Below are 57671 nucleotides of genomic sequence, written 5' to 3' on the forward strand. Positions count from 1 at the left end.
TCGGGTCTTCTTCGACACGGAGGCGGGCGAAGTGGTATTCGAAGAGGCCGGCGGGTCGATCGTTCCCGCCTCTGCCTTTGCGGATGGCGGCATGGTTGCAGGCGCCGACATGGCAGCTGAGGCCCCGCTTGCCGAGCATGTCGATCTGCCGATGCAGGAAATCCTGATCGTCTGAAACCCGGGGGAGGGCGTGCCGGGGCGCTTCCCTCACCTGTCCATACACTGACGTGATGACGTGACCCCCAGCTTTCCCCCAGCTGGGATTAGAGCCGAGCCGGACTCTGTCAGACTAAATGCACCGCTGACGATCGGCGTCTAATTCGCTAGCGCGGATTGATGTCGACTTCCCGCAGATCAGCCAGCCCTTTTCGCTGCTTCAACTCGTCGGCGGAGGTGATCCGAGCGGCGGTCATGCTGTACGTCCGGTATCCGCTCAGCTTGCGAAACGTCGAGGACCTTCTCGCCGAGCGCGGCATCGACATCTGCCATGAGACGGTGCGCTTCTGGTGGAACCGGTTCGGGCCGATGTTCGCCAAGGAGATCAAACAGCGGCGCATGAGCTACATGCGCGGTTTCGGCTCTGTCAGACTAACTGCACCGCTGACGATCGGCACCTGATCCGCTAGCCCGGATCGATGCCCAGATCCCGCAAACCTGCGAGCCCTTTCCGCTGCTTCAACTCCTCGCCGGAGGTAATCCGCGCGGCGGTCATGCTCTACGTTCGGTTTCCGCTCAGCCTCCGCAATGTGGAGGACCTCCTGGCCCAGCGTGGTATCGACATCTGCCACGAGACGGTGCGGTTCTGGTGGAACCGGTTCGGGCCGATGTTCGCCAAGGAGATCAAACAGCGGCGTAGGAGCTACATGCGCGGTTTTCGCCAATGGAAGTGGCACCTCGACGAGATGTACGTCAAGGTGAACGGCGAGCAGCACTACCTCTGGCGTGCGGTCGACCACGAGGGCGAGATCCTCGAGAGCTACGTCACGAAGACGCGCGACAGGGCTGCCGCGCTGAAGTTCATGAAGAAGGCGCTCAAAAACTACGGATCACCGGAGGCGATCGTCACCGACGGGCTGCGCTCCTACGTCTCGGCAATGAACGCGCTCGGCAATCTGCCGAAGCAGGAGATTGGCCGGCACCTGAATAACCGGGTGGAAAACTCGCACTTGCCGTTTCGACGACGAGAGCGCGCAATGCTGCGCTTCCGCCAGATGGCGAGCTTGCAGAAGTTCGCCTCCGTGCACGCCAACGTCCACAACCACTTCAACTCCGAACGCCACCTCATCGACCGCCCGACCTACAAGACGCGCCGCTCGGCCGCCCAGGCCGAGTGGGCAAACCTCATGGCCTGAGCAGCCGCGGGGAAGGGGTGGGTTGTGCGAAACAGAGACAAGTTGTCATTAGTCTGACAGCACCGATGGCACGGTTTCAGAAGGGGCAGTCCGGCAACCCGAAAGGTCGTCCGCGGAAAGACCGTCACGCCGCGACAGGCTCGGCGTTCGACATCATTCTCGAAAAGCGTCTGACGGTCAGGCAAGGCAGCAAGCAGCGCGAGCTGACCGTCGAAGAAGCTCTCGAACAGCGCACTTATCAGGATGCGCTCAAGGGCGGGAAGGCAGCGCGAACGGCGGTCCTCAAGATGATCTTGAGACGCGAACGCGCGAAGGCAAAGCAGCGTCCGGCTCAGAGCCCCATCGATGTGAAAATCGAAAGGGTGGATCCCGAAAACGCCGACGCCGTCCTCCAGGTTCTCGGCATCGCCGCTCCTGACAAGACCTGGACAGAGAGCAAGCCGGGCGACCGCCAACGCCTGCTGCTCGAGCCGTGGGCCGTGAAGGCGGCGCTTGCGCGGCGGCGGACCTCCGTCAGCCAGCACGATCTTCTCGACCTGAAACGTTCGACGCGGGACGACGGGTCGATCAAGTGGCCAAGACCGGAGGCCTCATGAGCGGCGTCGGTTATGGAAAGCCGCCTGCCGGAACACGCTTCCAGAAAGGGCGATCCGGAAATCCGCGCGGCCGCCCGAAGAACCGGTTTCGCATGCTCCCGCACGAGGCGGTTCTCGGTCAGATGGTGACCGTACGCGAAGATGGCAGGGAGCGCCGGATTACGGCGGCCGAAGCATTTCTCCTGCACGTTACCAAGGCTGGATTGGGCGGAGACAGTCAGGCTGCGCGAACCGCCCTCAAAGCAATCGAGGAAGCGCGCGCCCAGCGGCCGCGAGACAAAGAGCGTGTGAGTGTCATCGTTTACAAGCCGATCGGGCACTGTCAGACTAAATGCACCGCTGACGATCGGTGCCTGATCCGCTAGCTTGGATCGATGCCCAGATCCCGAAAACCAGCCAGCCCATTCCGCTGTTTCAACTCGTCGCCCGAGGTGATCCGCGCCGCGGTCATGCTCTACGTCCGCTACCCTTTGAGCCTTCGCAACGTAGAAGACCTCTTGGCCGAGCGCGGCATCGATATCTGCCACGAGACGGTGCGCTTCTGGTGGAACCGGTTCGGCCCGGTGTTCGCCAAGGAGATCAAGCGGCGGCGCCGGTCATACATGCGCGGGTTCCGGCAATGGAAGTGGCATCTCGACGAGATGTACGTGAAGGTGAACGGCGAGCAGCGCTACCTCTGGCGCGCCGTCGATCACGAGGGCGAGATTCTCGAGAGCTACGTTACCAAGAAGCGAGACAGGGCTGCTGCCCTGCGTTTCATGAAAAAGACACTGAAGAATTACGGTACACCCGAGGCGATCGTGACGGACGGGCTGCGCTCCTACGTCTCAGCAATGAGCGCGCTAGGAAACAGCGGGAAGCAAGAGATCGGCCGGCACCTGAACAATCGGGTGGAGAACTCGCATCTGCCCTTCCGACGACGAGAACGAGCGATGCTGCGGTTTCGCCAGATGGCGAGCCTGCAGAAGTTCGCCTCGGTCCACGCCAACGTCCACAACCACTTCAATTCCGAACGCCACCTCATCGACCGCCCGACCTACAAGACCCGCCGCTCTGCTGCCCAGGCTGAGTGGGCTAACCTCATGGGTTGAGCACCGGTGGGAAAGGGGCTTGTTGTGCGAAACAGAGACAAGTTGTCATTAGTCTGACAGCACCCCTGCGCTGATAATTGCGCTTGCGGTATCGTCATACGCAGGAGTGGCAGCGGCTTTTATGAACTCGCTGCGCATAGCGAATTGCCGGCTGTTCGATTCGTCAGCTCCCATTACGCTAAGCGTTTCGACCAAATTTTTCTGCTGCGCCTTTTCACGGTACAAAACCATTTCCGAACAAGAGCGTGCAGTGTGTCCAATAGGGATCAGGACGAGGTTAGCGTCACTGCCCAGCCGATGTGCAGCCCAGCTTCTTGAAGTTTTGAAGCCACCATTGACTACAAATATTCCCCCCGCTTCTTCACCTTCAGGAACGAAGACATGTTTACCCCTGGGCATCAATTCTGACATATTGTGCGTCCACTTCGAATTGAGCACGCCCTCGTCGATTTCGAATTGAATCTTCGTCTCAACTACTTGGTAACGGAATTGAGAATTACACAATGTCGTCCCGTACCATTCGCCTACGAAGCGCTGGAAATCAGCTCTCGCAGCGGAGTGAGCGGGAAACATAGCGATAATAGCGGCCAGAACGAAAACAAACTTAACAAGCTGATTTCGGGGCCAAATATCGCTGGCTTTCATTGCTGTTTCAACCTCTCTAGCGCCGTTATAAGTAATGCGCATTTCCCGAAGACGCCCGTTTGCTTGCAACATAGGCGCGGTGCTGGCCCTCGATCAATCCTGATCGATTTTTTGGCGGTTCTGGTTCTTTCTGACTAGAGACACCACTGATGAGCGGTGCCTGATATGCTTGCGCGGATTGATGCCCAGATTAAGCAAACCCCGGAGTGCGTTTCACTGCTTCAACTCTTCTCCTGAGGTGATCCGAGGGGCGGTGATGCTCTACGTCCGGGATTCGCTCAGAATGCGTAACGTTGAGGATCGGCTCGACGGGTTCTGTCAGACTAAGTGCACGGCTGATCATCGGTGCCCAACTCACTAGCCTGGATACTCACCAGGATTAGACTGTCGGCTTCCGGTCCAAAGCCGTCAGATAATTCCCGAGCCGACGGGAAGTGATCTCAGCGTCATGCAAAGCGCGGGATCACTTCACGAATTAAGCAGATGTGCGCCTGGCCCTTCGGCCGCGAGGGCGTCTTCGGGATTGCGGAGGGGGCAGTCGCCAAGGCTGAGGCAGCCGCAGCCAATACATGTTTCCATTCGGTCGCGCAGCTGCACGAGACTGGTGATCCGCTCGTTCAGCTGCGCGCGCCAGGCCTCACTCAGTTCGTTCCACTGCGCCGCGGTGATCGGGCCGTTCGTCATCTTCTTCATATGCTCGCGAATGGTGGCCAGCGGTATGCCAGCCTGCTGGGCAATACGGATGATAGCGATGCGCCGTAAAATGCTCCGCGGATAGCGGCGCTGGTTTCCGGATGTGCGCCAGCCTTCGATAAGGCCCTTCCGTTCGTAGAAATGAACCGTGGAGACGGCCACGCCGCTCCGTTTCGCCACGTCTCCCACCGAAAGAACCTGTTCGCTCGTAATCGACACCAAGAAACCCCTTGACCTGAACTATGGTTGAGGTTGTATCAGTCCTGTCGGTCAACGTCCACGGGCCCGCTTCCGCGCGGCCAAGGCAGCAGGAGCCGACATGATTTTCTTTTCGAAGGCGCAGCATTCGCTGGCGCTCCGTTGCTTTTCGTCTGCTTTCTCACAGCGCGTGAGGTAGCGATATGGCGGACGCGATTAAAAACGGCTGGCAGCGCCTGACGGGACGTCAGAGCCGAACGATCCTTGTCACCGTCGTGCTCCTCGCTCTGGTCTTGGGCGGACTATTCCTGTGGCGCGCGGCGCGCACCGATCCGGGTCAGCCGCCTGAGCAGCAGCCGGTGCCCGTCGCGGCAACGATTGTTACTCCGCGCGATGTTCCGGCCTCGCTCGAGGCGGTCGGCACGCTGTCCGCCGTGAGGTCGGTCACGCTCTCTCCAGAAGTTGCTGGCCGGGTGACGGCGATCCGTTTCGAGGCAGGCGACTATGTCCAGTCTGGCGAATTGCTGGTCCAGCTCTTCGACGCGCCGGAACGCGCCGACCGGCAGGCGGCTATCGCGCGCGCCGAATTCACCCGCACTCAGGTGGCGCGTTCAGAGGAACTGGCGCCCACAGGAGCTGAACCGCGTGAGCTCTTGGATCAGCGGCGAGCGGAGCGCGACCAGGCCATAGCCGCCGTGCAGCAGATCGAAGCGCGGCTCGCTCAGAAGCGGATACGCGCGCCCTTTGCCGGACGGATCGGCCTCCGCCGGGTGGACCTTGGCGAATATCTCAATCCCGGCGACCCGGTCGCTACGTTGACTTCGCTCGATCGCCTCTATGTCGAGTTCGCATTGCCGCAACAGGAACTCGCGCGCCTTGATAGCGGCGCGGCTGTGACGGTCACGAGCGACGCCTTTCCCGAGCGTACATTTACCGCCCGGGTGAACGCCATAGAACCCGTGATTGGGGAGGAAACCCGGAACGTCACGGTTCAGGCAATCCTACCGAATCCGGATGGTGCGCTGCGGTCGGGCATGTATGTCACTGCCGCACTCGAACTTCCGCCGCAGCGGAACGCGCTGCTCGTGCCCGCCACAGCGATCCAGACGACAGCGAGCGGAAACAACGTCATCGCCATTCGCGGCGATACTCCGCGCGAGGGCGGTACCGCGGAGATCGTTTCCGTAGAAACCGGACGACGTATCGGCAATTCGGTACTCGTTACGAGCGGCCTGCAAGCCGGCGACATCGTCGTCACCGAGGGGCAGCTTCGCGTGCAGCCAGGGGCGCAGGTCCGCGTCGCACGCATCGTGCAGCGGGACCAGGCATCCGGCGCAAAGGCAACGGATGCAGCCGCACGGGAGGAACGCTGAGGTGGCCTTTACCGACATCTTCATCCGGCGGCCGATTTTCGCGATTGTCGTCAGCATCTTCATTCTGCTGATCGGCATCAGCGCCGTCTTTGGGTTACAGATTCGCCAATATCCGCGCATGGAAAGCGCGACGATCACCGTCAACACCGCGCTTCCCGGCGCGACGCAGGACGTGATGCAGGGCTTCGTCACCACCCCGATCGCCCAAGCGATCGCAACGGCGGACGGCATCGAATATCTGATCTCCACCTCGACACAGGGAAAAAGCAACATCTCCGCCAAACTGGTGCTGAACGCCGACGCCGACCGCACCATGACGGAGATTCTGTCGAAGGTGCAGCAGGTGAAATACAGGCTGCCCGAGGGTGTTACAGACCCGGTCATTTCGAAGATTACCGACGGCGCCTCGGCGGTCCAATATATCGGCTTCGTCAGCGATACGATGGAGGCTCCCGAAATCGTCGATTTCGTGAATCGCGTCGCGACGCCGCTGATCACTTCCGTGCCAGGCGTTGCATCGGTCGAAGTAAATGGCGGCGCGCCGCTCGCGATGCGGGTCTGGGTCGACCCGGTGAAACTCACCGGCCGCGGCCTGACCGCGGGCGATGTCGCAGCCGCCTTGCGCACCAACAATGTGCAGGCCTCCCCCGGCCAGCTCAAAGGCGAAAACACTGCGATCAACATTACCGCCGCTACCGATCTGCGCGACGTCGAATCCTTCCGTCAAATGGTGCTGAAAAGCGGCGACGGCAGTCTGGTGCGCCTGGGCGACGTCGCGACGATCGAGCTCGGCGGCCAGAACTACGATGCGCTTGCGCTGGCCGATGGAGAGCCCGCGATCCTGCTCGCCGTCTCGCCGACCCCGGACGGCAATCCACTGGAAATCGTCGCCGGCATCAACGACTTGTTGCCGCAGCTTGAGCGCGTAGCGCCGTCCGGCCTCACCGTGAAAAGCATGTTCGACCGAGCTCGCTTCGTGGATGCCTCGATCGAGGAAGTCGAGCATACGCTGATCGAGGCGGTGGTCATCGTTATCGTCGTGATCTTCCTGTTCCTGGGCAGCGTCCGCGCCGTGATCATTCCGGTCGTGACCATTCCGCTATCGCTGCTCGGCACGGCCGCGCTGATGCTCGCGTTCGGCTTCTCGATCAACTTGCTGACCTTGCTCGCAATGGTGCTCGCCATCGGACTGGTGGTCGACGACGCGATCGTCGTGGTAGAGAATATCCACCGCCATATCGAGGAGGGGGCAAAGCCGATCGACGCCGCCCTGCTAGGCGCGCGCGAGATCATCGGACCGGTCATCGCCATGACCATAACCCTGGCGGCCGTCTACGCGCCCATCGGCCTGATGGGCGGGCTTACCGGCGCGCTATTCCGCGAATTCGCCTTCACGCTTGCCGGTTCGGTGATCGTTTCCGGCGTAGTGGCTCTGACTTTGTCACCGATGATGAGCAGCCGGCTGCTCAATTCGCAGCTGGGCGAAAGTCGCCTTGAAAAGAGTATCGAGCGGACCGTTCGCGGTCTTACCCAGCGCTATGAGCGGCTGCTCGGCCGCACGCTGAACGCGCGCGGCGCGGTGCTGATCGTCGGTGTGGCTATCCTTGGCGCGACGGTCGTCTTCTTCACCGGGGCGAAGAGCGAACTCGCCCCGCAGGAAGACATGGGCTACGTCTTCACGCAGACCAAAGCTCCTCAATATGCGAATGTGGATTACACCGCTCGCTTCAGCCGCGAGGTGGAGGATCTGTTTCACGAGATTCCGGAATATGCGGGCAGCTTCTTCGGCATCGGCGGTCCGCAGGGTGCCAATATCGGCTTTGGCGGGATCATTCTCGAACGCTGGGACGATCGTGAGCGCACGGCCGAAGACGTTCAGGCGCAGCTGACCGGAATGACCGCCGGGGTCACGGGCGTCTACGCAACCGCGTTTCAGGATAGTCCGCTACCCGCAGGGAGCGGGGGCCTGCCGGTGCAGATGGTTATCCGTTCCGCCGACGACTTTTCGCAAATCTACAAGACGCTCGAAGCCATCAAGGGGGCGGCCTGGGGAAGCGGGCTGTTCGCTTTCGTCGACAGCGATCTCGCCTTCGACAGCCAAGAAGCGCGTATTGTCATCGACCGCGCAAAAGCTGGCGAACTCGGCGTCAGCATGACCGACATCGCCGATACGCTGGCCCTCCTGGTCGGCGAGAATTACGTCAATCGCTTCAACTATCGCGACCGCTCCTACGACGTCATCACGCAGGTGCGCCGGAGGGACCGGCTGACGCCCGCAGATCTGGGACAGTTCTACGTCCGCACCAGCGAAGGTGGGCTGGTCCCGCTCTCAACGGTAACGCGCGTCGAAGTCATGCCGCAGCCGAACCAACTGCCCCAGTTCAATCAAATGAACTCGGCGACGATCTCCGCAGTGCTGATGCCGGGTGTAACAATGGGTCAGGCCGTGGAATTTCTCGGCAGCCAGCAGGTACCCGAAGGCACCAATGTCGACTGGCTGTCGAACAGCCGTCAATACGTGCAGGAGGGTAACCAGTTGACGATTTCGTTCGGCTTCGCGCTGATCGTGATCTTCCTCGTGCTGGCGATCCAGTTCGAGAGCTTCCGCGATCCGCTGGTGGTGCTCGTCACTGTTCCGCTAGCCGTCTCGGGGGCGTTGTTGCCACTCTATCTCGGCTTCACCACGCTGAACATCTACACCCAGATCGGGCTTGTGACGCTGATTGGTCTGATTTCGAAGCACGGCATCCTGATGGTGTCTTTCGCCAACGACATGCAGCGTGATGAAGGTTGGAACCGCACTGAGGCGATACATCACGCCGCCGCGGTGCGTATGCGGCCTGTGCTGATGACCACGGCCGCCATGGCAGCGGGTCTCGTTCCGCTCGTCTTCGCCAGCGGTGCTGGGGCCGCGAGCCGTTTCGCCATCGGGATCGTCGTCGTCATGGGACTGCTGATCGGCACGCTCTTTACGCTCTTCGTGTTGCCGACGATCTACACGCTGATAGCCGCGGATCACCGCTCTGAGAACCAGGAGAGATCGGATATCGCGGGGACCGGCAATTCCGCGAACGAAGGAGAGCCCGTCCATGCGTAAGCTTGCATTCGTCCTGGCGATGCCACTCCTTGCAACCGCCTGCGCGGTCGGCCCCGAATATCACGCTCCCGCGACCGCGACCGCCGACTGGTCGGAGCCATTTGTCACGACCGCGGCGAAGATCGATCCTACCGCCGACCTGCCGGACGACTGGTGGCGGCTCTACCGCGACCCGGTTCTAGACGATCTCGTGGCCCGCGCTTTGGCGGCGAACGCCGATCTGCGTGTCGCGGCCGCCAACCTTCAGCGGGCTGAGGCTGTTCTGAGCGAAGCTCGCGCAGGTCGCCTGCCATCGACAACGGTCACGGGCGGGGTTTCCTACGGCGACGTCACGCAGATCGGCGGCGGCGAGCAGGGGGGCGTCACCAGCCTGGGCGGCACGCAGTGGTCGGCAAATGCCGGGTTCGGTGTCGACTGGGAGGCCGATATCTTTGGCCGCATAGGCCGGACAGTGGAAGCTGCGCGCGCCGACGCCCAAGCAGTTGAGGCGGCACGGGATAGCGTGCGCGTTCTCGTCGCCGCCGAGACGACCCGCGCCTATTTCAATGCCTGCTCATACGCCTTCGCGCTGGACCTTGCGCGCCGCTCTTACGCCGCCAGCGCGGATAGTCTCGAACTCATCGAGACGTTGGAGAGAGCCGGCTCCGTCGGTATGCTCGATGTCGAGCGCGCAGGCGCGGCGGCCGCCGCCGCCCGCGCGGACATTCCGTCACTAGCCGGTGAACGGCAGGCGGCTCTGTTCGAGCTTGCCGCCCTTCTCGGCACTACGCCGGACGATGTGCCTGAAGCCGCGCGCCAATGTGAGATCCCCCCCACTCCGATTGCCGACCTGCCCGTAGGTGACGGCGCCGCCCTTCTACGGCGGAGGCCAGACCTGCGCGAAGCCGAACGCCGGCTCGCCGCGGATACCGCCCGGATCGGTGTGGCTATGTCGGACCTGTATCCCACGGTCAGCTTCACCGGCCTTGGCAGCTTTTTTCGCAGCGACGCCGTACGTGGCGGCGATTCCTTCTCCTTCTCGCTCGGCCCGCTGGTCTCCTGGAACTTCCCGAATGCCAGCGTTGCGCGTGCGCGTGTCCGCCAAGCGGAAGCCCGGCAGGAGGCTTCCCTCGCAGTCTTCGACGGAACTATCCTCACTGCCCTGAAGGAAGTCGAACAAGCGCTGGCTCGTGTCGCCGCCGCACAGAAGAGGCTGGAGTCGCTGGAAGAGGCCGCCACGCGCGCCGAACGGGCATATGAATTCGCGGAGTTGCGCTACAGGGCTGGCTCCGCAGCCTATCTGGATGTCCTCGTGGCCCAAGCGGATCTGCTCGACACCCGCGCTCTATATGCCAACCAGCTTCGTACGCTGGCATCTACCCGCGTCGACCTGTTCAAGGCGCTTGGTGGTGGTTGGCATGTGGAGTAGCCGACAGCACCGCCATTTCCCAAATCCAACTCCTGCCGGAATTTGCCGTCCGCTGAAAATATTGCTGTCCGATCCGCTTCCCTGCGCGTCATATGCGGAAAGGAGCCGGAAAGGGCGGGAGAGACGTTGGCGGCGTGACCGGCGAGACGATCAGCGATCAGGTACGGATCGGCCGCAAGTGGCGGCCGGCGCTGATGTCCTATTTCCTGCGCCGGGTTCGTGACCATAACGAGGCCGAAGACCTGACCCAGGAAGTGTTCGTCCGGCTTCTCGCCCGGCATGACGAGGTCGAAAGCTCGTCCGACGCTTATGTCTTTCAGGTTGCTTCGAACCTGCTGCGGGACAGGGCGCGGCGCGCAAAGGTTCGTGCCGACTATCGGCAGGCGATCGGTAGCGCCGAAGGTTTGGGGGTCGAGCCGCTCGATCCTCACCGGGTTGCGGCGGGCCGGGACGCGCTCAAGCAGCTCGTAGCCGGCCTCGAAACCCTGCCCGAGCGGACCAGAACGATCTTTGTTCTCTATCGGATCGAGAATATGGGCCTTGATGTCATTGCTGATAGCTTCGGGATTTCGAAAAGCGCTGTGAAAAAACATGTTCACAAGGCGATGACCGTCCTTATGCGGCGGCTGCGGGCGAGCCGATGAAACTCGTCCAGAATACGGACCCGACCGAGGGGCGCGACGAGGAGGCCGCAGCCTGGTGCCTCCAGCTGGCGGAGGACCGGCTTAGCGAGGACGATTGGCGCGCGTTCGACGCGTGGCGAGCCGATGAGGATAACGCGGCGGCGCTGCGCGACGCGCTGGATGCCTGGCAACTCGTCGACAGCGCTGCCGAACTGCCGCAACTGATCCGGGCCCGGACGGTCGCTCTCAACAGCTTTCGCCGGGCGAACCGTCGGCGGTGGCATCCCGCCGGCCTCTCGGGCTGGAAACTGCCTACCGCGACGGCCGCGGCGCTTCTGGTGGCCTTGGTGTCGGCGCTGTTCCTGCTCCGCGGTGGTCCCGAGGTCTATGAGACCGGGATCGGCGAACGGCGGGTGGCAGTGTTGGAGGACGGGTCGAGATTATCACTTGATGCCGCAACACGGGTCGAGGTGGCGTTCGATGAAAATCAGCGCGAAATCCAGTTGCTGGCGGGCCGCGCGAAGTTCGATGTCGCAAAGGATGCACTGCGACCGTTCAGCGTGATCGCGGACGAGAAGGTCGTGGTCGCAACCGGAACGTCGTTCAGCGTCGAGCTGCTGCAGGCACAGGCGCGGGTCATATTGTTCGAAGGCACGGTCGAGATCCTGGAGCGGGAGGACGGAGGCTTGCTAGGTGATGGTCCGTCCGGCGGTGAGCCGTCGGATCCCGCAGCAGGAATCAACCTGGAACCCGGCAGGGAGATGATCGCCGCGCGAGGCGGCGCCGACGTCAGCATCTCTCCCGTGGACCTGCGTCACGCCGGGTCCTGGGTTTCGGGGCAGATCAGTTTCGAAGACGAAGTGCTCGGTTCTGCGGTCGAACGGGTCAATCGCTACTCCGACGAGAAGATCATCGTCAGCGGGAACGTGGCGGGTGAGGTCCGTGTCAGCGGCGTGTTCGACGCCGGGGACAATGAGGCGTTTCTGGAAGGTGTTACCGCGTTCAACGACTTGCAGGTGCTTCGCCGCGAGGGTCAGATTATCCTGTTAAAGAACTGAAAAAGTAACGATCCTGAAAACTTTTCTGTCCGCAAAGACATGTCATGCGTCTTACCTTGCACCTCGCCACATGGCGCTGGTCTCAAGGGGGGTAGTAAATGACCGGTAAGCGGATTCGTCATTCTTTTCTGAGTGGTTTCTCTGTCGTTGCAGCGGCAATGGCTATGGTAGAAGCTGCGCCTGCCCACGCGCAGGAGGAAACCTACAACTTCAACATACCGCAGCAGGACCTGGAATCGGTGCTGCGCCAGTTCGCTGCCGAGTCCGGACAACAGGTCACCTTCGACGCTGCGGTCGTCCGCGGATTGCAGGCTCCGCCCCTCGAAGGCGATTTCACTGCGAGGGAGGCCCTCGACTACCTGCTTGCGGAATCCGGACTGAGAGCGCGCAAGGGGCGGTCGGGCCTGTTCATCGTCCAGTCGGCGACGACCCAGGGCGCTGCGGAAGGCTACCGGACAGTTCCTACGCGCACCGCAGGCGCCACCAGTGCAGCGGCGAATGTCATCATCGTGACCGCGCAGAAGCGCGGCGAGGCTCTGGAAGACGTGCCGGCTTCGATCAGCGTTCTGACGAACCGAGAGATCGAGGGGCGCAACATCGTCGGCATGGAAGACTATCTGAGCACCGTGCCCGGCGTTTCCTTCGTCGGCACCGGTCCTTCGCTCAATCAGATCATCATTCGCGGCGTAGGAACCACCCTGTACGAGCAGGCCACCACCAGTTCCTATTTCGGAGAAGTGCCCCTTACGGACTCGATCAGCGGGTCGGGTGAGGTCGGCGGCACGACGTCGGATCTCAAGCTTGTGGATGTCGAGCGCGTCGAAGTGCTCAAGGGTCCGCAGGGCACATTGTTCGGTGCGGGGTCGATCGGCGGCGTTGTCAGGACCATACCCGTCGCGCCGCGTTTGAACGAGGTGAGCGGCAGCCTGAAAGCGGGATATGGTCTTCTCGATCGGTCGGACGAGGACGACACGACGCTGGAAGCGGTCCTCAACCTGCCCCTCGTCGATGACCGGCTGGCCCTGCGCGTCGTCGGCTACCGGATGGAACGCGGCGGCTATGTCGAGCGGGTGAGCACGCCGGAGCTCGAAGCCGAGTCCGCGCGTACCGGACTTCCCGTCGACCTTGGACAGGATCTTGGCGATCTTCTGTATGTCGGAGGCCGGGCTGCGCTCCTCTGGCAGGCGACCGATCGTCTGTCGGTTACGGTGACGGCAGCTACCCAGACGCTAGAAGAGGACGGGCCCGCCGTCGTCGATCTGGATCTCGGAGGATACCAGAGCCAGCAGCTCCGGACGCCCGGCGCAGAAGAACTCAGCGAGAGCGAGTTCTGGTTCGTCAACGCGGTCGGCGAATATGATTTCGACTGGATGAGCGCGACCGCCTCATACACCCATATCGACGAGGAGAAGGTTCGGCAGGAATATTCCGAATACAGCTCGCTGGGCGCGCTTCTCGGGTTCTCCGCCGACAAGCAGGGCGACATCTTCGAGCTCAGATTTGCCTCGAACCTCGAAGGACCGCTCCAGTTCGTTACCGGCGTCTATTACGAGGAATTCAGTCGTCGGCAGGATCAGGTCGCCGAGTGGGGCGGGTTGGAAACCGAGACTCCGTTCGGGCTGCCCATCCTCGATTCCAGTCCAGGGCCGAACGGCCTGCCGGTCATCTGGAGATACCCGATCAACAAGTTCGAGACGCTCGATCAGAAGGCTGTGTTCGGTGAGGTATCCTACGAGATTATTCCGGCCCTGACGCTGACGGGCGGGGCGCGCTGGTTCAAGTACAACCGCGACCTGCTGAGCCTCGGCAACGAGTTCTTCTCCGTTGCCGAAGTCACCCAGTCGGGCACCAAAAAGGACGGCACGACCTTCAAGGCAAGCCTCTCATACGAGCCGACAGAAGATTCCCTGCTCTATGCGAAGTGGGCCACCGGCTTTCGGCTCGGCGGCAGCCAACTCGTGCCTCCAGCGTCCGTTTGCGACGTCGACAATGACGGCAATCTCGACTTCACCAACGCCCCGCTACGCGACGGATATGATTCCGACGAAGTCGACAGTTACGAGATCGGCGGCAAGCTGAATCTCAATTCGCGCGCGCGTGTCAGTGCGGCGGTCTACCGGAACGACTGGAACGGGATTCCGGTCCTGGTATCGGACACGTCCGATACATGTCCCGGCTTTCAGTCGGTAACGGCCAACGCCGGCGGCGCGCGAACCCAGGGTGTAGAGGTCGAAACGACGATCGACCTTGCCGCAGCGTTGCAGCTGAGCGGCGCCTTTTCCTACACCGATACCGAGTTTCTGGACGACGGTATCGGCCAGGAAGGCGACCGGCTGCCGTTATCGCCGGAGTTCACCTATTCGCTCGGCCTGCTCTACGACTTCACGCTTGGCGCGCACGATGCCTATGTGCGGGCAGACTATTCCTATGTGGACGGCTTCAAGACGAACGCGACGGACACCTATCCACGCGTTCAGTCGCGCTCGCTTGTCTCTATGCGGGCAAGTGTCGACCTCGATCCATTGACGGTCTCGCTCTACGTCCAGAATCTTCTCAACGATGACGCGCTCGTGGCGCCGGACAATACGCTCATCGGTCGCCGTCTGAGGCCCCGGGTGATCGGAGCCGAGCTGGCATACCGCTTCTAGCCGAGCCCCTTCCGGACCCGGTCGCCGACAGACTGCGGCGCTCGCCGGGTCCCATTTTACGACAGGCGGGAAAGGCTCGTCATGAAGTTTTGCTGCAATCTCATGAAATTGCTGATCGCCGGAATGGCAGGTTTCACCGCCGTCAGTTCGGTTGCCGCCGAACGGCCGCTCATGCGGGAAGCGTATGACCGCGCCGCCTTCATCGCGAATGACGGGGGCAACGGATATTATCTCAACCGGCTGATCATTCCGACCTGGATCGGGCAGGAAAACTCATTCTGGTACCGGAGAGAGACGGGCGACGGCCAGCGCTTCACGCGCTTCGATGCAGACACCGGGACAAAGGGCGACCTGTTCGATCATGAGAGATTGGCAACTCTCCTCAGCGAGCAGGGCGGCTTCGAAATCGCGGCCGGTGAACTGCCGATCCGCGCCTTGACCGCATATCCTGAGGGGTCGGTGGAGTTTCTCGCCTTTTCCAGCATGTGGCGGTTCAGCGCCGAAGGAGCTTTGCACCGGTCTGGACCCGGCGCGGAATATTCCAGCGCTGTAAGGTCGCCGGATGGCCGCAAGCTGGCCTTCGTCCGCGACGGCGATCTGTGGGTGCAACAGGTGGACAGCGGTGCGGAGGTGAGGCTTGCGGGCTCCGACGATTCGGACCTGACCTACGCGGCAAAGGCGCAAACCCAGCGCTGGGCCGAAGCGCAGGGCGAGATCCTGTGGTCGCCCGATTCCCGCCGGCTGCTGACCATTCGGACCGACGAACGCGAGGTGAGGAAACGGGCAGCGATCGATTTCGCCCCTGACGACTCACCGTACCCGACATTGGTGGAGCGCGCGCAGGCCCTGCCGGGCGATCCGCATATCCCGACCTTTCAGCTCCTGATCTTCAACGTCGAAAGCGGGGAGGAGGTCAGTGTCGACTGGCCACCACTGGCAGCTGTACGGATGCTCGATACGCCCATTGGCGGAAACCGGAGCTGGTGGAGCGCGGACGGCGAAACAGTCTACTTCGTCGACATCGAACGGGGCGAGAAAACAGTACGCCTGCTGGCAGCCGATGCCGAGACCGGTACTGCGCACGAGCTTTTCTCCGAAAGCCGGTCCGAGGGCATCGTCGAACTGGCTCACAATGTGTATCTGCCGGTGACGCTCGCCATGCTTCCCAAGCGCAACCAGCTTATCTGGTATTCCGAGCGTTCCGGCTGGCCGCACCTTTATCTTTACGATCTTAGCTCGGGTGAACTCGTCCGGCAGCTGACTTCGGGCGACTGGTCCGTGCGAGATATCCTCTACGTCGATGAGAATTCCGGCGAGGTCTTCGTGAGCGTCGCCGGGCGCGAAGAGGGCAAGAATCCCTACTATCAGGAGGTGGCACGGATCGACCTGGAAAACGGCGCAATCGATATTCTGAGTGCCGGCGACGAGGATCGGCAGGTCGTCGGACCGTCGGTCAACGAGTTGTTCATCGGCGAATTCGAATATGGCGTCGGCCAGGATCGGGCACGCGGCTTCGCGCCGACGGGTGACTATTGGGTCGAATCCCTGATGCGTATCGACCGGCCAACGACAACGGTCCTGCGGCGGCGCGACGGCACGCGAGCCGGTATCGTGGAAGACGCAGAAGTTTCTGGCCTGCCGGAGGGCTTCCAATGGCCCGAACCTGTCACTCTACTGGCAGCGGACGGAAAAACACAGATCTATGGTATCGTGGCTCGTCCCAGCGACTTCGATCCCGCGAAGCGCTATCCCATCATCGATCATATCTATGGCGGGCCGCAGACGGTAAATGTGCCGACCTCCTTCACGGGAGCCGCAGTGGACGCTCAGGCGATGGCGGAACTGGGCTTCGTTACCGTCGTCATCGACGGACGCGGCACTCCGGGCCGCAGCCGAGCCTTTCACGACTTCTCTAGCGGCGCCGTTCAAAAAGCGAGTAACCTCGAAGATCACATTGCCGGCATTCGGCAGCTTTCGGCCGCACGGACCTACATAGATGGGGAAAAGGTCGGAATATTCGGCTTCTCCGCCGGCGGTTACATGACGACGCGGGCGATGTTCGAATATGGCGAGGTTTTCGATGTCGGCGTGGCCGGATCCGGCAACTATGACCAGCGCCTGTTCTATCACAGCTGGGGCGAGCGCTATCACGGCATGCCGGAAGAGATCGACTACGGCGTTCAGGCCACGTCGAGCCACGCAGCCGGGCTGAGCGGGGACCTGCTGCTGATGCACGGGCTGAGGGATTTCAACGTCCATCCCGCCGCCTTCTTCCAGACAGTCCAAGCGCTGATCGACGCCAACAAGCCCTTCGATATGCTCGTGCTGCCGCAGGGAACCCACTCGATGTCGGGCTACGCATTGAAGCGTCAGTGGGACTATTTCGTCGAGAAACTTGCCGGAGCTGTGCCGCTGGAGGACTATGTGATCACCAGCGCACACGACGCCGATGCTGCCTATAGGAAGATATTGAGGCGGCGCCCTGTGACGGGCGGCGAGGGTACCGAGCAGTGAGCACGCAGGCGTTTACGGTCGCTGTCGTCCTAGTGTCCGCGCTCTGCACGCTGCTCTCGTGCGCGTCCCCTATGGGCGCCGGGGTCCAGGTGGAGCTATTGACCGGCAGGGGGCCGGTCACCGTAGAGGTCTATCCCGAAGCGGCGCCTGCTTCGGCGGGGGACTTCCTGCGCTATGTGGACCTCGGCCTCTATGATGGCGGCGCCTTTTACCGCGCTGTCCGCGCCGACAATGACCGGGCGCCTGTCCGGGTCGATCTGGTTCAGGGCGGACTGGTCGACTTTTCGCTGGCCTTGGAGCCGGTGCCTTACGAACCGACGAACGAAACGGGTATCGAACACCGGGACGGTGTGGTCTCGCTTGCGCGGAATGCGCCCGGCACCGGCAGCGCCGCCAATTTCTTCATCTCGATAGGACGTAATCCAGCGTTCGACTTCGGCGGCGCGCGCCAGCCCGATGGGCAGGGCTTCGCGGCCTTCGGCCGCATCGTCGGGGGCATGGACATCGTGCGCAGCATCCACCGGGAAGAGACCGGAGGCGCTGGCGAAGGCGGGTTCGAAGGCCAGATGCTGACGCACCCCGTCCGGATCGTCGCGGCGCGTCGCAGCGTGGTCAGCGACTAGGGAAAGGGGCCGGTTCCGCTGTGCTGGGCCTGCATACCAGTTCAGGAGCCGGGAGGCAAAGCGACCAGAACCTTGGAGCGTGAGCTGCCCTTCAACTTCCGATCCAGCCAGCGTCCGGCGCGGTACAGCCGGCTCTCGTCGATGCCGGTGCCGATGCCCGACCGGTGCAGCATGTATATCATGTCTTCGGTGGCGATGTTTCCTGCGGCCGTTCCCGGCGCTTGCGCGGCGAAGGGGCAGCCGCCGAGGCCGCCCAGCGATGCATCAGCCACGCTGGCCCCTGCCTGCACCGCAGCCCATATATTGGCGTTCGCGGTATTTCGCGTGTCGTGAAAATGGACCCGCACCGGCAGGGGGGCGACGGCCGTTCTGACCTCCGCCACTAGGGCAGCGACTTCGCCCGGTCCGGCGATGCCGATCGTGTCCGCAAGCGCGATCTCGACCGGCTGCGCGGCGGCGAGTGCGCGCGCTATATCGATGACGAGCGCCCTGTCCACCGCTCCTTCGAAAGGGCAGCCGAAGGCAACGGCAATCGTGACCTGAGCGGAACGGCCAGAGCGGCGCGCCATCTCGACGATCCCCGCTGCAATGCCGACCGACTCGGCGCGGTCCTGTCCCTGGTTCCTGATACCGAAGGCGTCGCTCGCCACCGCCACGGCGCCGACTTGCTCGATGCCTGTGGCAAGAGCCCGTTCGGCGCCGCGCAGGTTGAGCGCCAGGCCGATCCGGGTCACGCCGGGGGCGTTGGCGCAGCCCGCGACCACGGCTTCGGCATCCGCCATCTGGGGGACGCGGCGCGGGTTCACGAAGCTGGCGACCTCGATGCGTTTTGCACCATAGGCTATGGCTTCCCCGATAAGCGAAATCTTGTCCTCAGTGGGCCAGACCCGGCTCTCGTTCTGCAGACCGTCTCTGGGACCGACCTCCACGATGTCGATCTGGGCAGCGCTAGGGGCCGGTAAGTCCCCGCGCATCAGATCACGCCTTCCTGCGCCAGTCGGTCGAGCTCTGCAGGGGAAAGCCCGAGTTCTTTGCGAAGGACGTCGTCATTGTCTTCGCCTGGCCGTGCCGGCGCCGGCTTGCGGATCGACGACGGGGTGTCCGAGAGTTTCGGAAAGCAGTTCTGCATCCTGATTTCCCCGAAGCGCGGGTGAGGAACTGAGACAAGTGCGCCGCGCGCCCTGAAATGCTCGTCTTCCACCATGTCGGCGGGCCGGTAGAGCTTGCCCGCCGGTACACTGTGGGCGACCATGAGGCTCTCCAGTTCATCAACGCTGAGAGTGCGCGTCCAGTCCGCGATCAGCTTGTCCAGCTCATTCTGGTTTTCTCCGCGCGCCACATGCGTGGAATAGCGCGGGTCTTCGGCGAGTTCGGGCCGGCCCATGGCTTCTACAAGGCGCGCGAAAACAGCATCGCCATTTGCGCCGATCATGTATTCCCCGTCCCGGCAGGGATAGACATTCGACGGCGCGATGCCGGGGAGGATCGAGCCTGCGCGTTCCCGTTCAATCCCCATGACATCGAATTCGGGTACGAGGCTCTCCATGACCTGAAGAACGCTTTCGTACAGTGCCGCGTCGATGACCTGGCCCCGGCCCGTTCTGTGACGCGCGTTCAGCGCGGCGAGGGCGCCCATGCACCCATAGCTGGCCGCCAGCGTGTCGCCGATCGAGACGCCCATTCGCGCCGGTGGGCGGTCCGGGTCTCCAACGATCGCTCGCCAGCCGCCCATGGCCTCCGCCACGCCGCCGAAGCCCGCGCGCGCCGAATAAGGGCCCGTCTGCCCATAGCCCGAGATCCGCACGACGATCAGTCCCGGATTCGCGTCTTGCAATACCGCGGGATCGAGGCCCCATTTTTCAAGCGTTCCGGGGCGGAAATTCTCGATCAGGATGTCGGCGTTGCGGCTGAGCCGCCGAAGGATGTCCTGTCCCTGTTCGGTCCGAAGATTCAGGCTGACCGACCGTTTGTTCCTGGCGATCACCTCCCACCAGACCTTTTCCGGCCCGCTGCCCCATTGCCGCATGGGATCTCCGCTTCCGGGCGGCTCGATCTTGATGACGTCGGCGCCCATGTCGCCTAGAAGTTGCCCGCAGAACGGACCGGCGATGAGTTGACCGAGTTCCAGAACCCTGACGCCTGCGAGCGAACCCGCCCGCTCGGTCCCGCTATCAGAAACCGCGTCCTGTCCTGGCTCCCTCGTCAACCGTCGCCTCCCGGATAGGTCAAAGCCTCGGCTCCGAACTTCTCGAGCTTCTGCGAGCGGGTCCGTTTGCGCCAGGTCGCGAGCGTTTCCTCGAACGACGACTGCTCATGGGCCAAAATCTCGTCATGGGAGTCCACCCGGCGCGTCAGTTCGATCTGGATGCCGTTCGGATCATAGGTGTAGATCGAACGGACGAAGCCGTGGTCCAGCGGTCCGCCGACCGGAAAGCCGGAGTCCTGCAGCCGAACCTTCATCGCCTCGAGTTCTTCTTCCGAGGCAACTTCGAAGGCGAAGTGCATGTCGAACCCGTCCTTTGGCAGAAACCAGTCGCCCTCGGCGCTCGATGGCGCGTCGAAGAACGCGATATATTCGCCATTTCCCATGCGGAAGAAAACATGAAGATAGGGGTCGGACGCGCCGCTCCCCGGGCGTTCTTCGACGACGATTCCGGTCGGGTCGGCAAGGCCGAGCACATCGCGGTAGAACCAGATCGTCTGATCGGCGTCGCGGCACCGAAAGGCTGCGTGATGGACGCCCGAAATGGTAGACGTCTGGTCCGCTGCGTCGGTCGCCATAGCTACCCCTCCTGATTGTAAATGTCGGTCGGACCGGGATATTCGCTACCGTCGTCACGGCCGACTTCGCGTTCGATCAGCCGGTTCACCATTGCGTTCAGGCGCAGAACATCGTCCCGTCTTGCCGGGTCGTAGGCAAGGTTCGTGATCTCGTTCGGGTCGGCCCGGGTATCATAGAGTTCTAGATCGTTGCGCCGGTCAAGCGTTTCCCAGTCGGCCGGCACATGGTGATGCGCCGGGGCAAAGTAGCGTGCGAACTTATAGCGGCCGTCGTGAACGCCCCGATGCAGACGCCTGCGGGTCAGGTCGTAAATCTGGTCGTAGTTGGCTGCACCCTCGGTCGTGTTCGTGCGGCGCCCGCTCTTCGGTTCCCAGTAGTAGGCCACGGCATAATTGAACAGATGGCCCAGGTCATCGCGCTGGGTCTTCTGTTGCGGATGCATCAGCAGGCTGCTGACGTCCACGCCCGGCAGGTCCGGAAACGCATTCGCGGCCTGAGACGCGCTCATACCGCCCAGCGTCATAAGTGTGGGCGCTAGGTCGATGGCGCCCATCAGGCCTGAGGTTGTCCTGCCGCCGGGAATGTCGGGATGGACCACGATCATTGGAACGTTCGTCTCCTCCCGGTACATGGTGCCACCCTTCTGCCGCATGCCGTGAGCGGCGGCGCGCTCGCCATGGTCGGTCGTGTAGATGATGATGGTGTTTTCCATCTGGCCACTCGCTTCCAGCGCCCAGAGCATCTGCTCGACGCGCCGGTCCACGTCGCGCAGGCAGTTGTAGTAGTAGTTCACGAAGCGCCTCCAAGAGGCTTCGTCGGAGAGCGGCATCTCACCGAAGAATGCGTCGTTCAGCCTGGCGATCGCCCGGTGCGCCTCGGGCTTGTCGCTCAGGTCGTCAGCATGGAAGCTCTCGGGCAGCGGAAAGCCGTTGTCGACCTCGTAGAGCGGGTCGCCCGGCGCGGTCTTCACGGGCGCGAGAACATCCGGATGCGGGCGGCTCGCCGCCTGGTTGCCGGTGGCGTCGTAAAACATTATATCGTGCGGGTTCACCAGGCCGGCCACCTGGAACCATGGCTTGCCGCCCGCCCGGTCCTTTTCGGCATAGTCGAAAATCTGGCGTGACACGTCGGCGGCCACGAACATGTCCGAGCGATAACCGTCCCAGGTCAGGCCGACCTCTTCGCCGTCGAATCCGTAGTCGTGGAAGCCATAATCGACGAGATAGTCGGATGTGTTGGGATAGATCCCGCCGGGAACGCGGTTCCAGTCACGCTTTCTGTTGATCTGGGACAGGTGCCACTTGCCCTTGTAGCTGGTGAAGTATCCTGCCTCCTGCATCATGTGCCCAAGCGTCGGCATGGTATGAGCCGCGATCGGGTTCGGCGGCGTATCGGAGTTCAGGAACAGCCCGGTTCGTTGGGTATGGTGGCCGGAGAAAATGGTGGAACGAGACGGGCTGCACGGGGTGGTGTGCACATGGTAGTTCGCGATATTCGTTCCTAGCTCGAGCAGCCGGCGGTGTCCGGGCAGCTTTTCCAGCAGACCCTCGGGAAAACTCGCCATGCTCTGCTCCTGATCGGTGATGATCATCAGGATGTTGTACGGCTTGCCTCGGCTCCCGCCCGAGGCGGATGTTCCCATTCCTATCGCAGCCATGGCGCTGCTTGCGGCCAGGAACTGCCGCCTCGTGGTTTTCCATGCATCGCTCATTTTCGTGACCTCCTGCCCGATTTCCAGACGCCCTTCCCGGGCTGTTCAGAATTTGAATCCCAGCTCGGCGCCCCATTCGCGCGGCGGTAGGTAGAATTGCAGAATGGGGTTTGCGCCGGCCTTGGTGGCGCCTGAAAGAACGTCCTGATTGGTCAGGTTTCGTCCGTAAATCGATAGGCGCCAGCCATCCTCATGCTCGGCGATCGCTACGTTGGCATTCACCAGAACGACCTCGTCGCGGTAGAAGGCGTCGTCCACCGCCCGGCCCCAGGTGTTGTACCGGCTGGTGTACCGAGCGTCAGCGTGCAGGCTGATATAACCGAAGCTGAGGGGGACTTCGTAATCGGCCCGGATGCTCGCCGACCACTCTGGCGAGTTGGATAGCGGCAGGCCGGCATTGTCGATGGGGACACGGAATGTGCCGGTGGGAGCCCCGTTCGCGATGATCTCCGTTGCCGGGGCGCATTGTCCGGGTTCGGCTGTGCCGTCGGTGAAGACGCCGTCGATGTCCTCGCAGAAGTCGGTGTACTCCGCCTTCAGCCAGCCTGCGCTCAGGCCCAGGGTGAGATTGCGCGCAGGCTTTGTCAGCAGATCGGCTTCGATGCCGTAGGTTTCCGCGCTGGCGACGTTGACCGTGACGTTCTCGGCGCGAACGGCACCCTGCTTCGTCACCGAGCTTTGAAGGTCGCTGTACTTGTTCAGAAAGGCAGCGAGGTTTAACTGGACCGACCGGTCGAACAGATCGCTCTTCAGGCCGAGTTCGAAGGCATCTACCGTCTCCGGATCGTAGGGACCCACATTCTCCCGCACCGTTCCGCGCGAATTATATCCGCCTGCCTTGTAGCCGGTCGAATACGTGCCGTAGACCAAGATGTCGTCGTTCGGTTCATATTCGAGCGCCGCGCGCGGCGTGAAGGTATCCCAGCTGTCCGAATAAATGTCCGCGAATGACGAGGGCGGGACGAGGACACCATTGGAAAAGACCCGCGCGTCGATGCTGTAGTCCTTTTCGTCCGCGGTGTACCGCCCCCCGAGCGACAGATTTAGCCGAGAGGTCAGATGTACGTTCGCCAGGCCGAACGCGGCGAGTGAGCGGGATGTCTGTTCCAGCGTGGCGAGGCTGAGGACCGGGGGCGCGGGACGAACCCTATTACTCTGAACGAATCGTCTTCGGCCCAGTAGAGCCCGGCCACGAAATCGATCAGACCTCCTACGGGGGAGGTATAGCGAAGCTCAGCGCTCTTCGATTCCCCTTCGAAAGCCCGGTTGACCTCGAAGCCGGGGTCGGGCTCGGTCAGGCCGTCAAAGTCGCCCAGTGTTTCATAGTCTAAGTCCCGGTATCCTAGGACCAGGGTGACGGTGCCGTCTCCCACTTCAAGGTCCGACTCCCAGGCTACGCCGAACGTGTCGGTCCGCGAATATGGATCGAACAGGATCGCGCTCTTGCGAATGTCGTTTCGGGCTTCGGCAGGCAGCAGATCGTACCGTGGATCGCCATTGTCGACCACATGGGGCGCGGGACCGAATGTCTCGTCGTCGAGTCCATCCAGCGTGATCGTGCTCTCGAAAACGGGCGCAGGAGAAAAGCGTAGCGCGACGCGGTAGGCGTCGACGTCGTTCGTGTTGAGCTCGTTTCCGGTGACCACGTTGTCGCTGTAACCGTCGTAGCGACGCAGGTTGAGCGATGCCTTCGCAGCGAAAAGGCCGTTCAGAAACTCTCCGCTGTTCACCTTGGCACGCAACTGTCGAAGGCCGAAGCTGCCGATGGTGCCGCGTATCTCTGCACCGGGATCGACCGTCGGCCGGGATGTTACGACGTTGATTGTACCGGCAAGATTATTCTTCCCGAACAAGACGCCCTGCGGCCCCTTGAGAACCTCGATTCGCTCGATGTCGAAGAGGTCGAGCATCGTTCCGGCCGCATAGGGCACGTACACGCCGTCGATAATGGTGGAGACCTTCGGGTCGGCATTCGGGTCGGGATCCGAACTGCTCATTCCGCGAATGGCGATCATCGGAATGTTTGGCACGAGCCCCTCGGGCTGAAAGACGACATTCGGCGAAAGCCCGTTGAGATCCGTAAGGTTCACTGCCCCTGCCGCCTCGACGATGTCTCCCGTAAACGCTGCCACGGAGACCGGAACGTCCTGCAGGCTTTCGGCGCGGCGCTGCGCCGTTACCACGATAACATCGATGGCGCGCCCGTCGGTGTCGGGGGCAACGGCGACCGGCGGAGCCGGTTCGACCGCAGCGGACTGAGCGAGTGCGGGCGCTGCCGCAGCGGTTCCGGCAAGAAACACGGCTACAAGCGAAACTTTCATTGGACCTCCCCTACGAACGAGTGCCGACTGCCTTGATTGTATGCAATTATATGCTTCTGATGCGGAGTCGACGTATCTACCGTGAGGAAAGCCGGTAAGCGAGTCAACATAATTAACTCGATAGTATGCAAAGTGGAGAAGGGGTCTAGAAAGATGAGTATGAGAACCCACGCCGTAGACGAAGCCTATGGAAGTATCCGCGCCGGCATTGCGAGCGGCAGCCTCGAGCCGGGCGCGCATCTGACCGCCGACCGACTGGCCGAAAGCATCGGCGCCAGCCGCACTCCTGTGCGCGAAGCGCTTCGCCGTCTGGCTGCGGAAGGCCTTGTGCAGCTGATCCCCAACCGCGGCGCGTTCGTTTCCGAATATTCCGCCCAGGACATCCGGCAGATCTATGAGCTGCGGATCCTGTTGGAGAGTTTTGCGGCCGCGAGCGCGGCGGAAAATGCCGATGATGCCAACCGCAAGCGTCTGCGCTTCCTGGCTGAGGAAATAAGCAATATCGTGCAGGCGGAATCGCCCGACCTCGAACGGGTTGCGCTGCTGAACAGCGAGTTTCACCGCACGCTTATCGAAGCCTGCGGCAATCCTCGTCTTGGGAAGCTGCTGGCTTCGCTGACCGAGTACCCCCTGATCCAGTCGACGTTCCGCCGCTACGGGCGCGACGGACTTCTGCGCAGCGCCCGGCAGCATCTGGAACTGGTGACTGCGATCGAGGACCGGGATGCGGAGTGGGCTCGGGCAGTGATGATCTCCCACATCCGGTCCGCGAAGCATGCGCTTGTCGGGCCCGGTCCGGAGGAACAGGGCGATGCTGCCTAGCGAGGGCCCGCCCCCCGCCGGCGCAGCGCCCAAGTCCGGCCTCGCCTTGGCAATGCTGTTCCTGGTGGGTCTATTGAACTTCGTCGATCGCCAGATCCTGTCGGTTCTCGTCGAACCGATCAGGCAGGACCTCATGTTTTCCGATCTCCAATTCGGTCTTCTGACCGGACTGACCTTTTCGCTCTTCTACTCACTCGCCGCAGTGCCGATCGCCGTCGCTGCGGACCGGAGCCACCGTGTTCGCCTCATCGCAACATGTTGCGGTCTCTGGAGTCTCTTCACGGCGGCCTGCGGGTTGGCGGGAAGCTTCCTGCATCTTGCTATCGCCAGGTTCGGCGTAGGTATCGGCGAAGCCGGCGGGACGGCCCCCTCGCTTTCCCTGCTTTCAGACCTGTTTCCGCCCGCCCGCCGTGCCTGGGCAATCGGCCTGTTCAGCCTCAACGGACCGCTAGGCGTTTTCCTCGGGACGAGCCTGGCCGCATGGGCAGCCGCGGAATTCGGCTGGCGGTGGGTTTTCTTCATCATGGGCGCCGTTGGCCTGATCGTTGCGCCGCTCCTTCTTCTGCTGGTTCGGGAGCCCGTGCGCGGGTCGATGGATTCCGACCCTCTGGCTGCGACTGCCGAAAGACTGCGGTTCCGGCAGACCCTGGAACGTCTGAAAGCCGACCCGGCGCTTCGCTGGACGATGGTCGTTTGCGGCTTGGGAGCGTTCGTCAGCTATGGCATGCTGAACTGGTTGCCCGCTTATCTGATGCGTTCCGAGGCGATGCCTTTGGCCGCGATGGGAAAGTGGTTCGCCGTGGCCGCAGGCGGGACACTCGGCCTGGGTATGTGGCTGGGAGGTACCTTGGCCGCGCGTCAGGCGGAGCAGGCAGGACGGGGAGGCTATGCGGTCGTGCCGGGTGCTGCGTCCGTACTTCTGGTGCCTGCACTCTCTGTGGCCTTGCTGCTGGATGGGTGGACGGCATCGCTCGCGGGCCTGCTCGTGCCGATGACGCTTTGCACGATGTACATCGCACCGATGCTCGCGCTGACGCAGGAACTTGCCAGGCCGGCCGAACGGGCGACCGTCAGCGCCCTTGTCATGCTGGCCTTCAACATCGTCGGTCTGGGTTTCGGGCCGCTCTTCGTGGGAGCGGTAAGCGACATGGTACAGCCGGCTTTCGGCGACGACAGCATCGGCGTTGCGCTGTTCGGGCTGGTCCCGGTGGCAGCGTGTGGGGCCCTGGCCTCGTTCCGCCTCGCCTACATTCTTCGGCGCGACATGGATTCGGGGCAGTCGCAGCCAGCATATGCCTAGCAGGGGAGATACTGATGAGCCGAACAAACAGTTCGTTTGAGTTTCGCGGAGTGAATCACATCGCGCTGGTCTGCAAGGACATGGCCGAGACCGTGCGGTTCTATCGCGATACGTTGGGAATGCCGCTGATGAAAACGCTCGACCTGCCCGGAGACGGCGGGCAGCATTTCTTCTTCGACGTTGGGAACGGCGATTGCATCGCCTTCTTCTGGTTTCCCAGAGCGCCCGAGCGCGCGCCGGGTATCGCGTCACCTGCGGCCCTGCCGACGAAAGGCGACTTCTCGACCGCCCATGGCTCGCTTAACCACATCGCCATCAACATATCGGCCGAAAAGTTCGACGAATATGTCGACCGGCTGGTCGAGCGCGGGGTGGAGATTTCGGCGGTCCTCAATCACGACCATTCGCCGACCCAAGTAAGCGCCGACGTTAACGACGATACCTGGATTCGGTCGGTCTATTTCTTCGACCCGGACGGCGTCTGTCTGGAGCTAGCCGCCTGGACCATGCCCATCGACGAAAGCCATGTGCGACACGATCCGGTCGACGCGGACGGACGCAAGGTCGAAGGCCTGGTCGTCGAATCCTGAAGCTGCTGACCCAATTGCCCGGAGTATCCCAATGCCTTCCTTGAAACAGATATCGCGCGCTGACGCCAAATCCGACATCGTCCTGGAATTCTACAAGCGGCTCTTCGGCGATCGCGACCCGGTGGCGGAGCCCGGCACGGCCACCGGCACGCCCGGGGACTGGTGGACCGTCTTTGCGAACGCACCCGATATCCTGGAACATGCCATCCAGGGTTTTCGCGTCTATCGGGATCCCAAACGCAAGCTGGATCCCGTCCTGCGCGAACTGGGGCAGACCAGGGCGGGCTAGCTGAAGAGCAGCCAGTTCGTCTTTTCGCAGCATTGCAAGTCGCTGAGAAGCCTGGACGTTCCGGAGGAGAAGATCGCCGCCGTACCGCACTGGCAGGTTGCCGGTGTCTTCGACGAGCAGGAACGCACCGTGCTTGCCTATACCGACTATCTGGTCGGGCAGGGCGGCCGAGTCCCCGATAAGGTCATGGAGGCCCTCAAAGCCTTCCTGAGCGACGAGGAAATCCTGGAACTGACATACATCACGGCGCTGTACGATATGCATGCCGTCATGAGCCGGGCGTTGAGACTGGAGTTCGACGACCGCGATGACCCCATTGTCGAGGTCGCCGCTCCGGAAGATTTTCGTATGACCGACTTCCTGGGTTCGCGCGGACGCTGACGGCTATGCTAGTCCCGGTCTTTTCGGTGTCGTCGTGGCGCCGGAGGGGCTTAGGGGACAAACATGGACGATCCGGTTCACTTCGTGATGCCAGCTCTGTTCGACTGGTTCTGCTGGTTCGACGACGGCTTGCAGAGAACGATGCGGGAGGCCGGCTTCCCGGAAGTATCCCGCGCGCAGTCGCTTGTGATGGTCAACGTCGTGCGCGGTACGAACAGACCCAACGAGCTGGCCAAGAAGCTGCGCGTCAGTCGTCAGGCGGTGCATGTCACGCTGAAGCAGATGAGCGAGAAAGGCATCATCGACCTGCGGCCGGACGATGCCAATTCCCGCTTCCGGATCGTCCAGTTCACCGAGCTGGGAATGGCGATGCGAAAACGGGCCGCCGCTTTTCTGGGCGAGGCGACCGAAGAGATTCGAGCCCTGCTGGGGAGCGAACGGTCCGAAGTCTTCTTCGAGAGTCTGTCCTTTCCGATAGACCGGGCCGGCGTGCAGCGCTGAGCGAGGAGGGTGCCGCAGTAGAGGAGAGCTAGGAGCCCTCTGCTGTGGCGGCCGGCGGCGCAGGTACGGAAAACCCGCCCCCTCCGCCAAGGGCCACGTAAAGCGCGACATGGGCCTCGGCGAGCTGGCGCTCGATGACGATCAGGTTCTGCCGCGCGGCAAAGAGGTTTCGCTCGGCGTCGAGAACCTCCAGATAGCGAGCCGCCCCCTCTCGATACCGCAGGCGCGCCAGTCGCGAAATCGCGTCCAGAGCAGCCACGTTCCGCTCCTGCGCCTCGACCTGCTCAGCGAGCCAGCGGCGCCGGGCGAGCGCATCCGAAACTTCACGGAACGCTGTCTGGATTGCGCGTTCGTATGCAGCGACCTGAATTAGTTCGCGCGCTTCGGCGACGTCCAGATTTGCCTCGCGCCGGCCCCAGTCGAACAGCGGCAGGTCTATGCTGGGGCCGAAGCGCCAGCTGAAGCCGTCGTCGCCCACGAGATTGTCCAGTTCCGTGGAGGCAAAGCCCGCAGTGCCGGTCAGGCTGATGGTGGGGAAGAACGCCGCGCGCGCCGCGCCGATGTCGAAGCGTGCCGCCTGAAGGTCGTATTCGGCGGCAATCACATCCGGCCGGGCAAGAAGGAGGGTGGATGGCATACCGGCGTCGATCGTGGTGACGAGGTCCTGCTCCTCCAGGCTGTGGCCCGGAGGCAAGTCGCCGGCGACCGGTCCGCCGACGAGAACCGCCAGCAGGTTGCGCGTTTCCGCACGGCTGAGCTGAAGCGCGGAGAGTTCGGTCTGCGCCTGCGTGACGAGTGCGTCGGCCTGGCGGAAATCGAGAGCCGAGGTAATGCCGGATTCCAGCCGGAGCCGGGCAATGCGCAGCTCTTCCTGCCGGCTCTCGAGCGTCGCCTCGGCGAGGCTGATGCGCTCATCGGCTTCAAGCAGCGTGAAATAAGCCGACGCGACATCCCCGACCAGCGAGAGGCGAAAGGCCCGCTCTGCCGCCACCGTCGAAAGATACCGGGCGAGTGCGGCGTCGCTGAGGTTGCGTACCCGGCCCCAGAAATCGAGTTCGAAGGAGGAGACGCCGACACTGAGGTCATAGTTGGTGACCGTAACGGCAGCCGGTGCATCGACCGTCTCGCCGTCATCCGCATCTTCGCCCTGGTTCGTGGTCACGGCACCAAGGGCGGAGCTTCCGATCGGCGTCCGGCTGCGAATTGCCGAGCCGCTCGCACCCACTTCGGGAAGGCGCTCGGCACGCTGAACCCGAAAGGCCGCGCGCGCCTCCGCGATGCGGCCGGTCGCCTGCACGAGGTCGCGGTTGTTGTCGAGCGCCGCGGCGATCAACGCTTCCAGCCGCTCGTCGCCGAAAAAGTCGCGCCACGCGATTTCCGAGGCAAGGGGACCGCCGGTCTCAGGCCTGTAAGCCGCATCATATTCGGCGGCGGTCGGAAGGTCCGGCGCCTGATGCTCGGGGGCAAGGTTGATGCAGCCGCCGAGAAGCAGACTGGCAATAAGTGTAATCTTACGCATCGCGGACGGCTCCTGCCGAAGCGGTTTCCGGTGCCGGTGCATCCGGTGTCTTCTTGCTGAGATAGCGCCGCACCAGAAGGTAGAGGACGGGGATGAAGAAGATCCCCAGGGCGGTGGCGAACACCATCCCGCCCATGACGCCGGTACCAACGGCAATCTGACTTGCCGCGCTGGCGCCCGAAGCCGTGGCAAGCGGTACCATGCCGAGAATGAAAGCGAGCGAAGTCATGATGATCGGGCGCAGGCGCAGCGAGGCTGCTTCCTTCACCGCCTCCATCGGAGACTTGCCGGCGTCCTCGGCTTCGATGGCGAACTCCACGATCAGGATCGCGTTCTTCGCGGCGAGACCGATAATGGTGATGAGGCCGACGTTGAAATAGACGTCAGCCGACAGCCCCCTCAGCATCGAGAAGAGCACTGCGCCGAGAACGCCCAGCGGCACGATGAGGAGGACGGACACCGGGATCGACCAGCTTTCGTAGAGGGCCGACAGGATCAGGAAGACGACGACGATCGACAGCGCCAACAGAAGCGCGATCTGGTTGCCCGCCTGCTTTTCCTCGAAACTGATGCCCGTCCATTCATATGTCAGCCCCTGAGGCAGTATCTCGGCCGCGAGACGCTCCATTTCCGCCAGCGCTTCTCCGGAGGAAACGCCCGGCGCGGACATGCCGGAGATCGTCAGGTTAGGATAGCCGTTGTAGCGCTGGATCTGCGGCGGGCCTGCGGTCCATTCGGTATCCGCAAAGGCGCTGAACGGTACCAGGTCGCCGGACGAATTGGGGAGGCGAAGCGACATGACATCCTCGGGCCGCACACGGTCCTCCGCCCGGGCCTGAAGGAGCACCTGCTTGACCCGCCCCTCGCGTGTGAAGTCGTTCACATAGGCCGACCCGAAGGTGATCGAGAGCGCCTGGTTAATGTCGTCCATGGAGAGGCCGAGCGCGCGCGCCCTGATCCGGTCGATGTTCACCCGCAGCTGCGGCGCATCGGGCTGTCCCTCGGGGCGTACGCCCGTGAGAAGAGGGCTCTGACTGGCGGCGCCGAGCAGCTGACCCTGCGCTCCCTGCAGCGCGTCGCGCCCCAGACCGCCCCGGTCTTCGAGTTTGAAGCTGAACCCGCTGGCATTTCCGAGCTGCTGGATGGCGGGGGGATTGATTGTGAACGCCATGGCGCTGTCGAGGGAAGCGAACGTTCCCATGGCCCTTCCGAGTAGCTCCTCGGCCGATGCCTCGCGCTCCTCCCAGGGTTTCAGGCTGGTGAACACCATGCCCATATTCTGACCCTGGCCGAAGAAACTGAACCCCCGGACGCCGATCGTGTTCGCGACCGCCTCGTTCTCTATCCAGAAATTCTCGACCTCGGTCATGGCTTCATTCGTGCGGGCACGGGTCGCGCCCGGAGGAGCCTGCACGGCGGTAATGAGAGTGCCCTGGTCTTCGGTCGGCAGGAACCCGCCGGGCAGGCGCAGGAACAGCACTGCCGTCAGGCCGGCGAGCAGAACGAAGACGCCGAGCACGCGCAGGGGAGCCGCCAACAGCCGGGCTACGCCGCCGTCATAGCGCCTTGTCGTTCCTTGGAAGCCGCGATCGAAACCGTTGAAGAAGCGGCGTAGCAGTCCCGGCGAATCCGCAGCCGCCTTCTCCTGATGCTTCAGGAAGGTCGCGCATAGCGCCGGGGTCAGCGTCAGCGCCAGAAGCGCAGAGAACAGGATCGAAATCGCAAGCGTTACGGAAAACTGCCTGTAAATACCGCCCGTGGATCCGGGGAAAAAGGCCATCGGGATGAATACCGCGGCCAGCACGAGCGTGATGCCGACAATGGCACCGGTGATCTGGTCCATCGCCTTTCGGGTCGCTTCTTTCGGCGGCAGTCCCTCCTCGCTCATGATGCGCTCGACATTCTCGATCACGATGATGGCGTCGTCGACGAGGATGCCGATGGCGAGAACCATGCCGAAAAGCGTGAGGACGTTGATCGAGAAGCCGAACAGCGCCAGCCCCAAGCATGAGCCCGCCAGCGCGATCGGAACGACGATCGTCGGGATCAGGGTAGCGCGCCAGTTCTGCAGGAACAGGAACATCACGAGGAAGACCAGGATTACGGCCTCCACGAGCGTATGGATCACGGCCTCGATCGATGCCGAAACGAAGGGCGTCGTGTCGAAGGGAATCGCCCAGGTCATGTCGTCAGGGAACCCCTCTTCGAGTTCCGCCAGCCGTTCGCGTACCCCTTCTGCGGTGGCGAGCGCATTGGCTCCCGTTGCAAGCTGAACGGCAATACCCGCCATAGGCTCTCCGTTCAGCCGGGCAATCTGCGCGTAGCGCTGGGCGCCCAGTTCCACGCTGGCAACATCACGAAGCCGGACGTTCGACCCGTCCGGATTTGCGCGAAGGATGATGTCCTCGAACTCGTCTGCGCTCGAAAACCGGCCTTCCGTCACGATTTGTGCGGTCAGTTCCGTATCGGGCGGTGAGGGCAGGGCGCCCAGCTGGCCGCCGGCGGTCTGACTGTTCTGCGACCGAACCTCTGCCAGCACTGCGGAGGGAGAGAGATCGTAGGAGGCCAGGCGCTCCGGATCGAGCCAGATGCGCATTGCATATTCGGAGCCGAACAATTGCACGTCGCCGACGCCGCTCACGCGCCGAAGTTCGTCAGCGATATTCTGCGCGGCATAGTCGCCGAGATCGAGACTGCTAAGCTTGCCGCTCTCCGAAACGAGGGCGACCACCATCAGGAAGCCGCTTGCCGTCTGGCGCACCTGGATACCCTGACGCCGCACTTCTTGGGGAAGGCGTGCTTCGACGGTCGACAACCGGTTCTGCACCTCGGTCTGCGCAATGTCGATGTCGGTGCCGGCCTCGAACGTGACGTCGATCTGGGCAGTTCCGTTCGAGCGGCTGGTAGACGACATGTAGAGATAGCCGTCGACGCCGTTCAGTTGCTGCTCGATGACCTGCGCGACGTTTTCCTCGAGCGTTTCCGCATCCGCACCGGGATAGGTGGCCGTGATGGTGAGGGACGGCGGAGCCACCTGAGGATATTGCTCGATTGGCAAGCTCTGAAGGGCGATGAAGCCGCCGAGCAAGATGCCGAGCGCGATGACCCAGGCGAAAACCGGGCGGTCGATGAAGAAACGGGGCATGGCTTACTCTTCCGCGCCGGCCGCGGACCCGGGTTGAGAGGGGGGCTGCGAATTGGGCGCCGTGCCAGAGGCGGCGGAACCTTCGCCCGCACTAATCCCTGCCACCCGGACGCGCTGGCCGGGCTGCACCTTCTGCAGGCCGCTCACGATCACTCTATCGCCCTCCGACAGTCCTTCGGTGATGATCCAGTCCGCACCGTCCTGCGGACCGAGTTCGACCGGCATGGGAGTTACGACGCCATCCTCGCCGACAAGATAGACGCTTGCTTCATCTTCGCTGACCATCACGGCTCGCTGCGGAACGGACAGGCCGCGCCGCCTCTCCCCCGCCAGCATGCGGCCGGTGACATATTGGCCGGGCAGTAGCACCCGCTGCGGCGTGGAGGGGTTGGGGACTTCCGCGCGGACGGTAATGGTCCCTGTGCCTTCGGAAACGGACAGGTCCAGAAAGTCGATATGGCCGGTAACGCCGGCCGGGGTGCCGTCTTCATAGGTGATCTCGACGGCAACGCGGCTGGGATCGGGTACGTCGAGCGCGCCTTCCCGGATGTTGCGGCGGAGTGCCAGCAGTTCGGATGTCGACTGGGAAAAGTTCACATAGACCGGATCAAGCTGCTCGACGACGGTGAGAAGCGTTGCCTCGCCTTCGCTGACGAGCGCGCCCTCGCGAACCTGGGCGCGGCCGGCGCGGCCAGAGATGGGCGCGTTCACATTGGTATAGCTTAGCGTCAGACGCCGCGCTTCCGAAGCGGCCTCGGCCTGCGCTACGTCGGCTTCCGCTTCGCGGAGTGCGGCAATGGCGGCATCATATTCCTGCTGACTGATCGCCTGCTGATCGACGAGCCCGTCATAGCGGCGTACGACCTCCCGCGCGTTCGCAGCGGTCGCGCGCGCCCGTTGAAGGGTAGCCTGCGCCTGATTGTAGGCGGCTCGTGCCTCTCGCGGGTCGATCCGGAAGAGGAGTTTTCCTTCCGCGACCTGCGTTCCCTCCTCATAGGTGACTGCTTCGACGATGCCGGTGACACGCGCGCGGACTTCGGCAGTCCTCAGCGGCTCTACCCGGCCGGGCAATTCTATGACGTTCGGCACGGGATGCGCCTCGACCACCACCGTCTCGACAAGGGGGGGAGGTGCTGACGGCGCAGCCTCTTCCTCGCCTGTCCCGCCGCAAGCGGCGAGTAGTGCCACGAGCAGCAAGGCGGCCGCGGCTTCGACCCTTCGAATCATTCCGGATACGCTCCAATTTCGCAGTTGCAGCATATGTAATTTCGATTACATCACTTGTGCAAGAGGCAAATGCCCCGGGACGGGAGAAGTTTTTGTGAGCCTGCAGGAAGAACGTCTTTTGGAGCGCCGCACCGCCATGCTCGGGGCTGCGCGAGAGTTGTTCATTGCAAAGGGCTTCGATGACACCAGTCTGACCGAAGTGGTGAAGCGGTCGGGCGGCTCTTTGGCGACGCTCTACAAGCTGTTCGGCAACAAGGAGGGTCTTCTGCTCGCGGTGCTCGTGGAAGATCCCGAACGCCTCGACTTCGGAAGTGAAATCCGCATCCTGGCGGATCAGGGCGAAGTTCCGGCCGATATCCTCCTATCCATCGGTCTCCGGTTCGCTGCCAAATTGTCCGAGCCGGGAATCCGGGCGATCATGCGGATCATGATCGGGCAGAGCATCCGCGACGAAGATTGGGCGGCCCGCTTCGACGCCCTCGTCAGCCGCCCGGTCGAAGACAGCCTGACAACAAGTTTCGAATGCTGGCAGAGCCAGGGGGCGATCGACAAACGTCACGACCCCCGTGAGCTTGCCGGATCCTTCCTGAGCCTGATCGTCTACCCGTTCGAAGCGCTTGCAATCCGGGGCCGCTCCGTCGGGACCGACGAAGGCGCGGTGCGGCATAACATCCTGCGGTTCATCGACGGCTGTTTCGCTGATGTCTGATGCACCCTGTTCGACAGAAAGACCCGCCTGAAGCCCCGTTGCGAGACCCACATACCCATCCTGATTTCAGTCATGACTGAAACCCTTTGACAGCTGGCAGCCCCGGACCTAGCGCCGAGATGTGACCCATTGTCTTTCCGCCACCGAACAATCGTTTATCGAAACGTTCGGCATGCGGCAGGCCGATAGCGGGCTTCCTCGTATCCTTGGCCAGATCTGGGCCTTGCTCGTGACGATCGGAGAGCCGCTGACCGCGGCCGAGATAGCCGGCCTGTTGTCCGTGAGCCGAGCGAGTGTCAGCACGAATACAGCGCTCTTGCTCAACATGGGGCTCATCGAGAAACAGCCCGTATCGGGGAAGCGAACCGTACAATTTGCCGTGCGCAAGCATCCGTACCGGCATTTTCTTCGCGTGCTGACAGACCGCATGCAAACCATGTCCCGAGTGGTGGGAGAGATGGCGGAAGCTACCGACCGGCCCGGGTCCCAGGCGACGCTGGAGGACCTGGCAGCCTTCTACCGCAGCATGGAGGCCGCGTTCCGTTCGGTCCGATATCCGCCCTCGGGCGCAGACGGTCGGGACGGTCAAGACGGATGAAGAACATCCGCTTTGCGGCGCCCACGGCAGCCCTGGCCTTTTTGATGGCTGGGTGCGTCGCACCCGACGCCGAACGCCCGGACCTTGCTGCAGACCTGCCGCCGGAATTTCTCGCCGGGGCCCCCGAGGGGGAGGTCGAGGGAAGCTGGTGGCGGCGGTTCGGCGATGCCGAACTCACGCGGCTGATCGAGACCGAGCTGAGCGACAATCCGAGCATTCTTCAGGCTCTGGCGCGGGTGGAACAGGCGCGGGCACAGGCACGTGTCACGGAGGCCGACCTGCTGCCGCAGGCGAATCTGGGCCTGACAGCCGCGCGCCAGCGACAGAATCTGTCGGGCCTGGGCGGCATCGGCGAGTTGCTGGGGAATGCGGGCGGAGATCCCACCCAGCCTTCAGAAGGCGGTGATGATGAGACGACGTCCTTCGTCACCGACAATTACCAACTGTCGCTGGACGTGCAGTGGCAAGTCGACCTGTTCGGGCGCATTCGCTCCCAAAGTGCCGCGGCGCGTGCCGAATATCTCGCGAGTGCCGAAAACCTTCGCGCGGTGCGGCAGACGATCGCGGCGGAAACCGCGCGCCTCTACTTCAACCTGGTAGAGGCGCGCGCCCAGACTCACTTGTCCGAGCGTGTCGTCGACACGTTCGGCGAGATCTCGCGCCAGGTCGGCAACCGCGCCGATGTCGGAATCGCCCCTCCCAATGACAAGCTGCTCGCGATCGCAAATCTCGGGTCGGCGAAGGCCGGCCTGGAGCAGCGCCGCCAGGGAGTGGAGACGCTGGGCCGGCAGCTCGACATCCTCGCCCGCGACTATCCGGACGGCGACGTAACGACTGCCGCGGCCCTGCCGGAGGTCCCGCCACCGCCGCCGGCCGGCCTGCCCGCCGAACTGCTGCTGCGCCGGCCCGATGTCCGGGCCGCCGAACATGCCATGCTCGCGGCCGGGTTTCGGGTGACGGCGGCAAAGCGTTCCTTTCTGCCGTCGATTGCCCTGACCGGCTCGGGTGGCACCACAAGTTCCGAATTGGGAAATCTGCTCGACGGCGACTTCCTGGTCTGGTCGATTGCCGGACAGCTCCTGCAGCCTGTGTTCCAAGGCGGGCGGTTGCGTGCGCAGCTCGCGGCGGCGGAGGGGGCGCGGGACGAGGCGGTCGAGGCTTATGCCGAGGTGGTGCTGCAGGCGCTGTTCGAGGTGGAAACGGCGCTGGCCGTCGAGGACGAACTGCGACGGCGGGAAGAGGCGCTGGCTGCTGCGTCGGAGGCGGCCGAGGCGGCGGTCGATGTCAGCTTCAACCGCTATCGCGCGGGTATCGATCCGTTTCTGACAGTGCTCGAAAGCCAGCAGCGCGCACTTGATGCGCGAAGTGCCTTTCTCGCTGCGCGCAATGCACGGCTTGCCAATCGGATTGACCTTCACCTTGCGCTCGGCGGCGGCTTTGGCGTCCCGTCCGGCGACCTACGGGAGTAGCTGATGACACCTGTTGCCCGCGCCGCGACGTGCGCCGCCTTGTTGTTTCTCGCCTCCTGCGGGAACGGCGAGGAGGCCGACCAGAGCGACGCTGCGGACTCGCAAACGCCGTCAGTGACCGTCCGCGTCGCCGAGGCCGAAGAGCAGGATGTTCAGTCCTGGGTGTATGCTCAGGGTACAGCGCGCGCGATCCAGCGAGAATTTCTGACGTTCGAGAGTGCGGGCCGGGTGGAATATGTGAACCCCGACGTCCGGGTTGGGCAGCGCGTCCGTAAGGGAACGCTGCTCGCCTATCAGCAACCCGACCGCCCGCGCGCGGCGCTCGCCAACGCACAGGCGGGCCTTGCCGGGGCGCGCGGCGAACTTGCCGTGGCAGAGGCAAATCTCGACGAAGCCAATGCCAACCTGGAACTCGCGCTGGAAACCTTCCAGCGCTACGAGATACTTCTGGCGCAGAACTCCGCGTCCCAGCAGGAATATGACGAGGCGGAAGCAAGGCTGGCACAGGCGCGGGCTGCGCGCGAGAAAGCGGCGGCGCAGCTGCAGGCGGTGCGCGCGGAAGTCGGCGCGGCGCGCGCGCGCATCGACGAAGCGGAAGTTACGGTTTCGGAATCGCGCATCGTGGCGCCGATCGACGGCGTTCTTGCCCGCCTGAACCTGGAGCAGGGACGCTATTTCACGCCCCAGCAAGTCCAGACGCAGTCCGAGGCGGGGGCGCTCAGCACCATTCCGGCACTTGTTATCGATCCGTCCACCTACGAAATCACGGTGGAGCTGCCCTCCTACCAGTTCAGCAATGTTGCGGTGGGCAGAACGGTCCTGATCCGCTCTAGCGAGACCGGGCCCAATGCCAGCGTTCCCACGGGCGCCCGCCCGAATGTGAACGGGCGCAGCTCGCCGGGGCTACCCGTCTCCGACTATCAGATCCGAGGTGTCGTCTACTCCGTCACGCCCGCTCTCGATCCGCAGCGGCGCACGTTCGAGGTCGTCATTCGTACCACCACCGGAGAAGACACCTTGCAGGACGGCGAGTTCGTCACCGTCTGGATCGAGGGCATTCGCAGCGACAGCGCGGTAACCATCCCGCTCGAAGCGCTGCTGTACGAGGACGACGAGCCGTATGTTTTCGTGGTGGACCGGGAAACCATGCGGGCGTCCCGCGAGGAGGTGACTGTCGGGCTGCGTGCCTCGACGGCGGTCGCCGTGACCGAAGGCGTCGCTGCGGGTGCGCAGGTCGTGGTGCGCGGAACGTCGGAATTGCAGGACGGCGACCGCGTCCGCCTGGAGGGTGAACGCGAGACTGCCGCCTCCCAGCGAACCGATCCGGACGGCGGAGATGAAGGGGCCGGGGAACGATGAGCGGTTCGCCCTCCGAAGGGACCGGGCCGGATCAGGGCGAAGATGCCGGCGGATCGGAAGATGTATCCGGCGCCGCCCGTTTCTTCTTCCTCAAGACAACATTCGCTCTCTTGCTGGTCGCACTGCTGATCGTCGGCGGGTTCTTTTCCTACGGCCTCCTTGTGAAGGAGTCGCTGCCCGATCTCGAGATTCCGCAGGCCATCGTCACGACCCAGTGGCCGGGGGCCGATCCCGCGACCATCGAGGAACAGGTTACGCAGGAGATCGAGGACGAACTCACCACCTTGCCTCGTCTGAAAGCACTGAACAGTGCCTCCTTCGACAGCTATTCCATCATTTCCGTCGAATTCGAAGCGTCGGCCGATGCGGCGGCGTCGGTTCAGGAACTTCGGGCCGCGGTTGCGGATGCCGAAGCCAATTTGCCCGACGAGGCGGAAGCGCCGACCATAGAGCAGGTCTCCGTCGAGAACAGGCCCATCCTGACGCTGTCGCTATATGGCGACGCCGACATCGCAGTCCTGAGCGATCTGGGCGAAAATCTGCAGGACCGGCTCGAACGTGTCTCGGGTGTCAACGAGGTGGAACTCTCGGGCGCCCGCGATGAAATCGTGCAGGTGCTGCTCGAGCCCGAACGCCTTCTGGCACTCGGCCTCTCACCGGCGCGCGTCAGCGCCGCCATTCAACGCGCGAACCTGGAGCAGCCGTTCGGCGAGATCGAAAGCGAACAACTCGGTGCAATCGTGCGCCTGGAGGGGCAGTTCAGGACCGTTGCGGATCTGGAAAGCCTGCCGGTTGCCCGCTTCGGCGAAGGGGCCACCGGCCGGGCTGTGCTGCTCGGAGAAGTGGCGACGGTAAGGCGGCAACTTGAGAACGAAGAATCGCGCGCTTTCTACAGCACGGAAGGCGAGGAATTCCGCCGCTCGATAGACCTTTCCATCAAGAAAGTTCCGGGGGGCGACACGATCGCCGTCATCGGAAATGTCCTTTCGGAGATGGAGGATGCCGCAGCGATGGGAAGCTGGCCGCAGGGCGTGTCCTATGACGTGATTCAGGACGATGCAGATGAAATCGGCGAAAGCCTGACCAACGTTCTCGTCAACGGCCTGCAAGCGATGGCAGCGGTCTTTCTGATCCTGTTTCTCGTCCTCAGCTGGCGCGAGGGGCTGCTGGCGGGCCTGTCGATTCCAGTCACCTTCTTCGGTGTGCTGATCGTAATCCTGCTTTTCGGATATTCGCTCAACGAGTTGGTGATCATCGGCATGGTGCTCGCCCTCGGACTGCTCGTCGATGTCTTCATCCTGATGATGGAGGGCCTGCACGAGGACATCTACCAGCGCGGAAAGAGCTTCGGTCAGGCTGCGCTCGGGACGGTGAAGAAATATGCCGTTCCTGCCTTTGCCGGTCAGCTGACGACGGTGCTGGCCCTGGTTCCGCTGATGGCGATTGGCGGTGTGTCGGGAAAGTTCATCCGCGTGCTTCCCGTCACCACGATTACCTGCCTGGTCCTCGCCTACGCGATCGCGCTTCTCGCTACGGTGCCGCTATCGCGCTACCTGCTGGGGCGCGCAGCCGAGAAGGACCATTCGGGAGAGGGCAAAAGCCGCTCGGACAAGCTTGCGGAAAGCTGGGCGGAGAGGCTGCGCACCTGGTTGTCCGAAAAGGTCCTCGCCAGCCGCAAGCGGGCCTGGGCATGGGTTGGCGGGGCGCTTGGCGCCTTCGTGCTGTCTCTGCTGGCGGTGTCGCAGGTGCCTCTGGTTCTCTACCCGCCAACGGACGGCGAGACGCTGGGCATTAATATCGAACTGCCGCCTGAGACCCAGTTGGAGAGCGCCCAGGAGGTTGCCGACGAGGTCGGGGCGATGCTGCGCCAGAAGCCCTATTTCGAAAGCGTTGTCATGCTGGCCGGTCGCAAGAGCCCTTTTGCTTCCACCTCTCCAGCCGATACTCTCCAACCCTCGGAATCGGAGAATTTCGTCGGCTTTTCAGCCGTCTTCGTCGACCGCGGCGACCGCGATGAACCAAGCTATGTCCTCGCAGACCAGTTGCGGAAAGAGCTCGGCACCTACCTGGACGAGAATGTGGCCGGCGCCAGCCTTCTGGTGGTCTCGGAGAGCCAGGGCCCGCCCACCGGCGATCCCATAGAGATCGAACTGACCGGGCCGAACATGGACGAGTTACAGGACCTTAGCGAACAGGTGCAGGACTATCTCTCCGGGGTAGAAGGCGTGGTGGACGTGCGCGACAATCTGGGGAGCGTAAAGCGCGAGATCGCACTCCGCCCCGACCGCGAGGCGCTGGATTTCTATGGTCTGACGCAGGAGGATCTGGCCGCTCAAATCCGCTTCGGCCTCGCTAACGACAAGATAGGCGAATTCTCTACGGTTGGCCCTGAAGACGACCTCGACATCCGTATGGGCACGAATTGGCCAAGCCACGCGGGCGAGGCCGGGGCTCCCCGCAGGATAGAAGAACTGTCGCAGATCCGTGCCTTCACGCCCGATGGCGGCAGCGTCTCGGTCCTGTCGCTGCTAAGGCCCGTCCAGTCGCAGGCACCCATCGCCATTTCGCATGTCGACGGCCAGCGCGCCCTTACCGTTCTCGCCAAGAATGAAGGGAGGCCCGTGACGGAAATCGTGGAGGGCGTGACGCCCGAGCTTGAGCAGATGGCGCAGGGCTGGCCCGCCGGTTATGAATTTCGCATCGCCGGCGAGGCGGAGGAAACTGCAGAAACCTTCGGCTCGGCCGGCATCGCGCTGGCGGTGGCCCTCGTGATGGTGTTCGGGGTGCTGGTCATCGTCTTCGATAGTTTCCCGCAGGCGTTCATCCTTCTGACCACCATGCCGCTTGCGTTGATCGGCACGTTTCTGGGCTTTTTCCTGTTCGGAATGTCGCTGTCCTTCTTCGCCATGATCGGGGTGATTTCCCTGATCGGGATCGTGGCGAACAACGGCATCGTCATGGTCGACAATATGAACGGACGCCTCGCCGGTGGCTGCGGCATAGACGAGGCGGCGGCGCTGGGTGCGTCGGAACGGCTGAGGCCGATCCTGACGACGTCGGTTACCACGTTGGTGGGCCTCGTTCCGCTTGCGCTGGGAAATCCGATGTATGCTCCCCTCTGCCTGGCGATCATCTTCGGATTGCTGAGCTCGACGGTCCTCTCGTTGGTGGTCGTGCCCGCGCTCTACCTACTGCTCACGCGAAAGAATCGAGAAAGCGCATCCAGCTTGGGATAAATTGTCGCAGCAAGGCCGACCGCATTTTAGCGGGCGCGTTTGATTGTTTCGCCAACGCTGTCTTTTAGAAATCTTTCCCGGATTGAGATGGTTAGATAATTTATTGATCCAGATAATAGACCCATATCAGAGTAAACAGATAATTCTCTAAAACTGATATTCTTTATTTGGGGCATTGTTGAAAGCGTGTACGTTTCCTCGTATAAGGGCTGGTGGACGAGCGGAGTGGTCGCTTACTCCGCAGAGGAGGCAGATCATCGCAAGCAGGCTTCAACAGGATAGTGCCGGAGAGACCCGGAAAAGCGCTCGTCGATTCGCGCGCGAGCCTCTTTCGGTGATGAAGACACGCCTGGCGCGCTTCTCAGGGGTCGCGTCGGCACTCGATGAACTCCCCTTGCCGGCTCGGGAGCGGGAATTTTCCAGTTCCCGGCCGATCTGGGGCGATAGTGAGGCTGCCGATTCCCTGTTCGTGATGGAACGGGGCCATGCCTTTGCCTTCACTATCTTTCCGAACGGTCGCCGGCATATCAGCGACTTCTTTGGCCCCGGGTCGATCTGCAACTGGACCCGGCTGCGCTCATCGGCCGTGAAGATGAACATCATGTTTCGTCCGGGAAGCGCGGTTTCCATCCTGAAGCGTAGCGAGGTCGTCGAGGCGCTCGACAACTCCCGAATACTCGAAAGTGCGATCAACCGTCATGAGATGGCCCGGACATTGCGGACTTCTCAGCGCACGCGCGCGCTGATCGCCATGAACGGTAGCGACAGGTTCATGACGCTGCTTCTCGATTTTCATTCGGAACTGCGTGCTGCGGGATTGGCGGAAGACGTCATCGAACTGCCGTTTAGTCAGGCGGAGATCGCCGACATCATCGGCCAGACGAATGTTCATGTCAGCAGGCTGTTGAAGGCGTTGGAGCAGGATAGCCGGATCGAGCGGCTCGACGGCGCCCGGTTCCGGATCAAGGATATGGATCGTGAACTGGAACGGCTCGATTATCGCGACCCGTTTCTCAAGATGCGCCGTGAAGCCCAGGCCCAGGAGAGCGCGAACTAGCCCGAAGGGCTGGAATCTCAGGCGCTGGCCTTTCCGTAGTCGGGATAACTCAGGCCGCGCGTGAGTGCGTCAGCATCGATTCTACGGTCGCAGCGTCGTCGTCCAGGTCTTCTGCCCGCTGCAACCAGTGCGCGCGGTTTGCCATGTCCTTATCGGCTAGATGCCTGAGTAGGGCCGAGCGTTCCCTGTGGTCTTTCAGCGTCTCGTAAAGACGCCGTTCGAGCGCGTCCGTCTGCGACTCCAGAAGCGTATTCGCCGTATAGGCATGACCGGTGTGGCACCGGTAGCGCAGTAGCGGGCCGTCCTCGATCTCCCACAGCACCCCCTTGCAGTCGGGACAGGAAAAGGGGGTCAATTCGCCGAGCCGTTCTTCCGTTCGTATCGAGGCGCGTTCGAGTCCGGCCACCATCACCTCCAGTTTCAACTCGTCCGAGGCTTCCACCCGTTCGCCAGCAGGCTTCGCCACCATCTCCGTCAGCCAGTCGGCCAGCCCGTCCGCATTTCCCAGAAAGTCGGGTTCGCCGACGGCGCTGATGGCGGCGCGGGGAAGGTCGGGATAGTCGGTTTCTGCCGGGTCCTGCACGGCGATCCTGCCATTCACCAGCTTCAGCGCCCGCGCGCCCGATGCTCCGTCGTCGAGAAGGCCCGACAGAATGACACCGAGGCTGCGGTTTCCCGCCGTTACCGCAGCTGAGCGGAAAAGCGGGTCGATCGAGGGGCGAAAGCCGTTTTCGCGAGGGCCCCGGCTAAGGTGCACATGATCCGAACCCACGAGGAGATGCTGGTTGTTCGGGGCAAGATAGACGCGCCCCCGCTCCAGCGGCAGCGCGTCTTCCGCCTGACAGCAGGCTAGCCTGCTCGACCGCGCCAGGATGTTTTCCAGATGTGACGCGCGGCCCGAGCGGTGCAGCACCACGAGGATCGGAGCGGGGAAATCTTCGGGCAATCGCTCTAGGATCTTCACCAATACGGGAACCGCTCCGGCGGAGCCTCCGATCACAACGAGGTCGTGCCGCTGTTCAGCCTTGGTCATCCTCAGCCCCTTTGATGATCTTTCTCAGGCAGGAGAGGAGGTCGCTTTCGACGACCGGCTTGGCGAGAATGGGCGCGTCGATGTCTTTCTCCACCAGGTTGCGATAGCCGGACACGAACAGGAAGGGCACACCCTTGTCATGCAGCTTTCGCGCGAGATCGAGGCTCGTTTGCCCGGCGATGTTCACGTCGAGAACGGCTGCGTCGAGATCGTCGTCGAGATGGGCTTCGGCCTCGGGAAGGTTCGTAATCGGTCCCACCACGTCGCATCCCGCGTCAATCAGGATAGCTGAGTTGTTCTCCGCGATCAGCCATTCGTCATCGAGGACCATCACCTTCCGGCCCTTCAGGTCCGGCAAGAGACCCCCGTCCTCGCCGCCCAGTTCAACCTGCTGCCGGCCACTTGTCGGGGGGACCGAGAGATGATGATCGGGCATGGTGATCGTCACGCACAGCCCCTCTTTCTGGAAGTCCTGCTCGATGTCCGCGCCGAGCTGGCTGGAGGCGATACGGTCGATTACCCGGGAGCCGAAGCCCTTCTTCCTTGGTTTCTTAACCGGGGGGCCGCCCCGCTCGCGCCAGTCGAGAACCAGCGTGGCAGCGCGAGGGTCGTGATGCCAGCGGACCCGGAGCTGTCCCTCGGGCACCGACAGCGCCCCATATTTGGCGGCATTTGTAGCCAGCTCATGAACCGCGAGAGAAAGGCTTTGCGCCGCCTCGGGTGTCAGCGAAGCACGCGCGCCTGAAATAAGTATGTTGGCACCTTGGCGCTGCTCGTACTGGCCAAGCTCGGTCTCCAGCAACTCGGCGAGATCGACTCCGTCCCATTTCCCTTCGCTGATCAGGCTGTGCGCCTTCGCCATGGCCTGAACGCGCTGGGTGAAGGTCTCGACGAACGACTGCAGGTCCGTCTGCTGGCGCGAGGAAATCTGGGCGACTGAAACGATGACCGACAGCATGTTCTTCACGCGGTGATCCAGTTCCCGCATGATCAGGTCCTGGCGCTCCTCCTGCTTGCGCCGGTCGGTGACGTCGAAATTCACCCCCATGATTTCCAGCGGGTCGCTGCCCGGGATGCGGGCGCCGCGCCCGGCAATCCAACGGATGTTCCCGGATGGCAGGACGATGCGGAATTCCATTTCGAACGGTTCGCCGCGATCGACCGTACGCGTGTACGCTTCGCGAACCGGGCTGACGTCATCGGGATGGACCGCCGAGAAAAAGCCGTTCCCGCTCGCGGAGAAGGTTTCTGGGTCCTGGCCGAGAAGTTCCGGTAGTTTCCGATCCCATTCGGCCTCGTCGGTTTCCGGAATGTGCCGCCAGAACGCCAGATCCGCGGCCCGGAAAGCGAGATCGCGACGCACCTTCTCTTCGACAGCTGTGCGTTCACGCGTGATCTGACCAATCGCGACCGCTAAAATATTCGCAGCCGAGCGGATGACGTTCAGATCGTCTCCATTGTACCGCTCCCGCTGCCGCGAATGGGCGCCGACAACACCCCAGGCACGACCATCGATCAGGATCGGCGCGCTGAGGCCTGCGCGAAGATTGTACCGCTTTAAGAGTTCCGGTGGCCCGAACCGCTTGTCCTCGGTGACATCTTCAGTCGCGACCGGACCATGGCGGGCTGTGTATCCCGCTTGCGTTTCCGGAGAGTTCACTACCGTCGCATGGCCGATATCCGCGGGGTCCCATCCGATACCGGCGACGAGCGTAAATTCGTGGCCATCTTCGGAGAGGCGAAGGATCTTGACCCCGTCGGCTTCGAACAGGCGGTGCAAAGGACGAAGCAGACCGGGGTAAAGGTCCTCCATCGAGCGGGCCAGAAGCGCAGCTTCGCCCATCTCGGCTATGGCCGACTGCTGCCGCTCCCGTAGCGCCAGTTGGCGGGTGGCCAGTGCCATGTTGGTGATGTCGTTATAGGTGATCACGACGCCCTCAATGCGATCCTGGGCCCCGCGATAGGGCTGGATACGGCGCAGGAACCAGGCGTCGCCGTTCAGAGCCGCCACTTCCCGTTCCATCGGTGTCAGCTGCGACAGAACCTTTTCGATATCTTGGTAGAGCTGCTCGTCCTCCACCTTCATTTTCAGGTCTGCCAGCGGACGCCCGACATCGCCGTCGCGAAGCTCGACGACGGCATCGGACGCCGGTGTGAAACTGCGGATCCTATGTTCCACGTCCAGGAACAGAACGGCAAGCCGCGTGCTGTTGAGAAGGTTTTCCAGGTCGTTCGTCGTGCTTTCGACTTCGCGAACCTTTTCTTCCAGCTGACTATTTACAGTTACAAGTTCTTCGTTGAGCGACTGAAGTTCTTCGCGAGAGGTTTCCAGTTCTTCGTTCGTTGATTGAAGCTCTTCGTTTGCGGCTGTGGATTCCTCGTTCGCGGCCTTCAGTTCTTCGTTGCTGGTCTCCAGCTCCTCGACAGTCGTTTGAAGGTCTTCCTTTACGACGAGGAGTTCATGCTCCAGCCGGCCCAGATATTCGTCGTCGTCATTGGCAGGGTCCTGCTTTCCAGGCCGCTCGATCTCCGGCTCGCCGAAGCTTTCCTGGATGAAGGCACAGAGGAATAACGCCGGGTCGCTCGTTTCGCGAAGCCGCTCGATCTCGATCCGGTAGGGTTGCTCGTCACCCCGGCGAACGCCGCTCACTTCGGCCCTGCCGTCTCGGCTGTCTTCCGCGGCAGAAATCGCTTCCGTAAAACGCCGCCGAAGTCCTGCCGGCAGCAGGTGAACCAGATTTTGCGTCGGCTCACCTTCCGGAACGATCAGGAAGTCGCGTACGTCGCCGTGAAAATACGCCACGTCGCCATCTGCCGAAACCGCTGCCGCCGGGGGAGAGTAACGGCGCAGAAGTCCGCGGCGGGTCGCCTCGCCGATATTGGCTGTCCGCGGCCTGCCAAATTCACCTTGATAGCTCTGAGTTGGCCGCGCGATCCGGCCGCCACCACCCGCCGGATGGGACGTCAGCTGGCTTGCGCGGCCCGGTCCTTGCTTGCGTTGATAGAGATGCGCTTTCTGGTCGACGGTCTTGAACAGCTTCTGTCGCTGCGACGTCGTTTCCGATGTGCCCAGAAGCAGGAAGCCGTCGTCCTCCAGTCCGAAGTGAAACACGTCGAACAGCCGCGCCTGCGTCGTGTTACTGAGGTAGATAAGCAGGTTGCGGCAGGACACCATCGACAGGCGGCTGAAGGGCGGGTCGGAGAGAAGATTATGTTCGGCGAAGACGACACGTTCCCGCAGCCGCTTCGCTACGCGATATCCCTTCCCTTCTGAGGTGAAGTAGCGCTTCAGCCGTTCCGGAGTCAGGTCCTGCTCTATGGCTGTGGGATAAGCGCCATGGCGCGCCGTTGCCACCGCCTCCGCATCGACATCGGTGGCGAAAATCTGCCAGCTGAGCCCCTCCTTGTTTTGCCGTCGGCAGGCCTCGTCAAGGAGGATAGCGAGCGTAAACGCCTCTTCGCCGGTAGACGCTGCCGGTACCCAGATGCGAATATGCTCGGCAGGGTCGGCCTTCGAGACCATCGGATCGATGGCCCTCTCTCGTACGGCCGTCCAGACCTCGGGGTCCCGGAAGAAGCCGGTCACATTGATCAGAAGGTCGCCGGCAAGCTGTTGTAGCTCAGGTGGGGTCGAGCGCAGATAGGCGAGATAGTCGCCCATATCCGTAAATCTCAGAAGGCTGAGCCTGCGTAGTACGCGGCGCTCGATTGTCCCGCGTTTGTAAGAGGAGAAGTCGAGCCCCGCGCGGGCGCGCAGCAGAGCCGTGATGGAATTGAGATCGTTCGTCGAAATGGAATGCTCGCCATTCCCGTCGCGATGATCCTTGGCGAAGGACACGATCCTGTCGGCGATCGCAGCGATCGGCCCTACGAAGTCGACCGTGCCCATGGCGACCGCACTCGCAGGCATGCCGTCGTAGAGCGCCGTCTCGGGCGATTGGGCAGCTGTCAGCCCCCCCTCGGCGCGGATCTCGCGAAGGCCAAGTGACCCGTCGCTTCCGGTGCCGGACAGAACTACCCCGACGGCACGGGGGCCCAGCACGGTCGCCAGGGAGCGCATGAAATGATCTATGACAAGGCGCTTGTTGTCCGGTCCGTCGCGCGGCTCGATGAACAGGCCGCTGTCGACAATGGTCAGCGCCTTGTCGGGGGGAAGGACGTAAACATGGTCGATGCAGATCGCCTGCCCATCCTCGGCGTCCTCCACCGGAATGGAGGAGACGCGTCCGAGAATGTCGGACAAGCGGCTTTCATGGTCGGGTGCAAGATGCTGCAGAACCACGAAGGCCGCCCCGATGTCCGGTGGAATAGCCGAAAAGAAGTCTCTGAGCGCTTCCACGCCCCCGGCGGATGCACCTACGGCGACGACTGGAAATTTCGGTCCCGTCGAGTGTGCCGGGGCACGATCCGGTGCCGCGGCCCCGCTCGGATCTTCATCTGCCATGGATGGGACTGTAGCGATCCTAAGACGAGGCGGCGAGTCGCTTTCCCTGTTTGGACTTCAAACGCGCGATGGCCTCGTCGTGCGACAACCCCTGCGCCACGAGAAAAAGATGCTCTGCAAGTTCGAGGTGAATTTCACGGCACTTCGGCAGCTCTGCAGCTTCCGCTTTGGCCAAATGCGCCTGCGCACGCCCCCGCAGATCGTATCGCTGAGTAGTTTGTTGCATATCCCTAGCCCTCCTTGTTCCAAGATGACAAGTTGGGCCGAAAGAACATTCACAAATATTGCACTTTGCTAGGAAAATTTTAGGCCGTACCGTGCGTTTCGATTCGGTGCCGTTATAAACTCAAATGCTGACGAAGGCAGCGACATCACTGGCTTTTGATTCCGAAGTCTTACCTTCCTTCACAATTCGTCCGTCCCTCATCGCCGCAAATCGGTTGGCGAACCGCCAGACGAACTCAAGATACTGTTCCACGACGACGATTGTGAGCGAAAGCTCTCGGGCGGCATGGCGCAAGGCTTGCTCGATCTGGTCGACGACATTCGGCTGGATGCCCTCGGTCGGCTCGTCGAGGAGCAGGAGACGGGGCGCCCCCGCAAGCGCGCGTCCGATGGCAAGCTGCTGCTGCTCGCCCCCGGAAAGAAAGCCCCCTTTTCGGTCCCGGACCTCATGCAGTTTCGGGAAAAGGTCGAAGATATAGTCTGGCACCCGCCGTCCGCGGGTGCGGGTTCCGCATGCGCTAAGACCCGCGTCCAGATTCTCAGCCACGCTGAGATGAGGAAAGATGTGCCGGCCCTGCGGCACATAGCCTATTCCGGCGCGGGCACGGCGGTGGGAGGGCAGGGCGGTCATGTCCTGACCGCCAAGCAGAATCTGTCCGCCGCTGGCAGCCTGCACGCCAACGATCGTCTTCAGAAGTGTCGTTTTGCCGACGCCATTGCGGCCGATAAGGGCGAGGATGTCTTGCCCCGCGACGGCAAGGTCGATGTCCCACAGGACTCGGCTGCCCTCATAGCCGCTGCTGAGACCGCGAAGTTCGAGCAGGTCCGCGCTCATGCCGAATGACCGAGATAGACGGAGATGACTTCGGGGTCTGCTCTGACCGCTTCCACGGAGCCCTGTTTGAGAAACCGTCCCTGATGCATGACGGTGACCGGGGCGGCCAGCTGCTCCACGAAGCTCATATCGTGATCGATGACAATGACGCTGCGCGTGTCGCCGAGGTCGCGGATGAGCTCGGCAGTCCTGCTGGTTTCGGCCGGACCCATTCCGGCCGTAGGTTCATCGAGAAGAACGAGTTCGGCTCCCGTCGCCAGAACCATGCCGATCTCCAGCCACTGCTTTTCCCCATGGGCAAGCTCGCCGGCTTTGACCTCGGCACGGTCGGCCAGGCCGACACGCTCTAGGACGGCGTCCACGGAAGCCTGCTCCTCTGCGGGGATGCCTTTGCCGAATGCCTGCCACCATGACCGGTCGCGCCGCGCCGCCAGGGCAACATTCTCCCGCGCGGTGATCCCGGCAAGAATTCCGGGAGCTTGGAACTTGCGGCAGATGCCGCGCTCAACGATTGCCTGTTCTGATAGTCCGGTCAGGTCCTCTCCCCTGAACAGGACGCGGCCCGCCGCGGGACGAACCCGGCCGATGATGGCGTCGCAGAGCGTCGATTTGCCGGCACCGTTCGGCCCTATGACGACGCGCGTTTCTCCCTTGTCGAGAGTCATGCTGAAGGTATCGAGCGCCTTGAAGCCGTCGAAGTCCACGGTGATGCCGTCGACGGCGAGTAAGAGAGGCCCGCTCATCGCCTGGATACGCGCCGTGCGAGGCCTGCTACGCCGTTCGGAAGCAGCGTGACCGTGAGGATGAAGACCAGGCCGATCAGGTAGAGCCAGAGCTCAGGGAAGGCCGACGACACGCTGTCGCGTAGAATGTTGAGCGCTACTGCGGCAACCAGAGCCCCCGCCAGACTGTACCGCCCGCCGACCGCAGCCCAGATCACCATTTCGATCGAAGGCACCACTCCGACGAGTGCCGGAGATATATTGCCCGCGTGCATCGTGAAGAGGGCACCGCCCACTCCCGCAAGCATCCCGGCAATGGCAAATGCCACGACCTTGAACGGGACCGGGTTGTAGCCGAGAAACCGAATGCGGTTCTCCGCGTCGCGCGCCGCCCGCAGGAGGTTGCCGAACCGCGTCGCCAGAAGCCAGCGAAGCCCGGCATAGCCAAGTGCGGCCAGGGCCAGAGTCGTCCAATAGAGGCCATCCCGGACTGTCTGGTCGGCAAGCGAGAGGCCGAAGAGCGACGGGAAGTTCGTCAGGCCGTTGAAGCCACCCGTCACGTCCTGCCGGCTGATCAGCAGCGTCGCAAAGGCAAGGGCGAGTGCCTGGGTGATAAGTGCGAAATAGACGCCGCTGACGCGCCGGTAGAACACGAGCCATGAGAACAGCGCCGCCAGAAGCGCGGGCAGAAGGAAGACTGCGAGTATGGCGAAGACCGGGCTGGCAAACGGCTCCCACCACCATGGCAGCGCCTCCCGTCCGCTCCACATCATGAAGTCGGGAAGCTGCCCGTCGCCGGCGGCTGCAAGCTTCATGTGCATGGCCATGGCGTAGGCACCGATGCCGAAGAATACGCCCTGGCCCAGGCTGAGAATGCCGCCATGGCCCCAGATGAGTACGATGCCCATGGCCAGGATGCCGAATGCCATGAACCGGCCGAGCAGACTGAGATTATATCCCGAGAGATAGAAGGGGGCTGCTGCGCCTAGCGCGAGCAGCAACCAGGGAAGAAGCGCCATTGCCCGGCGGCGCCAGGCGCGGTCTCCATCCGCAGCCGGAACCTGCGACGTCACGGCGTCACTCATCGAGTGCGCGAGAGCGGATGGATATGACGCCCTGCGGCCTGACCTGGATGAAGATGATGACGAACAGGAGCAGCAGCATCTGGGCGGCGCTGACATCCACCACGGTCTGCGCGAGCGCCGAGAAAAGGCCGAGGAGGAGTGCCGCTACCGTCGTTCCGAGAACGCTGCCGAGGCCGCCCATGATAACGACGAGAAAGGCGGGAACGATGTAACTCTGGCCGACGCTAGGGGTGACCGGACCCAGCAGGGCGAGAACGACGCCGGCCAGGCCGGCAATGCCTGTTCCTAGAGCGAAGACGACGAGGTCGACCCTGCCGGCGTCGATACCGGTTGCGCCCGCCATCATGCGGTCCTGGTTGACCGCGCGGACCGTCAGGCCGATCCGCGTGCGCCGAATGAGGAGGGCAAGCGCGCCGAGAACGAGGATGGTCACCAGAATGATGAACAGGCGGGCGGACGGAATGACGACAGCGCCGAACTGCAGGCTGTCATTGAGCCAGTCGGGTGCGCGGACCTCGACGCCGATGGCGCCGAATATGTCGCGCGCCGCCTGCTGCAGGATCAGGCTGACGCCCCACGTCGCCAGCAGCGTATCGAGGGGGCGATTCATCAGGCGGCGGATAAGGCTTAGCTGGATGAGCGCGCCCATCGCTGCCGCCCCGACGAAGGCCACGGGGATCGCGAGGAGAATGCCCGGAGCGCCCGGCACCCAGATGAGCGTCAGATAGGCGAGGTAGCCGCCCAGCATCAGCATTTCGCCATGCGCCATGTTGATGACACGCATCAGCCCGAAGCTAAGCGCCAGGCCGAGCGCTGCCAGCAGATAGATGCTCGCGACGCTGATCCCATTGAACAGCTGGTTGAGAAGTAGAGCCGCGTCCATGCCGCTGGCCGCCTCCGGCCTCCTCAGACCTCGCAGCTCTGATCGGGAAAGGCGAGCGGGTCATAGGGCTGAGGATCGATGGGTGTGCCGGAATCGGACACGATTTCGAACTGGCCGTCAGAACCCAGTTTTCCGACATAGGCCGTCTGCACGAGACTGCCATTGGGGGCGAAATTCACTTCGCCCATCGGGGTCGGAATCCCGCCAAGGTCCCTGGCGGCCTCGCGAACCTCTGCGGGATCGAAGCTGCCGGCCTTCTCGACCGCCGCCTTCCAGGCGTACACGTTCAGATAGCCGTGAACCATCGGATCGGTGATGGCCGCATCCTCGCCATAGGCCTCCTGGTAGGCGCCGACGAAGGACTGGTTCGCCTCGTCGGGCATCGACTGGAAATAGTTCCAGGTCGCGTAGCTGCCCTCGACCAGCTCGGTTCCCATGGCCTGCGCTTCCTGCTCTCCGATCGAGAAGGACATGACCGGAAGTTCGGACGGCGGCATGCCCGCAGCCTGCATCTGCTTGAAGAAGGCCACATTGCTGTCGCCGTTCAAGGTATTGAAGATGATGTCCGGGTCGGCGGACCGGATGCGGGAGATCACGCCGCTGAAGTCGGTCCCGCCGAGGGGGACATAAGCTTCTCCAGCCAGCTCGAGTCCGCGATCCTCCAGATGCTTCTTGAGGATGAGGTTGGCCGTGCGGGGGAAGACATAATCCGAGCCGACGAGGAAATAGCTCTCATATCCTTCCTCTTCGGCCCAGCCGAGGGCGGGCAGGATCTGCTGGTTGGGCTGGGCGCCCGAATACATGATGTTCGGGGAGCACTCGTTGCCTTCGAACTGGACCGGGTACCAGAGCAGGTTCTGGGTCCGTTCGAATACCGGCAGCATCGCCTTGCGGCTGGCGGACGTCCAGCCGCCGAACACAGTTGCCACCTCCTCGTCCTCGATCAGCTTCTGTGCCTTCTGGGCAAAAGTCGCCGGTTCGGAGGCCCCGTCCTCCACGACGGCGACGATCTCCCGGCCAAGGACGCCGCCATTGTCGTTGATCTGTTCGATCGCGAGTTCGGTTGCGTTTTTCACCGTGATCTCGCTGATGGCCATGGTCCCGGTGAGCGACTGGAGAATGCCCACTTTCACGGCATCTTCGGATATGGCGGCAGTCTCGCTCTCTTCCCCGCCGGAGCAGGCCGAAATGGCGAGGAGGGCCGCCGCAGTCCAGACAGCCGAAGACCGTTTGAATTTCTGTCGAAATCGGAATGCCATAGCCTGCCCCCTTGCCAAGTCCTGCCGGCTTCCAGCCCATGGAAAGCCGAGCCTATGCCGAAAGGCTAGGTAGCGGGGTCCCGCCCGGGTTATGCGTTAATTGACGTAGCTGACTTCGCCCCCGCGCGGACGGTAGTGTCGTCGGGGAATGGCAGGAAACGGCGCGAGCAGCCGTGGGGGACAGCATGGCAAACGACGTCGCTCTTCGGGGAAGCGGACTGCGCAAGGTGGGCCGCGATCCGCTCACCCTCTTCTTGGCCGCCGGGTCTCTGGCCTTCCTGATCTTCGTCTGGCTCGAGGACCGTGCCTCCGAGCCGGTGATCTATTCCGAAGCCGTGGAAGCCGCGCTGGTGGAAGAGTTCGAGCTTCTTGCAGGACGTGAAGCCCAGCCGGAGGACATCGCCCGCCTGAAGAAGGATTATCTGACCGACGAGCTACTGTTCCGCGAAGCGATCGACCGCGGCATCTACCTTACCGACAGCCAGATCAAATCGCGCATGGTCGACAAGATGCGGTACCTGATCGCGGGCGCGCCGCAGGAGCCGAGCGACGAGGAGGTCGTGGACTATTATGCCGAGCATCTCGACCAGTATGAGAGCGAGCCCGAAGTCAGTTTCGACCAGGTCTTCTTCGAGGAAGAACCCCGCGAGCCCGAGGCGATCCTGGCGGCGCTTCAGGACGGAGACACGGTTGCCGGCGACGACCTTTGGACCGGTCGTTCCTATCCCGATTACGGCCATTCGATGGTACGCGGGATCTTCGGCCAAGCGTTCCTGGAGGAGGTGGCGCGCATGAAGGAGGACCGCTGGTCCGGCCCGCTCCGGTCGTCGCGCGGCTGGCACTTCGTCCTGAAGACGGGCAGCGCCGAGCGCGGGCTACTGCCCTTCGCCCGGGTGCGGGACCAGGTCCGGCAGGACCTGATGATGTCGCGCACCGAAGATGCCATCGATGGCGAGATTTCCCGATTGCAGGAGAAGTTCGAGGTGCGCAGCGATGTTTAGATATGTGGTTTCCGCCCTGTTTCTGATGCTGTCAGCGGTGCCTGCGCAGGCGGACGTATTCCGGTCGGCAGATTTCACGATGGCGCGCGGCGAAGAAGCGGGAACCTACGAGTTCACGGCCGAAATTCCGCAAGCGGTCGACAACGAACTATCGCCTCTCTGGCCCGACGGGTGCGCGCTGCAATCCTCGAGCCGCCAGTCCATGGGGACGCGCGCCCATTATGGCTTTATCCTGGACTGCGAAACCAGCCTTCGTCCCGGCGACTTGATCGAGACCCCCTGGTCGGTCGACGGCGCAACCTTCTCCTCGAACGTGATGGGGAGCCGCGTTTCGCGCTCGCTGGCAGGGACCTCGGAGGGTGTTTCCGTTCCCGTGGGCGAAGTTGCCGCCGAACCGCGCCCCGTGGACGAGGTCGCGCGCGACTACACGTGGCAGGGCGTCATCCATATCTGGATGGGCTGGGACCACCTCGCCTTCGTGCTGTGCCTTTGCCTGCTGACCCAGGGGCGCCAGCTGCTGTGGCTGGTAACGGCTTTTACGCTGGGTCACTCGGTATCGCTTGCTCTCGCCTTCTTCGAAGTCGTGGACGTGCCCATTCCGCCCGTCGAGGCCGTGATCGCACTGTCGATCGCGTTCATGGCGCGTGAAGCCCTGAAGTCCGATGGACTAAGGGCCGATGCCGGGAGAATGGGGCGCAATCTGACCGTAGTCACGCTGTTCGGGCTGTTGCACGGGCTGGGTTTTGCAAGTGCACTCGGCGAGCTCGGCGTGGTAGCCGGAGAGCGGGTCGCTGGCCTGGTCTTCTTCAATGCAGGGGTAGAAATCGGGCAGCTGGCCTTCGTTGCCGCAGTCGTCGGCATCATGGCGCTCTTGAAGCAGGCGGTATTTCTGCAACCTGTGCGCGTGGCCGCGCTGTACGGCGTCGGGGCGCTTGGGGCCTTCTGGATGGTGGAGCGGGTAGCGGGTTTTCCCTGGTCCATCTGAAGCCCGGCCGGGGGAAGGCGACGGCTAGTCTGCGGAGCCGTAGACCAGCAGCTGTTCGGGCGCGTCGCACCGGTCCACCATCTCGCTGACGACCTTATCGCGGTAAGCAATCAGGGGTTCATCGCCGAGAGGCCGTGTGCGCTGCCGGGCGACCTCCTCGGCAGTAAAGCGCTCAGCGCCAGCGGGGACCGAGCCTTCGCCGAGCTCGAACGCCACGAAGTTCAGAACTTCGGCAAGATCCTCGTCGCTGAGCGGTACGCGCACGACGTTGGGGAGCCGGGCGATATAGTCGCGCCCCGCCGCGGTACAGAGAAACCAGCCGGCGCTGCCGCGCAGGACCGGGACGGAATGAGGCGGCGATACGCCGAGCGTACCGTGACAGCCGCCGCACCGAAGGACGAACTGGGTTTGCGCGGGACCGAAGACGGGGGCGCCGCTGACGGTCGGATCCTTTGCTTTGACGGCCATGACGCCCGGCACCGTCGCCAGAAGTGCTGCGAGCGATACGATTGCGGTACGCGTCTTCATCGCGGAACTCTGCCCTGTTTCGAGAGCGCCTGGCGTAGGGCATGGACGCCGCTTGGGTTCGTCTCTTGCTTGCGAGCCTGCGCAACCTCCTGCGCTGTGAACGGGTCGGTGTCTTCATCGGCCTCCAGACTGGAAACATAGGTCAGCACCGCTGCTATCTCTTCGTCCTTCAAGCGGGCGAAGGGGGGCATGAGACCGGAGATCGTCCGGCCATCGACGGTGATCTTTCCTGTCTGACCGTAAAGAGTTGCGGACAGGAGGAAGTTTCGTCCCTCCGCGTGCATGGCAAGTTTTGCGGCCCTGCCCGCGAGTCTTGGATAAAGGCCCGGCACACCCTTCGCGCCGCTCTGGTGACACATCTGGCAATTGCGCGTGTAGGCGCTCGGCGCCTCCTGCGCGTAAGCTGGAAAACTGCCGGTAACCGAGATCAGGCTGATCAGGGTCGCGGCAGTCCCGGCAATGCGTCCGAGCATCAGCCGGCGACGCCGACGAGCGCCCCGGTCGAGCAGTGATACTGCATGGAGTCGGTTCCGAAGCACCAGATGATCTCGTTATTGCCATGCGGCCGATAGGCGGGCGTTGCCTCGATCGTATTGTCACAGCCGCACCGGCCGCAGCCCGAGGTGCCGCAGCAGTCGCGATAGGCGATCAAATATGATCGCCCGTCGTCCGGATTGCGGCACGTTCCCACCCAAGAGGTCAGCGAGGGCTGTGTGCCTGGCGGGCACTGAGATGACGTTCCTCCGCAACAGGTACAAAGCGAGCCGTCGATGGCGCAGTAACGCCAGTAATTGCATTGGGTATCGTCCTCGGTCTGCGCATTCTTCATGAACTCGTCGAGGACTTCCTCCGAGGGCTGCGACGGCGTCTGCGCATGGGCCTTCCGGTCTATGGGAAGCAGCGGAAATGCCGGCGCCGCAGCCAGGGCGAGTCCGAGACGCGACAGAAGGCTGCGCCGCGACGTGTTGCTGGCGAGTCCGCGGGTCAGACGTTCACTGGCGCGGTCCAGCGGCGATGGTCTGTGCATAACGGTCCCCCTTACGACGCCGCGCCACTGCGCAGATATGCCTGCGCCGACGCGTGACCCATTTCATTTGCGACTGCCAGGCTCTCCAAATGCTCGCGGCTATTCACGAGACCCTTTGCGGCGATGGTGCCGTCGGGCCGGATCAGAACGGCCGAAGGCAGCTTCCCGATATGGTAGGCGAGGCCGACTTCGGCCGAATTCAGGAAGTCGTATCCGGTCATCCGAAAGCGCTCGCGCATGGCGAGATAATCCGTCTGCTCGCCGTCGCCGACGAAGATCAGCTTCAGCTTTTCGGCCCGCGCGGTGACCATCGCGATCGGAATGATCTTCTTGCAGATCGGACAGTCGGGAGCGACGAACAGCAGGAGGAGCGACTGACCGAGATCGTTGGGGGTGCCGATCGTGACCACCTGACCGTCGATCGTTCTTGCCGTGACGGGCGGTGCCAGATCGCCGGGCCTTGGTCCGCCGTCGGCGACAAGCGCCCCCATCGGCGCGATGCGTTCGTGCAGGACGCCGATCTGCCGCGCGAGAGCGGCCACCGCGACGACGAGCAACAGCAAAACGATCCAAAGCAGGAAATTGGAGGCGACCAGCATCAGGCAGGGCCTTTCGTGGCGGTTGGCGGCGCAAGATCGGCGAGGAACGCGGCTGTCCTGATCGCCGCGAACGCGGCGAGGGCGGAGGCCGCAGCGAGCATGTGTCCCCA

Annotated in this window: 50 protein-coding genes and 1 pseudogene (1 of these 51 running past the window's edge); 27 read left to right on the forward strand and 24 right to left on the reverse strand. The window is 62.8% G+C overall.

What is annotated here, in order from left to right; all coding sequences use genetic code 11:
• Positions 1–393: 393 nt before the first annotated feature.
• The 5 genes and pseudogenes from KCN53_RS13160 to KCN53_RS13180 form a co-directional block, all read left to right on the forward strand.
• Positions 394–576 (forward strand): annotated as a pseudogene (locus KCN53_RS13160) (IS6 family transposase); the annotation flags it as partial.
• 59 nt (positions 577–635) lie between these two features.
• Positions 636–1352 carry an IS6 family transposase gene (locus KCN53_RS13165; RefSeq protein ID WP_088713747.1) on the forward strand — a complete coding sequence of 239 codons (717 nt, stop codon included), beginning with the start codon at positions 636–638 and terminating at the stop codon, positions 1350–1352.
• Positions 1353–1417: 65 nt separating this feature from the next.
• The gene (locus KCN53_RS13170) at positions 1418–1948 is read left to right on the forward strand and encodes a DUF5681 domain-containing protein (RefSeq protein WP_088713746.1); all 531 of its coding nucleotides are present in this window, start codon (positions 1418–1420) and stop codon (positions 1946–1948) included.
• Positions 1924–2313 carry a DUF5681 domain-containing protein gene (locus tag KCN53_RS13175; RefSeq protein ID WP_143712288.1) on the forward strand — a complete coding sequence of 130 codons (390 nt, stop codon included), beginning with the start codon at positions 1924–1926 and terminating at the stop codon, positions 2311–2313. The genes KCN53_RS13170 and KCN53_RS13175 overlap by 25 nt, the downstream gene beginning before the upstream one ends.
• Before the next feature lie 9 nt (positions 2314–2322).
• Entirely contained in the window at positions 2323–3039 is a 717-nt protein-coding gene (locus KCN53_RS13180; RefSeq protein WP_088713744.1) for an IS6 family transposase, read from the forward strand.
• Positions 3040–3087: 48 nt separating this feature from the next.
• On the opposite strand, the gene KCN53_RS13185 is transcribed toward KCN53_RS13180, so the two are convergent.
• Entirely contained in the window at positions 3088–3726 is a 639-nt protein-coding gene (locus KCN53_RS13185) for a hypothetical protein (RefSeq protein WP_143712287.1), read from the reverse strand.
• A 426-nt stretch (positions 3727–4152) separates the two neighbouring features.
• Complete coding sequence (soxR, locus tag KCN53_RS13190; RefSeq protein WP_347707141.1) at positions 4153–4596, reverse strand: redox-sensitive transcriptional activator SoxR; 444 nt, start codon at positions 4594–4596, stop codon at positions 4153–4155.
• Positions 4597–4778: 182 nt separating this feature from the next.
• Here soxR and KCN53_RS13195 point away from each other — a divergent pair, with 182 nt between their 5' ends.
• The 8 genes from KCN53_RS13195 to KCN53_RS13230 all read left to right on the forward strand — a co-directional run bounded on the left by KCN53_RS13195 (position 4779) and on the right by KCN53_RS13230 (position 17919).
• Positions 4779–5948 (forward strand): efflux RND transporter periplasmic adaptor subunit, encoded by a 1170-nt coding sequence (locus tag KCN53_RS13195; RefSeq protein ID WP_088713741.1) that lies wholly within the window; start codon positions 4779–4781, stop codon positions 5946–5948.
• Between the two features lies 1 nt (position 5949).
• Positions 5950–9045: an efflux RND transporter permease subunit gene (locus KCN53_RS13200; RefSeq protein ID WP_088713740.1), complete on the forward strand. Its 3096-nt coding sequence runs from the start codon at positions 5950–5952 to the stop codon at positions 9043–9045.
• Complete coding sequence (locus tag KCN53_RS13205; RefSeq protein ID WP_088713739.1) at positions 9038–10453, forward strand: efflux transporter outer membrane subunit; 1416 nt, start codon at positions 9038–9040, stop codon at positions 10451–10453. The genes KCN53_RS13200 and KCN53_RS13205 overlap by 8 nt, the downstream gene beginning before the upstream one ends.
• A gap of 134 nt (positions 10454–10587) precedes the next feature.
• A complete protein-coding gene (locus KCN53_RS13210) occupies positions 10588–11097 on the forward strand; it encodes an RNA polymerase sigma factor (protein WP_224199714.1) in 510 nt (169 codons plus the stop codon).
• Positions 11094–12134, forward strand: a complete 1041-nt coding sequence (locus tag KCN53_RS13215; RefSeq protein WP_088713737.1) for a FecR family protein — start codon at positions 11094–11096, stop codon at positions 12132–12134. Before KCN53_RS13210 ends, KCN53_RS13215 begins: the two co-directional genes overlap by 4 nt.
• Positions 12135–12292: 158 nt before the next feature.
• A complete protein-coding gene (locus KCN53_RS13220) occupies positions 12293–14782 on the forward strand; it encodes a TonB-dependent receptor domain-containing protein (protein ID WP_172406336.1) in 2490 nt (829 codons plus the stop codon).
• Between the two features lie 81 nt (positions 14783–14863).
• Positions 14864–17296 (forward strand): S9 family peptidase, encoded by a 2433-nt coding sequence (locus KCN53_RS13225; protein WP_088713735.1) that lies wholly within the window; start codon positions 14864–14866, stop codon positions 17294–17296.
• Positions 17293–17919 carry a peptidylprolyl isomerase gene (locus KCN53_RS13230; RefSeq protein ID WP_207790657.1) on the forward strand — a complete coding sequence of 209 codons (627 nt, stop codon included), beginning with the start codon at positions 17293–17295 and terminating at the stop codon, positions 17917–17919. The genes KCN53_RS13225 and KCN53_RS13230 overlap by 4 nt, the downstream gene beginning before the upstream one ends.
• A gap of 41 nt (positions 17920–17960) precedes the next feature.
• Here the strand turns inward: KCN53_RS13230 and KCN53_RS13235 are convergent, their stop codons facing one another.
• The 6 genes from KCN53_RS13235 to KCN53_RS13260 form a co-directional block, all read right to left on the reverse strand.
• The gene (locus KCN53_RS13235; RefSeq protein ID WP_088713733.1) at positions 17961–18893 is read right to left on the reverse strand and encodes a hydroxymethylglutaryl-CoA lyase; all 933 of its coding nucleotides are present in this window, start codon (positions 18891–18893) and stop codon (positions 17961–17963) included.
• A complete protein-coding gene (locus tag KCN53_RS13240) occupies positions 18893–20125 on the reverse strand; it encodes a CaiB/BaiF CoA transferase family protein (RefSeq protein WP_088713732.1) in 1233 nt (410 codons plus the stop codon). The genes KCN53_RS13235 and KCN53_RS13240 overlap by 1 nt, the downstream gene beginning before the upstream one ends.
• Entirely contained in the window at positions 20122–20700 is a 579-nt protein-coding gene (locus KCN53_RS13245; RefSeq protein WP_088713731.1) for a VOC family protein, read from the reverse strand. Before KCN53_RS13245 ends, KCN53_RS13240 begins: the two co-directional genes overlap by 4 nt.
• Before the next feature lie 2 nt (positions 20701–20702).
• Entirely contained in the window at positions 20703–22358 is a 1656-nt protein-coding gene (locus tag KCN53_RS13250; protein ID WP_172406335.1) for a sulfatase-like hydrolase/transferase, read from the reverse strand.
• 99 nt (positions 22359–22457) lie between these two features.
• Positions 22458–23522 (reverse strand): TonB-dependent receptor, encoded by a 1065-nt coding sequence (locus tag KCN53_RS13255; protein ID WP_224199756.1) that lies wholly within the window; start codon positions 23520–23522, stop codon positions 22458–22460.
• Complete coding sequence (locus tag KCN53_RS13260; protein WP_172406333.1) at positions 23468–24733, reverse strand: TonB-dependent receptor; 1266 nt, start codon at positions 24731–24733, stop codon at positions 23468–23470. The genes KCN53_RS13255 and KCN53_RS13260 overlap by 55 nt, the downstream gene beginning before the upstream one ends.
• A 153-nt stretch (positions 24734–24886) precedes the next feature.
• Here KCN53_RS13260 and KCN53_RS13265 point away from each other — a divergent pair, with 153 nt between their 5' ends.
• The 6 genes from KCN53_RS13265 (at position 24887) to KCN53_RS13290 (ending at position 28616) form a co-directional block, all read left to right on the forward strand.
• Entirely contained in the window at positions 24887–25555 is a 669-nt protein-coding gene (locus KCN53_RS13265; protein ID WP_207790656.1) for a GntR family transcriptional regulator, read from the forward strand.
• The gene (locus tag KCN53_RS13270) at positions 25545–26855 is read left to right on the forward strand and encodes a spinster family MFS transporter (protein WP_172406332.1); all 1311 of its coding nucleotides are present in this window, start codon (positions 25545–25547) and stop codon (positions 26853–26855) included. The genes KCN53_RS13265 and KCN53_RS13270 overlap by 11 nt, the downstream gene beginning before the upstream one ends.
• A 14-nt stretch (positions 26856–26869) precedes the next feature.
• Positions 26870–27445 (forward strand): VOC family protein, encoded by a 576-nt coding sequence (locus KCN53_RS13275; protein WP_088713726.1) that lies wholly within the window; start codon positions 26870–26872, stop codon positions 27443–27445.
• Positions 27446–27485: 40 nt separating this feature from the next.
• The gene (locus tag KCN53_RS13280; RefSeq protein WP_224199715.1) at positions 27486–27734 is read left to right on the forward strand and encodes a hypothetical protein; all 249 of its coding nucleotides are present in this window, start codon (positions 27486–27488) and stop codon (positions 27732–27734) included.
• 129 nt (positions 27735–27863) lie between these two features.
• Positions 27864–28115: a carboxymuconolactone decarboxylase family protein gene (locus tag KCN53_RS13285; RefSeq protein WP_224199716.1), complete on the forward strand. Its 252-nt coding sequence runs from the start codon at positions 27864–27866 to the stop codon at positions 28113–28115.
• Between the two features lie 63 nt (positions 28116–28178).
• A complete protein-coding gene (locus tag KCN53_RS13290) occupies positions 28179–28616 on the forward strand; it encodes a MarR family winged helix-turn-helix transcriptional regulator (protein WP_088713725.1) in 438 nt (145 codons plus the stop codon).
• A 28-nt stretch (positions 28617–28644) separates the two neighbouring features.
• On the opposite strand, the gene KCN53_RS13295 is transcribed toward KCN53_RS13290, so the two are convergent.
• From KCN53_RS13295 to KCN53_RS13305, 3 genes are read right to left on the reverse strand one after another with little or no spacing between them, the layout of a single operon-like run.
• Complete coding sequence (locus tag KCN53_RS13295; RefSeq protein ID WP_088713768.1) at positions 28645–30135, reverse strand: efflux transporter outer membrane subunit; 1491 nt, start codon at positions 30133–30135, stop codon at positions 28645–28647.
• Positions 30128–33280: an efflux RND transporter permease subunit gene (locus KCN53_RS13300; RefSeq protein ID WP_088713724.1), complete on the reverse strand. Its 3153-nt coding sequence runs from the start codon at positions 33278–33280 to the stop codon at positions 30128–30130. The genes KCN53_RS13295 and KCN53_RS13300 overlap by 8 nt, the downstream gene beginning before the upstream one ends.
• Positions 33281–33283: 3 nt before the next feature.
• Entirely contained in the window at positions 33284–34507 is a 1224-nt protein-coding gene (locus tag KCN53_RS13305) for an efflux RND transporter periplasmic adaptor subunit (RefSeq protein ID WP_088713723.1), read from the reverse strand.
• A 94-nt stretch (positions 34508–34601) separates the two neighbouring features.
• Between KCN53_RS13305 and KCN53_RS13310 the strand changes: the two genes are divergently transcribed.
• From KCN53_RS13310 to KCN53_RS13335, 6 genes are all read left to right on the forward strand, one after another.
• Entirely contained in the window at positions 34602–35216 is a 615-nt protein-coding gene (locus KCN53_RS13310; RefSeq protein WP_088713722.1) for a TetR/AcrR family transcriptional regulator, read from the forward strand.
• A 172-nt stretch (positions 35217–35388) separates the two neighbouring features.
• Positions 35389–35814 (forward strand): GbsR/MarR family transcriptional regulator, encoded by a 426-nt coding sequence (locus KCN53_RS13315; protein WP_088713721.1) that lies wholly within the window; start codon positions 35389–35391, stop codon positions 35812–35814.
• Positions 35811–37283, forward strand: coding sequence for an efflux transporter outer membrane subunit (locus KCN53_RS13320; protein WP_088713720.1), 1473 nt, complete (start codon positions 35811–35813; stop codon positions 37281–37283). The genes KCN53_RS13315 and KCN53_RS13320 overlap by 4 nt, the downstream gene beginning before the upstream one ends.
• A 3-nt stretch (positions 37284–37286) precedes the next feature.
• Positions 37287–38642 (forward strand): efflux RND transporter periplasmic adaptor subunit, encoded by a 1356-nt coding sequence (locus KCN53_RS13325; protein WP_088713719.1) that lies wholly within the window; start codon positions 37287–37289, stop codon positions 38640–38642.
• A complete protein-coding gene (locus KCN53_RS13330; protein WP_088713718.1) occupies positions 38639–41878 on the forward strand; it encodes an efflux RND transporter permease subunit in 3240 nt (1079 codons plus the stop codon). The genes KCN53_RS13325 and KCN53_RS13330 overlap by 4 nt, the downstream gene beginning before the upstream one ends.
• Positions 41879–42215: 337 nt before the next feature.
• Positions 42216–42935, forward strand: a complete 720-nt coding sequence (locus tag KCN53_RS13335) for a Crp/Fnr family transcriptional regulator (protein WP_088713717.1) — start codon at positions 42216–42218, stop codon at positions 42933–42935.
• Positions 42936–42984: 49 nt separating this feature from the next.
• On the opposite strand, the gene KCN53_RS13340 is transcribed toward KCN53_RS13335, so the two are convergent.
• The 8 genes from KCN53_RS13340 to urtA all read right to left on the reverse strand — a co-directional run bounded on the left by KCN53_RS13340 (position 42985) and on the right by urtA (position 53421).
• Complete coding sequence (locus KCN53_RS13340; RefSeq protein ID WP_088713716.1) at positions 42985–43968, reverse strand: chemotaxis protein CheB; 984 nt, start codon at positions 43966–43968, stop codon at positions 42985–42987.
• Entirely contained in the window at positions 43955–48412 is a 4458-nt protein-coding gene (locus tag KCN53_RS13345; protein WP_088713715.1) for a chemotaxis protein CheB, read from the reverse strand. Before KCN53_RS13345 ends, KCN53_RS13340 begins: the two co-directional genes overlap by 14 nt.
• A gap of 19 nt (positions 48413–48431) precedes the next feature.
• Positions 48432–48638, reverse strand: coding sequence for a hypothetical protein (locus KCN53_RS13350; protein ID WP_088713714.1), 207 nt, complete (start codon positions 48636–48638; stop codon positions 48432–48434).
• A gap of 120 nt (positions 48639–48758) precedes the next feature.
• Positions 48759–49472: an urea ABC transporter ATP-binding subunit UrtE gene (urtE, locus tag KCN53_RS13355; protein WP_088713713.1), complete on the reverse strand. Its 714-nt coding sequence runs from the start codon at positions 49470–49472 to the stop codon at positions 48759–48761.
• Positions 49469–50215 (reverse strand): urea ABC transporter ATP-binding protein UrtD, encoded by a 747-nt coding sequence (gene urtD, locus KCN53_RS13360; RefSeq protein ID WP_088713712.1) that lies wholly within the window; start codon positions 50213–50215, stop codon positions 49469–49471. The genes urtE and urtD overlap by 4 nt, the downstream gene beginning before the upstream one ends.
• Entirely contained in the window at positions 50212–51279 is a 1068-nt protein-coding gene (gene urtC / locus KCN53_RS13365; protein ID WP_224199717.1) for an urea ABC transporter permease subunit UrtC, read from the reverse strand. The genes urtD and urtC overlap by 4 nt, the downstream gene beginning before the upstream one ends.
• Positions 51272–52162 (reverse strand): urea ABC transporter permease subunit UrtB, encoded by an 891-nt coding sequence (urtB, locus tag KCN53_RS13370; RefSeq protein ID WP_088713711.1) that lies wholly within the window; start codon positions 52160–52162, stop codon positions 51272–51274. The genes urtC and urtB overlap by 8 nt, the downstream gene beginning before the upstream one ends.
• A gap of 23 nt (positions 52163–52185) precedes the next feature.
• Positions 52186–53421 (reverse strand): urea ABC transporter substrate-binding protein, encoded by a 1236-nt coding sequence (gene urtA / locus KCN53_RS13375; RefSeq protein WP_088713710.1) that lies wholly within the window; start codon positions 53419–53421, stop codon positions 52186–52188.
• A 185-nt stretch (positions 53422–53606) separates the two neighbouring features.
• Here urtA and KCN53_RS13380 point away from each other — a divergent pair, with 185 nt between their 5' ends.
• Both KCN53_RS13380 and KCN53_RS13385 read left to right on the forward strand, forming a co-directional pair.
• Positions 53607–54422: a peptidyl-prolyl cis-trans isomerase gene (locus KCN53_RS13380; protein ID WP_088713709.1), complete on the forward strand. Its 816-nt coding sequence runs from the start codon at positions 53607–53609 to the stop codon at positions 54420–54422.
• Positions 54415–55407: a HupE/UreJ family protein gene (locus KCN53_RS13385; RefSeq protein WP_088713708.1), complete on the forward strand. Its 993-nt coding sequence runs from the start codon at positions 54415–54417 to the stop codon at positions 55405–55407. The genes KCN53_RS13380 and KCN53_RS13385 overlap by 8 nt, the downstream gene beginning before the upstream one ends.
• Positions 55408–55431: 24 nt before the next feature.
• Here the strand turns inward: KCN53_RS13385 and KCN53_RS13390 are convergent, their stop codons facing one another.
• The 5 genes in view from KCN53_RS13390 to KCN53_RS13410 are tightly spaced (at most 11 nt apart) and all read right to left on the reverse strand, a layout consistent with a single transcriptional unit that may run on beyond the window.
• Positions 55432–55935: a hypothetical protein gene (locus KCN53_RS13390; RefSeq protein WP_088713707.1), complete on the reverse strand. Its 504-nt coding sequence runs from the start codon at positions 55933–55935 to the stop codon at positions 55432–55434.
• A complete protein-coding gene (locus KCN53_RS13395; RefSeq protein ID WP_088713706.1) occupies positions 55932–56408 on the reverse strand; it encodes a c-type cytochrome in 477 nt (158 codons plus the stop codon). The genes KCN53_RS13390 and KCN53_RS13395 overlap by 4 nt, the downstream gene beginning before the upstream one ends.
• Entirely contained in the window at positions 56408–56962 is a 555-nt protein-coding gene (locus KCN53_RS13400; protein WP_088713705.1) for a methylamine dehydrogenase light chain, read from the reverse strand. The genes KCN53_RS13395 and KCN53_RS13400 overlap by 1 nt, the downstream gene beginning before the upstream one ends.
• 11 nt (positions 56963–56973) lie before the next feature.
• On the reverse strand, positions 56974–57561 hold the full coding sequence (locus KCN53_RS13405; protein ID WP_088713704.1) for a thioredoxin domain-containing protein: 588 nt from the start codon (positions 57559–57561) through the stop codon (positions 56974–56976).
• A protein-coding gene (locus KCN53_RS13410; protein WP_088713703.1) for a MauE/DoxX family redox-associated membrane protein crosses the window boundary here: on the reverse strand, positions 57561–57671 show its 3' end. The gene runs 432 nt beyond the window's last position; 111 of the gene's 543 nt are visible here — the last part of the coding sequence; the start codon falls outside the window, past its right edge — the gene reads right to left on this strand; it ends in the stop codon at positions 57561–57563. Before KCN53_RS13410 ends, KCN53_RS13405 begins: the two co-directional genes overlap by 1 nt.

Origin of the sequence: Pacificimonas aurantium, from assembly GCF_020092905.1 — a bacterium.
Taxonomy (GTDB): domain Bacteria; phylum Pseudomonadota; class Alphaproteobacteria; order Sphingomonadales; family Sphingomonadaceae; genus Pacificimonas; species Pacificimonas aurantium.

Coding starts and splice junctions, on each gene's coding strand:
- KCN53_RS13165 (WP_088713747.1), top strand. CDS start 636: ATGCCCAGATCCCGCAAACCTGCGAGCCCTTTCCGCTGCTTCAACTCC.
- KCN53_RS13170 (WP_088713746.1), top strand. CDS start 1,418: ATGGCACGGTTTCAGAAGGGGCAGTCCGGCAACCCGAAAGGTCGTCCG.
- KCN53_RS13180 (WP_088713744.1), top strand. CDS start 2,323: ATGCCCAGATCCCGAAAACCAGCCAGCCCATTCCGCTGTTTCAACTCG.
- KCN53_RS13185 (WP_143712287.1), bottom strand. CDS start 3,726: ATGCGCATTACTTATAACGGCGCTAGAGAGGTTGAAACAGCAATGAAA.
- KCN53_RS13195 (WP_088713741.1), top strand. CDS start 4,779: ATGGCGGACGCGATTAAAAACGGCTGGCAGCGCCTGACGGGACGTCAG.
- KCN53_RS13205 (WP_088713739.1), top strand. CDS start 9,038: ATGCGTAAGCTTGCATTCGTCCTGGCGATGCCACTCCTTGCAACCGCC.
- KCN53_RS13215 (WP_088713737.1), top strand. CDS start 11,094: ATGAAACTCGTCCAGAATACGGACCCGACCGAGGGGCGCGACGAGGAG.
- KCN53_RS13220 (WP_172406336.1), top strand. CDS start 12,293: ATGGCTATGGTAGAAGCTGCGCCTGCCCACGCGCAGGAGGAAACCTAC.
- KCN53_RS13225 (WP_088713735.1), top strand. CDS start 14,864: ATGAAGTTTTGCTGCAATCTCATGAAATTGCTGATCGCCGGAATGGCA.
- KCN53_RS13235 (WP_088713733.1), bottom strand. CDS start 18,893: ATGCGCGGGGACTTACCGGCCCCTAGCGCTGCCCAGATCGACATCGTG.
- KCN53_RS13245 (WP_088713731.1), bottom strand. CDS start 20,700: ATGGCGACCGACGCAGCGGACCAGACGTCTACCATTTCGGGCGTCCAT.
- KCN53_RS13250 (WP_172406335.1), bottom strand. CDS start 22,358: ATGGCTGCGATAGGAATGGGAACATCCGCCTCGGGCGGGAGCCGAGGC.
- KCN53_RS13260 (WP_172406333.1), bottom strand. CDS start 24,733: ATGAAAGTTTCGCTTGTAGCCGTGTTTCTTGCCGGAACCGCTGCGGCA.
- KCN53_RS13265 (WP_207790656.1), top strand. CDS start 24,887: ATGAGTATGAGAACCCACGCCGTAGACGAAGCCTATGGAAGTATCCGC.
- KCN53_RS13270 (WP_172406332.1), top strand. CDS start 25,545: ATGCTGCCTAGCGAGGGCCCGCCCCCCGCCGGCGCAGCGCCCAAGTCC.
- KCN53_RS13275 (WP_088713726.1), top strand. CDS start 26,870: ATGAGCCGAACAAACAGTTCGTTTGAGTTTCGCGGAGTGAATCACATC.
- KCN53_RS13290 (WP_088713725.1), top strand. CDS start 28,179: ATGGACGATCCGGTTCACTTCGTGATGCCAGCTCTGTTCGACTGGTTC.
- KCN53_RS13295 (WP_088713768.1), bottom strand. CDS start 30,135: ATGCGTAAGATTACACTTATTGCCAGTCTGCTTCTCGGCGGCTGCATC.
- KCN53_RS13300 (WP_088713724.1), bottom strand. CDS start 33,280: ATGCCCCGTTTCTTCATCGACCGCCCGGTTTTCGCCTGGGTCATCGCG.
- KCN53_RS13305 (WP_088713723.1), bottom strand. CDS start 34,507: ATGATTCGAAGGGTCGAAGCCGCGGCCGCCTTGCTGCTCGTGGCACTA.
- KCN53_RS13315 (WP_088713721.1), top strand. CDS start 35,389: ATGCGGCAGGCCGATAGCGGGCTTCCTCGTATCCTTGGCCAGATCTGG.
- KCN53_RS13320 (WP_088713720.1), top strand. CDS start 35,811: ATGAAGAACATCCGCTTTGCGGCGCCCACGGCAGCCCTGGCCTTTTTG.
- KCN53_RS13325 (WP_088713719.1), top strand. CDS start 37,287: ATGACACCTGTTGCCCGCGCCGCGACGTGCGCCGCCTTGTTGTTTCTC.
- KCN53_RS13330 (WP_088713718.1), top strand. CDS start 38,639: ATGAGCGGTTCGCCCTCCGAAGGGACCGGGCCGGATCAGGGCGAAGAT.
- KCN53_RS13335 (WP_088713717.1), top strand. CDS start 42,216: ATGAAGACACGCCTGGCGCGCTTCTCAGGGGTCGCGTCGGCACTCGAT.
- KCN53_RS13340 (WP_088713716.1), bottom strand. CDS start 43,968: ATGACCAAGGCTGAACAGCGGCACGACCTCGTTGTGATCGGAGGCTCC.
- KCN53_RS13345 (WP_088713715.1), bottom strand. CDS start 48,412: ATGGCAGATGAAGATCCGAGCGGGGCCGCGGCACCGGATCGTGCCCCG.
- KCN53_RS13350 (WP_088713714.1), bottom strand. CDS start 48,638: ATGCAACAAACTACTCAGCGATACGATCTGCGGGGGCGTGCGCAGGCG.
- urtE (WP_088713713.1), bottom strand. CDS start 49,472: ATGAGCGCGGACCTGCTCGAACTTCGCGGTCTCAGCAGCGGCTATGAG.
- urtD (WP_088713712.1), bottom strand. CDS start 50,215: ATGAGCGGGCCTCTCTTACTCGCCGTCGACGGCATCACCGTGGACTTC.
- urtC (WP_224199717.1), bottom strand. CDS start 51,279: ATGAGTGACGCCGTGACGTCGCAGGTTCCGGCTGCGGATGGAGACCGC.
- urtB (WP_088713711.1), bottom strand. CDS start 52,162: ATGGACGCGGCTCTACTTCTCAACCAGCTGTTCAATGGGATCAGCGTC.
- urtA (WP_088713710.1), bottom strand. CDS start 53,421: ATGGCATTCCGATTTCGACAGAAATTCAAACGGTCTTCGGCTGTCTGG.
- KCN53_RS13380 (WP_088713709.1), top strand. CDS start 53,607: ATGGCAAACGACGTCGCTCTTCGGGGAAGCGGACTGCGCAAGGTGGGC.
- KCN53_RS13385 (WP_088713708.1), top strand. CDS start 54,415: ATGTTTAGATATGTGGTTTCCGCCCTGTTTCTGATGCTGTCAGCGGTG.
- KCN53_RS13390 (WP_088713707.1), bottom strand. CDS start 55,935: ATGAAGACGCGTACCGCAATCGTATCGCTCGCAGCACTTCTGGCGACG.
- KCN53_RS13395 (WP_088713706.1), bottom strand. CDS start 56,408: ATGCTCGGACGCATTGCCGGGACTGCCGCGACCCTGATCAGCCTGATC.
- KCN53_RS13400 (WP_088713705.1), bottom strand. CDS start 56,962: ATGCACAGACCATCGCCGCTGGACCGCGCCAGTGAACGTCTGACCCGC.
- KCN53_RS13405 (WP_088713704.1), bottom strand. CDS start 57,561: ATGCTGGTCGCCTCCAATTTCCTGCTTTGGATCGTTTTGCTGTTGCTC.